The sequence below is a fragment of the Stenotrophomonas sp. YJH_SMC_131 genome, assembly GCF_059367975.1.
On the sequence record NZ_JCAFRJ010000001.1, the window covers coordinates 453,208 to 510,592 of the forward strand.

Annotated in this window: 52 protein-coding genes (2 of these 52 running past the window's edge); 24 read left to right on the plus strand and 28 right to left on the minus strand. The window is 67.6% G+C overall.

What is annotated here, in order from left to right; translation table 11 throughout:
- Positions 1-282, plus strand: partial view of a D-alanyl-D-alanine carboxypeptidase family protein gene (locus AC5P56_RS02040; RefSeq protein ID WP_134809365.1) — the 3' portion only. 513 nt of this gene lie to the left of the window's left edge; 282 of the gene's 795 nt are visible here — the last part of the coding sequence; the start codon falls outside the window, past its left edge; it ends in the stop codon at positions 280-282.
- Between the two features lie 5 nt (positions 283-287).
- On the opposite strand, the gene AC5P56_RS02045 is transcribed toward AC5P56_RS02040, so the two are convergent.
- Positions 288-881 carry a TetR/AcrR family transcriptional regulator gene (locus AC5P56_RS02045; RefSeq protein WP_049439310.1) on the minus strand — a complete coding sequence of 198 codons (594 nt, stop codon included), beginning with the start codon at positions 879-881 and terminating at the stop codon, positions 288-290.
- 16 nt (positions 882-897) lie between these two features.
- Positions 898-1,494, minus strand: coding sequence for an NAD(P)H-dependent oxidoreductase (locus AC5P56_RS02050; protein WP_049407909.1), 597 nt, complete (start codon positions 1,492-1,494; stop codon positions 898-900).
- A 126-nt stretch (positions 1,495-1,620) separates the two neighbouring features.
- On the opposite strand from AC5P56_RS02050, the gene AC5P56_RS02055 reads away from it, so the two are divergent.
- A complete protein-coding gene (locus tag AC5P56_RS02055; protein WP_169411607.1) occupies positions 1,621-2,154 on the plus strand; it encodes a hypothetical protein in 534 nt (177 codons plus the stop codon).
- A gap of 57 nt (positions 2,155-2,211) precedes the next feature.
- Here AC5P56_RS02055 and AC5P56_RS02060 read toward each other — a convergent pair whose 3' ends face one another.
- Positions 2,212-3,039 carry an isocitrate lyase/PEP mutase family protein gene (locus AC5P56_RS02060; RefSeq protein ID WP_049439313.1) on the minus strand — a complete coding sequence of 276 codons (828 nt, stop codon included), beginning with the start codon at positions 3,037-3,039 and terminating at the stop codon, positions 2,212-2,214.
- Positions 3,040-3,203: 164 nt separating this feature from the next.
- Here AC5P56_RS02060 and AC5P56_RS02065 point away from each other — a divergent pair, with 164 nt between their 5' ends.
- The 5 genes from AC5P56_RS02065 to accC all read left to right on the plus strand — a co-directional run bounded on the left by AC5P56_RS02065 (position 3,204) and on the right by accC (position 6,989).
- Entirely contained in the window at positions 3,204-3,932 is a 729-nt protein-coding gene (locus AC5P56_RS02065) for a DOPA 4,5-dioxygenase family protein (protein ID WP_014648610.1), read from the plus strand.
- 273 nt (positions 3,933-4,205) lie between these two features.
- On the plus strand, positions 4,206-4,655 hold the full coding sequence (gene aroQ, locus AC5P56_RS02070) for a type II 3-dehydroquinate dehydratase (RefSeq protein WP_032959080.1): 450 nt from the start codon (positions 4,206-4,208) through the stop codon (positions 4,653-4,655).
- Positions 4,652-5,077 carry a lysozyme inhibitor LprI family protein gene (locus tag AC5P56_RS02075; RefSeq protein ID WP_032959079.1) on the plus strand — a complete coding sequence of 142 codons (426 nt, stop codon included), beginning with the start codon at positions 4,652-4,654 and terminating at the stop codon, positions 5,075-5,077. Before aroQ ends, AC5P56_RS02075 begins: the two co-directional genes overlap by 4 nt.
- Positions 5,078-5,131: 54 nt before the next feature.
- Positions 5,132-5,611, plus strand: coding sequence for an acetyl-CoA carboxylase biotin carboxyl carrier protein (gene accB, locus AC5P56_RS02080; protein ID WP_005419696.1), 480 nt, complete (start codon positions 5,132-5,134; stop codon positions 5,609-5,611).
- 10 nt (positions 5,612-5,621) lie between these two features.
- A complete protein-coding gene (gene accC / locus AC5P56_RS02085) occupies positions 5,622-6,989 on the plus strand; it encodes an acetyl-CoA carboxylase biotin carboxylase subunit (RefSeq protein WP_014648613.1) in 1,368 nt (455 codons plus the stop codon).
- Between the two features lie 129 nt (positions 6,990-7,118).
- On the opposite strand, the gene AC5P56_RS02090 is transcribed toward accC, so the two are convergent.
- Both AC5P56_RS02090 and AC5P56_RS02095 read right to left on the minus strand, forming a co-directional pair.
- A complete protein-coding gene (locus AC5P56_RS02090; RefSeq protein ID WP_032959077.1) occupies positions 7,119-7,493 on the minus strand; it encodes a hypothetical protein in 375 nt (124 codons plus the stop codon).
- Positions 7,490-8,461 (minus strand): hypothetical protein, encoded by a 972-nt coding sequence (locus AC5P56_RS02095; RefSeq protein ID WP_329768478.1) that lies wholly within the window; start codon positions 8,459-8,461, stop codon positions 7,490-7,492. Before AC5P56_RS02095 ends, AC5P56_RS02090 begins: the two co-directional genes overlap by 4 nt.
- Positions 8,462-8,625: 164 nt before the next feature.
- Between AC5P56_RS02095 and prmA the strand changes: the two genes are divergently transcribed.
- The 3 genes from prmA to fis all read left to right on the plus strand — a co-directional run bounded on the left by prmA (position 8,626) and on the right by fis (position 10,747).
- Positions 8,626-9,546: a 50S ribosomal protein L11 methyltransferase gene (prmA, locus tag AC5P56_RS02100; protein WP_014648616.1), complete on the plus strand. Its 921-nt coding sequence runs from the start codon at positions 8,626-8,628 to the stop codon at positions 9,544-9,546.
- Positions 9,547-9,588: 42 nt separating this feature from the next.
- Complete coding sequence (locus AC5P56_RS02105; protein WP_049407899.1) at positions 9,589-10,356, plus strand: DUF3426 domain-containing protein; 768 nt, start codon at positions 9,589-9,591, stop codon at positions 10,354-10,356.
- 115 nt (positions 10,357-10,471) lie between these two features.
- Positions 10,472-10,747: a DNA-binding transcriptional regulator Fis gene (gene fis / locus AC5P56_RS02110; RefSeq protein ID WP_005419706.1), complete on the plus strand. Its 276-nt coding sequence runs from the start codon at positions 10,472-10,474 to the stop codon at positions 10,745-10,747.
- Between the two features lie 126 nt (positions 10,748-10,873).
- Here fis and AC5P56_RS02115 read toward each other — a convergent pair whose 3' ends face one another.
- From AC5P56_RS02115 to AC5P56_RS02140, 6 genes are read right to left on the minus strand one after another with little or no spacing between them, the layout of a single operon-like run.
- Entirely contained in the window at positions 10,874-11,869 is a 996-nt protein-coding gene (locus AC5P56_RS02115; protein ID WP_014648618.1) for a phosphatidate cytidylyltransferase, read from the minus strand.
- Positions 11,866-12,495 (minus strand): lysophospholipid acyltransferase family protein, encoded by a 630-nt coding sequence (locus tag AC5P56_RS02120; RefSeq protein ID WP_014648619.1) that lies wholly within the window; start codon positions 12,493-12,495, stop codon positions 11,866-11,868. The genes AC5P56_RS02115 and AC5P56_RS02120 overlap by 4 nt, the downstream gene beginning before the upstream one ends.
- 13 nt (positions 12,496-12,508) lie before the next feature.
- Positions 12,509-12,946 (minus strand): hypothetical protein, encoded by a 438-nt coding sequence (locus tag AC5P56_RS02125; RefSeq protein ID WP_075076466.1) that lies wholly within the window; start codon positions 12,944-12,946, stop codon positions 12,509-12,511.
- Positions 12,943-14,247: a phosphatase PAP2/dual specificity phosphatase family protein gene (locus AC5P56_RS02130; protein ID WP_185741903.1), complete on the minus strand. Its 1,305-nt coding sequence runs from the start codon at positions 14,245-14,247 to the stop codon at positions 12,943-12,945. The genes AC5P56_RS02125 and AC5P56_RS02130 overlap by 4 nt, the downstream gene beginning before the upstream one ends.
- Before the next feature lie 23 nt (positions 14,248-14,270).
- Positions 14,271-16,022, minus strand: a complete 1,752-nt coding sequence (locus tag AC5P56_RS02135) for a bifunctional alpha/beta hydrolase/class I SAM-dependent methyltransferase (RefSeq protein WP_049439322.1) — start codon at positions 16,020-16,022, stop codon at positions 14,271-14,273.
- Between the two features lie 34 nt (positions 16,023-16,056).
- Positions 16,057-16,674 (minus strand): CDP-alcohol phosphatidyltransferase family protein, encoded by a 618-nt coding sequence (locus tag AC5P56_RS02140; RefSeq protein WP_197604938.1) that lies wholly within the window; start codon positions 16,672-16,674, stop codon positions 16,057-16,059.
- Positions 16,675-16,882: 208 nt separating this feature from the next.
- Between AC5P56_RS02140 and purH the strand changes: the two genes are divergently transcribed.
- Both purH and purD read left to right on the plus strand, forming a co-directional pair.
- Entirely contained in the window at positions 16,883-18,466 is a 1,584-nt protein-coding gene (purH, locus tag AC5P56_RS02145) for a bifunctional phosphoribosylaminoimidazolecarboxamide formyltransferase/IMP cyclohydrolase (RefSeq protein WP_014648624.1), read from the plus strand.
- A gap of 61 nt (positions 18,467-18,527) precedes the next feature.
- Positions 18,528-19,811, plus strand: coding sequence for a phosphoribosylamine--glycine ligase (gene purD, locus AC5P56_RS02150; protein ID WP_049439324.1), 1,284 nt, complete (start codon positions 18,528-18,530; stop codon positions 19,809-19,811).
- Positions 19,812-19,945: 134 nt separating this feature from the next.
- On the opposite strand, the gene rpoH is transcribed toward purD, so the two are convergent.
- The 6 genes from rpoH to rhlB all read right to left on the minus strand — a co-directional run bounded on the left by rpoH (position 19,946) and on the right by rhlB (position 26,197).
- The gene (gene rpoH / locus AC5P56_RS02155; protein ID WP_053494565.1) at positions 19,946-20,821 is read right to left on the minus strand and encodes an RNA polymerase sigma factor RpoH; all 876 of its coding nucleotides are present in this window, start codon (positions 20,819-20,821) and stop codon (positions 19,946-19,948) included.
- A 278-nt stretch (positions 20,822-21,099) separates the two neighbouring features.
- Positions 21,100-21,813, minus strand: coding sequence for a uracil-DNA glycosylase (gene ung, locus AC5P56_RS02160; protein WP_005419723.1), 714 nt, complete (start codon positions 21,811-21,813; stop codon positions 21,100-21,102).
- Positions 21,810-22,652, minus strand: coding sequence for a response regulator (locus AC5P56_RS02165; RefSeq protein ID WP_019660837.1), 843 nt, complete (start codon positions 22,650-22,652; stop codon positions 21,810-21,812). Before AC5P56_RS02165 ends, ung begins: the two co-directional genes overlap by 4 nt.
- Positions 22,653-22,659: 7 nt before the next feature.
- Positions 22,660-23,607, minus strand: a complete 948-nt coding sequence (gene ftsX / locus AC5P56_RS02170; RefSeq protein ID WP_495231433.1) for a permease-like cell division protein FtsX — start codon at positions 23,605-23,607, stop codon at positions 22,660-22,662.
- Positions 23,608-23,610: 3 nt separating this feature from the next.
- Positions 23,611-24,297, minus strand: coding sequence for a cell division ATP-binding protein FtsE (gene ftsE, locus AC5P56_RS02175; protein WP_014648630.1), 687 nt, complete (start codon positions 24,295-24,297; stop codon positions 23,611-23,613).
- A 178-nt stretch (positions 24,298-24,475) separates the two neighbouring features.
- Positions 24,476-26,197, minus strand: a complete 1,722-nt coding sequence (gene rhlB, locus AC5P56_RS02180; RefSeq protein WP_495231435.1) for an ATP-dependent RNA helicase RhlB — start codon at positions 26,195-26,197, stop codon at positions 24,476-24,478.
- A 508-nt stretch (positions 26,198-26,705) separates the two neighbouring features.
- Here rhlB and trxA point away from each other — a divergent pair.
- The 3 genes from trxA to AC5P56_RS02195 all read left to right on the plus strand — a co-directional run bounded on the left by trxA (position 26,706) and on the right by AC5P56_RS02195 (position 30,791).
- On the plus strand, positions 26,706-27,035 hold the full coding sequence (gene trxA / locus AC5P56_RS02185) for a thioredoxin (protein WP_005411275.1): 330 nt from the start codon (positions 26,706-26,708) through the stop codon (positions 27,033-27,035).
- Positions 27,036-27,262: 227 nt separating this feature from the next.
- Entirely contained in the window at positions 27,263-29,008 is a 1,746-nt protein-coding gene (gene rho, locus AC5P56_RS02190; RefSeq protein ID WP_046429862.1) for a transcription termination factor Rho, read from the plus strand.
- A 208-nt stretch (positions 29,009-29,216) separates the two neighbouring features.
- Positions 29,217-30,791: a sensor domain-containing diguanylate cyclase gene (locus AC5P56_RS02195; protein WP_445978670.1), complete on the plus strand. Its 1,575-nt coding sequence runs from the start codon at positions 29,217-29,219 to the stop codon at positions 30,789-30,791.
- 39 nt (positions 30,792-30,830) lie between these two features.
- Here the strand turns inward: AC5P56_RS02195 and AC5P56_RS02200 are convergent, their stop codons facing one another.
- Both AC5P56_RS02200 and aceK read right to left on the minus strand, forming a co-directional pair.
- The gene (locus AC5P56_RS02200; protein ID WP_049439329.1) at positions 30,831-31,721 is read right to left on the minus strand and encodes an energy transducer TonB; all 891 of its coding nucleotides are present in this window, start codon (positions 31,719-31,721) and stop codon (positions 30,831-30,833) included.
- A gap of 80 nt (positions 31,722-31,801) precedes the next feature.
- Positions 31,802-33,532 carry a bifunctional isocitrate dehydrogenase kinase/phosphatase gene (gene aceK / locus AC5P56_RS02205; protein WP_049439331.1) on the minus strand — a complete coding sequence of 577 codons (1,731 nt, stop codon included), beginning with the start codon at positions 33,530-33,532 and terminating at the stop codon, positions 31,802-31,804.
- A 155-nt stretch (positions 33,533-33,687) separates the two neighbouring features.
- Here aceK and AC5P56_RS02210 point away from each other — a divergent pair, with 155 nt between their 5' ends.
- On the plus strand, positions 33,688-34,434 hold the full coding sequence (locus tag AC5P56_RS02210; RefSeq protein ID WP_014648638.1) for a KilA-N domain-containing protein: 747 nt from the start codon (positions 33,688-33,690) through the stop codon (positions 34,432-34,434).
- 74 nt (positions 34,435-34,508) lie between these two features.
- On the opposite strand, the gene AC5P56_RS02215 is transcribed toward AC5P56_RS02210, so the two are convergent.
- From AC5P56_RS02215 to AC5P56_RS02255, 9 genes are all read right to left on the minus strand, one after another.
- Positions 34,509-34,868 (minus strand): hypothetical protein, encoded by a 360-nt coding sequence (locus AC5P56_RS02215; protein WP_014648639.1) that lies wholly within the window; start codon positions 34,866-34,868, stop codon positions 34,509-34,511.
- Between the two features lie 53 nt (positions 34,869-34,921).
- Entirely contained in the window at positions 34,922-35,338 is a 417-nt protein-coding gene (locus AC5P56_RS02220) for a roadblock/LC7 domain-containing protein (RefSeq protein WP_014648640.1), read from the minus strand.
- Positions 35,331-35,879, minus strand: a complete 549-nt coding sequence (locus AC5P56_RS02225; protein WP_014648641.1) for a GTP-binding protein — start codon at positions 35,877-35,879, stop codon at positions 35,331-35,333. The genes AC5P56_RS02220 and AC5P56_RS02225 overlap by 8 nt, the downstream gene beginning before the upstream one ends.
- On the minus strand, positions 35,872-36,837 hold the full coding sequence (locus tag AC5P56_RS02230; protein ID WP_075076478.1) for a hypothetical protein: 966 nt from the start codon (positions 36,835-36,837) through the stop codon (positions 35,872-35,874). Before AC5P56_RS02230 ends, AC5P56_RS02225 begins: the two co-directional genes overlap by 8 nt.
- Before the next feature lie 316 nt (positions 36,838-37,153).
- Entirely contained in the window at positions 37,154-39,376 is a 2,223-nt protein-coding gene (locus tag AC5P56_RS02235) for an NADP-dependent isocitrate dehydrogenase (protein ID WP_495231437.1), read from the minus strand.
- 357 nt (positions 39,377-39,733) lie between these two features.
- On the minus strand, positions 39,734-40,246 hold the full coding sequence (locus AC5P56_RS02240) for a hypothetical protein (RefSeq protein WP_495231438.1): 513 nt from the start codon (positions 40,244-40,246) through the stop codon (positions 39,734-39,736).
- 45 nt (positions 40,247-40,291) lie between these two features.
- Positions 40,292-40,585, minus strand: a complete 294-nt coding sequence (locus tag AC5P56_RS02245; protein ID WP_005419771.1) for a LysM peptidoglycan-binding domain-containing protein — start codon at positions 40,583-40,585, stop codon at positions 40,292-40,294.
- A 285-nt stretch (positions 40,586-40,870) separates the two neighbouring features.
- Complete coding sequence (gene queF / locus AC5P56_RS02250; protein WP_495231439.1) at positions 40,871-41,689, minus strand: NADPH-dependent 7-cyano-7-deazaguanine reductase QueF; 819 nt, start codon at positions 41,687-41,689, stop codon at positions 40,871-40,873.
- A 549-nt stretch (positions 41,690-42,238) separates the two neighbouring features.
- Entirely contained in the window at positions 42,239-43,558 is a 1,320-nt protein-coding gene (locus tag AC5P56_RS02255; protein ID WP_032957881.1) for a M20 family metallopeptidase, read from the minus strand.
- 186 nt (positions 43,559-43,744) lie between these two features.
- On the opposite strand from AC5P56_RS02255, the gene AC5P56_RS02260 reads away from it, so the two are divergent.
- The 8 genes from AC5P56_RS02260 to AC5P56_RS02295 form a co-directional block, all read left to right on the plus strand.
- On the plus strand, positions 43,745-44,989 hold the full coding sequence (locus AC5P56_RS02260; RefSeq protein WP_014648647.1) for an efflux RND transporter periplasmic adaptor subunit: 1,245 nt from the start codon (positions 43,745-43,747) through the stop codon (positions 44,987-44,989).
- Positions 44,990-45,063: 74 nt separating this feature from the next.
- Complete coding sequence (locus tag AC5P56_RS02265) at positions 45,064-48,297, plus strand: efflux RND transporter permease subunit (RefSeq protein ID WP_495231441.1); 3,234 nt, start codon at positions 45,064-45,066, stop codon at positions 48,295-48,297.
- Positions 48,298-48,328: 31 nt separating this feature from the next.
- Complete coding sequence (locus tag AC5P56_RS02270; protein ID WP_495231442.1) at positions 48,329-51,451, plus strand: efflux RND transporter permease subunit; 3,123 nt, start codon at positions 48,329-48,331, stop codon at positions 51,449-51,451.
- A 185-nt stretch (positions 51,452-51,636) separates the two neighbouring features.
- The gene (yccS, locus tag AC5P56_RS02275) at positions 51,637-53,814 is read left to right on the plus strand and encodes a YccS family putative transporter (protein ID WP_014648650.1); all 2,178 of its coding nucleotides are present in this window, start codon (positions 51,637-51,639) and stop codon (positions 53,812-53,814) included.
- Positions 53,815-53,957: 143 nt separating this feature from the next.
- A complete protein-coding gene (locus tag AC5P56_RS02280) occupies positions 53,958-54,752 on the plus strand; it encodes an SDR family NAD(P)-dependent oxidoreductase (protein ID WP_049440057.1) in 795 nt (264 codons plus the stop codon).
- Positions 54,753-54,850: 98 nt separating this feature from the next.
- Positions 54,851-56,740, plus strand: coding sequence for an MFS transporter (locus AC5P56_RS02285; RefSeq protein WP_046432845.1), 1,890 nt, complete (start codon positions 54,851-54,853; stop codon positions 56,738-56,740).
- 220 nt (positions 56,741-56,960) lie between these two features.
- Complete coding sequence (locus AC5P56_RS02290; RefSeq protein WP_005419784.1) at positions 56,961-57,248, plus strand: CD225/dispanin family protein; 288 nt, start codon at positions 56,961-56,963, stop codon at positions 57,246-57,248.
- A gap of 34 nt (positions 57,249-57,282) precedes the next feature.
- Positions 57,283-57,385: the beginning of a CD225/dispanin family protein gene (locus AC5P56_RS02295; RefSeq protein ID WP_014648653.1), read on the plus strand. 176 nt of this gene lie beyond the right edge of the window; the window shows 103 of its 279 coding nt (coding positions 1-103); it begins with the start codon at positions 57,283-57,285; its stop codon lies off the right edge, out of view.

Genomic DNA, 57,385 nt, shown 5'->3' on the forward strand with positions numbered 1-57,385 from the left:
ATCACCGCGCTGCGCACGTTCGCGCATGGCCGCTTCAGCCGCAGCAACCAGAACGCCCTGCTTGGCGAAGACGGCGTGGATGGATTGAAGACCGGCTACACCCAGGCCGCAGGCTTCTGCCTGGCCGCCACTGCCTGCCGGGCTGTGCCCGGGCGGAACCTGCCGGTACGCCTGATCACCGTGGTGCTGGGCGCTGAAAGCCGCGACGCACGCGATGCCCTTGTGCGCGAGCGGCTGGCCGCCGGGTTTGCGGCGCTGGACGACACCACCGCCGACGCCTGAGCGGATCAGCGTCGCTTGACCGTCGCCACGATCAAGCGCTGCAGCTCGGCCTCGGCGCCGACCTTGTCCAGCGCGCCTGCCGCCACGGCTTCGGACAGGGCTTCGGCCGCACCGAGAATCGCCCAGCGTCCGGCCAGGGGGACCGTGCCATCGGCCGCAAACGGGCCCAGCCAGGTGTCGCAGTTGTCGATGAAGTCCTGCTGGTAGCGCCGACGCACTTCATGGAGTTCCGGCGCGCCCACCAGCGCAGCGAGGATGCCCTGCACTTCACTGCCCTGGCTGAGGACGCAGTCGATGTAGCCGGAGGCGATGGCCGCTGCACGATCGGCCAGCTGCGCCCTGGCACGGCCGATACGCTCGTGGAAGACCACCGTCTGCCGCCCGTCATAGTCATCGTAGAGCGCGGCCAGCAGCCCGTTGCGGGTCACGAAGTGATCATAGGCCACCGGTTTGGTCACACCGGCCGCCTCGGCCAGCCGCCCCAGCGTCAATGCGTCGGTGCCTTCGTCGCCGACCAGCGCCCAGGCCACGTCCAGCAACTGGCGGGCGCGTTGCTCGCGGGTCAATCGGCGGCGCGTGGGAGCGGCGTTGGCAGGCATCGGTGGAGCACGGCGGTCAGCGCATCGGAGCACCGATTTTACGGCCGATCGCCAGCGCGGTCTGCAGATGCGCTTCGGCTGCACCGGAATCGGCGTCCAGCAGCAGGTCGGACGACAGCACGCGCGCGCCGCAGTAGTCGAAGATGCCCATGTCGATCTGGGTCTTCATCGCCGCACCGTAGCCGCGCCGTTCGATCATGTCCGCGCCAGCCCCGCCGATGCCGACCAGATGCACGCCCAACCGCTGCAGCTTTTTCTGCACCTTGCCATCGGCGCCGTCCTGGTAGGCCCAGCCTTGGGTGAACACACGATCGATCCAGCCCTTCAGCAGCGCGGGGAAGGACCACCAGTACAGGGGATAGACCAGTACCAGCGTGTCGGCAGCCTGCAGCCGCGCCTGCTCGGCGGCGACGTCAGCCGGAGTCGCGCCGGTGCCACGGAACAGCGCCTGGTCCTGCATGTTGAAGCGCGGATCGAAGCCTTCAGCCATCAGATCGGCGTGGGTCACGCTGTTGGCGGCATCCGACGCGGTGATGGCTTCGCCGATGCGCCTGGCGATGGCATGGGTCAACGCGCCGGGTTCAGGGTGGGCGGTAACGATGAGGGTGTGCATGGGGCATGTCCGGAGTTCACTAACTACCAATAGTAAGTAGTGTCGCCCGGGATACCAGCGCCATGCGTGGGACGCTGTTTCCGCATCCACCGTATAGTGCGGCGGTTCCCACTGAGCTGCCCGACGATGCACCGGTATCTGCTTGCCCTTCTGCTGGCCCTGCCGATGGCAATGGACGTTACGCCCGCGCTGGCCGGTGAACTCAGTCCGGAAGACTCGGCCGCATTGCGCAATGAGGTGCAGGCGATGATGGGCGCCTTCGCCCGTGGCGATACCGAGCTGATCATCGCGCGTACCCATCCCAGCCTGAAGCAGCTGGCCGGTGGCGACGAGGCCTATGCGCGGGCGACCCGCGACACCGTGAAGGCGCTGCGCAAGGCCGGCGTCACCATCATCAGCGACGAGGCAGGCGTGCCGGGCCGCACCTATGCGGCCGGTGACGAGGAAGTCTGCTTCGTACCGCGCCAGTCACTGCTGCGCGTGCGCGAAGCGCCGATGCGCAGCACGTCATTCATGGTTGCTGTGCGACGCGTCGGTACAACGCAATGGCGCTATCTGGACGGCGCGGCGATGCTGGACAACCCGGCACTGCTGCGGCAACTGCTGCCGGCGCTGGAGCCGGGCGTGACGCTGCCCAGGGGCGGGATGGAAGCGCTGTAGTCGCAGGCGCGCGTCCATCCACGCCCGGGCTGGATCCATTGCAGGCCTGGGCGTGTGTCAGCGGAACAGCGCGTTCAACGCCGCGCCCGAAGCCGCCTGCTGCAGGCCATCGAAGCGGCCGTCCTGCAAGATCGGCTCGATGGCCTGCATCAGCCCACCCCACGCAGCTCGCGCCAGCGCACCGCCCAGGCTGACCCGTCGCACGCCGAGTGCCGCGATGTCCTGCAGGCTCAGCGGTGTCCGTCCACCCACCAGCAGGTTCACCGGCTTCGCCCCTGCAGCGGCAACCACCGCGCTGATCTGTTCGGGCGTGCTGATGCCCGGTGCATACAGCACATCGGCGCCGGCCTCGGCATAGGCGCGCAGGCGCTGCAGGGTGTCCTGCAGATCCGGCACGCCAACGAAGAAATTCTCGGCCCGCGCGACCAGCAGCACATCGCCCCCCGCGCGGTCGATGGCCGCACGTGCCGCACACAGTCGCTCGACCGCCTGCCCGATCGGCCGCAGCGGCGCATCGGCCACGCCGCTGGCGTCCTCGATCGACAGCGCCGCGATACCGGTGTCGATGGCCGCCGCCACCGCCTCGCCCACTGCCTGTGGCGTGGCGCCGAAGCCATCACCGAAATCGGCGTTCAACGGCAGCGGTGTCGCGGCCGCCATCAGCCGCAGATGTTCCAGTGTGGCCTGCAGCGAAACCGCCCCATCCGGCCGCCCTTCACTCCAGGCGCAGCCGGCACTGGTCGTGGCCAGTGCCTGGAAGCCCTGCCGCTGCAGGTAGCGGGCGCTGCCCACGTCCCACGGATTGGGCAGCACGAAACAACCTCGCGCATGCAGCTGGCGGAAACGCGCGCGCTTGCGCTGGGTGTCGGCATCAAGCGGGGTCATGGCGGGTTCCCGGGCGGCGGACCTGCACCCTAGCCCACGCTGCGGCGGCACTCAATCACGGCGTGGGCCAACGCGCATGAGGTGATGCCGGCTGCTTATTGGACACCACCGTGCACGCTGCCCGAGCGTGCTTGCCTGCCACACAGTGCCCCACGGAGCCCCAGATGCACCCGGACCCGCAGACCCTGATCGACGCCGGCGACGATGACGCCCATTGGGCCGACCTGCTTTCACCCGCGCGCCGTCGCCTGATCGCGTCGGCCGGGCTGGCCGCTGGCGGCCTGGCCAGCGCGTCGGCTGCCACCGCAGCCGCGCGCAGCGACAACGCCGTGAACACCACCGAACCCGGGCGACCCGGCTTCCGCGCCATCGTTCCGCCGGCGCCCGAGGGCCGCAGCCCTTGGGGCCAGGCCACGGCCAGCGAGCCTACCCCGCGGCCGGCCAGCGTGCGCCCCGGCGAGGCCACGCTGCCCACCCGGCCACGTGCCTACACCGCCATCAAGAGCTACCACGCCCACATCTACTTCGACGAGGACAGCTTCGAGAAGGCCGCGCTGCTGCGGCGCTGGGCCGCCGAGCGCTTCCCTGTGGAGCTGGGCAACTGGAACCTTGAGCCACGCGGGCCGCACGTCACCCCGTCGTTCTATTTCGGCTTCACCAACGACCTGCTGCCGGTGCTGGTGCCCTGGCTGCAGCTCAACAGCCTGGGCCTGACCATCCTGATCCACCCCAATACCGGCGATGGCCGCGCTGACCATCTGCATTACGCGTTGTGGGTGAACCGCGCGCAGCCGGTCAATGCCTACAACTGGCCGGCGCCGAAGCCCGGGCAGCCGGAACCGCTGGAAGAGGTGTTCCCGAACGTGGTGCCGACGGTGCCGCTGGAGATCTGAGCGGCCGGGTGCCGGACAACTCCATGTGGAGGCGCAATGTGCTGCCCACCGGACCCCGTCTCCCCGCATGGCGTGGATGCCGGCATCGTCGGCCTACGTGCGCGCATCCCCGTCCAGCACCACGTTCAGCGCGCCTTGATCCAGCGCCCGCCATACGGCCGCAAGCACTCCGGTAGATTTCAAACATGCGATTGAAACGCTGCAAACTTCGCCGAACTGGACAGCATCCGCCGGTTCCGCCAGACTGCCGCCCTTTCCCGTCTTCCGGATCCCATGGCGAAGCTGCTGGTCCTGCACGGCCCCAACCTCAACCTGCTCGGCACCCGCGAGCCGGAGGTCTACGGCCACACCACGCTGGCCGACATCGACCAGGCCCTGGCTGCCCAGGCATCGGCCGCCGGACACACCGTGGAACGCCTGCAGTCCAACGCCGAGCATGTGCTGGTGGACCGCGTGCAGGCTGCGCGCAGCGACGGAACCGCTTTCATCCTGATCAACCCCGCCGCCTTCACCCACACCTCGGTCGCCCTGCGCGATGCGCTGGCGGCGGTGGCGGTGCCGTTCATCGAGATCCACCTGTCCAACCCGCATACCCGTGAGCCGTTCCGCCAGCACAGCTACTTCAGTGACAAGGCAGTGGGCGTGGTATGCGGTTTCGGTGCAGACAGCTACCGCTACGCGATGGACGCGGCGCTGCTGCGCGTGCAGGCGGCCAGCGCGTGAAGATGCCGCCGCGTGTGCTTGCCGGCATCCTGCTGTGGGCCGGTCTGTGCGGCGCCAGTGTCGCTGCCGAGCGCGCGGCCGCGGGCATCGACTGCGCACAGGCAAGCGGCGGCTACGAGCGCGACATGTGCGATTCCGATCGCCTGGATGATGCCGACAGCGCATTGAACGCCGTCTACGCGCAGGCGCGTGGCGAACTGAAGGCGCAGGCAACCGATGGCAGCTGCAGCCGCTGCGCGGCGGCCGAACAGCAGCTGGTGAAGGCCCAGCGCATCTGGATCACCTTGCGCGATGCAGATTGCGAGGCGGTGTATGCCTTCAATGCAGACGGCACCTCGCGCAACCCCGCGAAGATGCAATGCCTGATCACCCAGACGCGCGACCGTACGCGGCAGCTGCGCGAGTTCTACGAACTGCTTTGAACCGAGTGCAACCGCACTCTCCACCACACTGACATCACGAGCAAAGAGGCCACCATGGATCTCCGCAAAATCAAGAAGCTGATCGACCTGCTGGAAGAGTCGAACCTGGCTGAAATCGAAATCAAGGAAGGCGAAGAGTCGGTGCGCCTGTCGCGCGCCCCGGTGGCCGGCTATGCCGCCCCGGTCGCCGCGCCGGTGTATGCCGCTCCGGCCGCCCCGGCGCCGCAGGCGATGCCGATGCAGTCGCCGACCGAAGCCTCCACCGGCGGCAGCGCCAAGCCGGGCCCGGCACTGCCGGAAGGCCACGTGCTGCGCTCGCCGATGGTCGGCACCTTCTACGCCTCGTCCGCCCCGGACAAGCCGGCCTTCGTCACCGTGGGCCAGCAGGTCAAGGAAGGCGAAACCCTGGCCATCATCGAAGCGATGAAGATGTTCAACCCGATCGAAGCCGACACCTCGGGCACCATCGTTGCCATCCTCGGCGAGAACGGCCAGCCGGTGGAATTCGACCAGCCGCTGTTCGTGATCGGCTGAGGGGCGCGCCATGCTCGACAAAGTCGTCATCGCCAACCGAGGGGAGATCGCGCTGCGCATCCTGCGCGCGTGCCATACCCTCGGCATCCGCACGGTGGCCGTGCACTCCACGGTCGACCGCAACCTCAAGCACGTGGCCATGGCCGACGAGTCGGTCTGCATCGGTCCGGCGCCGTCGCCGCAGAGCTACCTCAACATCCCGGCCCTGATCGCGGCGGCGGAAGTCACCGATGCCCAGGCCATCCACCCGGGCTACGGCTTCCTGTCGGAGAACGCCGACTTCGCCGAACGCGTGGAAGAGTCCGGCTTCATCTTCATCGGCCCCAAGGCCGACACCATCCGCATGATGGGTGACAAGGTCGAAGCCATCCGCGCGATGAAGGCCGCGGGCGTACCGTGCGTGCCCGGCTCGGGCGGCCCGCTCGGCGAGGACATCGTCGCCAACACCAAGATCGCCCGCGAGATCGGTTATCCGGTCATCATCAAGGCGGCCGGCGGTGGCGGTGGTCGCGGCATGCGCGTGGTGCACGCCGAAGCGTCGCTGAAGACCTCGATCGAAACCACCAAGAGCGAGGCCAAGGCCGCGTTCGGCAATGGCGAGGTCTACATGGAGAAGTTCCTGGAGAATCCGCGCCACGTGGAAATCCAGGTGCTGGCCGATGGACAGGGCAATGCCATCCACCTCGGTGAGCGCGACTGCTCGATGCAGCGCCGCCACCAGAAGGTGGTGGAAGAGGCACCGGCGCCGGGCATCACCGCCGAGCAGCGCGAGCAGATCGGCAAGGTCTGCGTGGAAGCCTGCATCCGCATCGGCTACCGCGGCGCGGGCACGTTCGAGTTCCTGTACGAGGACGGCCGCTTCTACTTCATCGAGATGAACACCCGCATCCAGGTGGAGCATCCGGTCACCGAAATGGTCACCGGCATCGACCTGGTGGCCGAGCAGCTGAAGATCGCCGCCGGCCAGAAGCTGTCGATCAAGCAGAGCGACGTGGTGCTGACCGGCCATGCCATCGAGTGCCGCATCAACGCCGAAGACGCCGAAACCTTCGTGCCGAGCCCGGGCACCATCACCGGCTTCCATCCGCCGGGTGGCCCCGGCGTGCGCGTGGACACCCACATCTACAGTGGCTACCGCGTGCCGTCGAACTACGACTCGATGATCGGCAAGCTGATCGTGCACGGCCCGGACCGCGAAACCGCCATTGCCCGCATGCGGGTGGCACTGAGCGAAATGGTGGTCGATGGCATCAAGACCAACATCGCCCTGCAGCAGCGGATCATGCGTGACAAGGGCTTCCAGGCCGGTGGCCAGAACATCCACTACCTGGAAAAGCGCCTGGCCGAGCGCAAGAACAAGCCGATCGCATTGACCTGATCGGCGCCAGGTGCCGGACATGAAAAGGGCGGGGATATCCCCGCCCTTTTCTGTTCCTGTAGAGCCGGGCCCATGCTCGGCTTGCCGCCAAGCACAGCCGAGCATGGGCTCGGCTCCACAGCGAGCACGTCAGCGCTTGTCGGCCACGTCGGCCGGAATCTGCGAATGGGCCAGCGGCCGCACGCCATTGGGCGAGGTCGGATCGACGATCACCATGGTTTCGGTCGAACCATCGGGCCACACCACCTGGAAGGTGCTGCCGGCCGGCAGTGAAGCGAATGGCATGCCACTCTGCGCGCGGTAGACCGCAGCGACCTGGCTGGCACCGGCGCGGCGCACGTCTTCCTGCGCCTTCACCGTGGTCAGCTCCACCTTCGACAGATGCCGGTAGCGGTCCTCGTAGGTATCGATCATCAGCAGGCCAACCGCCCCAGCCGAGTAGGCCACGAACAGCGCCACCCAGAACCAGAACTTGGCCCCATGCAGGAATCGACGGTAATTCATCGCCCGTCCCTCTTTCCAACCAATCGCTTGATCCATTCCTTCATTTTCCCAGCACCTTGCCGCGATACCGCAGCGTCATACACGAAATCCCGGAAATCCTGCGCTCCATCCTGCGAACAGATCCCTCCGTTCGCACAAAAATTGTTGACCAGCACGCTGTCCGCTCCACAGGCCAGGCCGAGTTCACAGGCCGCAAGCCGCCATGCAAGTTCACTGAGCTGCTCACCCGCCACCAGCCCGTCAAGCGCGCGGTCACCGGCCGCACGCACGCCCATGCCTGGCGCGATGGCCATGTAGGCCTCGGGGTCGCGCGAGGTGCGCACGCGCTCGACCAGGTCGCGGCGGTACTCGGCACTGTCATGCAAGGGCTCGCCCTCGGCGAACAGCGACGCTTCCGCGGCCAGGTTGCCCTGCGCGGCCGCCTTGCGGCGTTCGGCCAGCACCAGCGCCGCGCCCAGCTTGTCGCCCGGCACGAAACCGCCACACCGCTGTGCCACCCGCTCGCGTGCCTCGATCATCGCCGGCGCCGCAGTCAGGCCCAACCCGCTCAGTACGTTGTTGTCCAGGCGGTAGCCACCCGGATCGAGTGCGTACTGCGCGCAATAGTCATAGACGCGGCTGAGCATCCAGCGCGCCTCGTGATTGCCGGTGTCGGCCTGTGCGCGCAGGCGCTGGGCGTAGGCATACAGGTCGCTGGCGTCTTCGATGTCGGCGCGCAGGTCCAGCGGCAGGCCCGACGGCAGCGTGTTGCCGCGCTCGAAAGTCGCCAGCCGCCGCGCCAGGGCTTCCGGCACCACCGGCAGCGGCGCTCCGCCGTCACGGCTGGCCATGGCCAGCGGCAGGTCCGGCGACGCCGACGTCGACGCCACGCCCGCGGCATGGCCGCTGGCCCGATACCCGGCCACGCCCAGCACGGCCACCGCCGGCAGCACGAGCAACCAGGTTTTCAGGGTCGGAGCGAAGGCCATCGGCGGTGGTGAGCGTTCACGGCACACAGGAAAGCGCCGAGTTTAGCAAGGCCCGGCAGGCCTGTCTGAACTGCCCCCATTCATCTCAAAGCGGCATCTCAGGCAATACGGAGACGCCCCGATGGTCTAGCATTGCCCCCTTTCCCGCGACTGTCCCCACCGCCATGCCGTTCCTGGAACTGACCCTGCGCTGCACCGAAGCCACCCAGCCCCGCTATGAAAATGCGCTGGAGGACGTCGGCGCACTGGCCGTGACCCTGCTTGATGCCGAAGCCGACACCAGCAACGAACAGGCCATCCTCGAACCCGGCGTGGGGGAAACGCCGCTGTGGGACACCCTGGTGCTGAGCGCGCTGTTCCCCGCCGACAGCAATGCGCTGCTGCTGCTGGCCGCCCTGGAATCCTTCGACCCGGAACTGGACTGGAGCAATGGCAGCTTCCGCGCGGTCGAAGACGAAGACTGGGAGCGCGCATGGCTGGACCAGTTCCAGCCGATGGATTTCGGCAGCCGCACCTGGATCGTGCCGTGGAACCATGAACTGCCGGACGCTGCACAGGCCGCCGATGCCGCCGTGGTGCGGCTGGACCCGGGCCTGGCCTTCGGCTCGGGCACCCACCCGACCACCGCCCTGTGCCTGCGCTGGCTGGACCAGCTGGCCGTGGACGGCCAGCTGCAGGGCCAGCGCGTGCTCGACTTCGGCTGCGGCTCGGGCATCCTCGCGCTGGCCGCGCTGAAGCTGGGCGCCGCCGAAGCGATCGGCGTGGACAACGACCCGCAGGCGCTGGTCGCCACCGCCGACAATGCCGAGCGCAATGGCGAGCAGGCCCGCATGCAGGTGTACCTGCCGCAGGACGAACCGGTCGCCACCTACCCGATCGTGGTCGCCAACATCCTTGCCTCGGCGCTGGATGCGCTGGCCGAGCTGCTGGCCGCACGCGTCGCCGCCGGCGGTCGCATCGCCCTGTCGGGCATCCTGCAGGGCCAGGAAGGCGAACTGCTGCAGCGTTATGCCGCGTGGTTCGACGATCTGCAGGCCACCCAGGATGGCGACTGGATGCGCATCACCGGCACGCGCCGCGCCTGATCGTGATTGAATGACCGCTGGATCCGAGCCCGCGCCCTGAGCATGTCCGAGCCGAACCCGCCGCGCCGCCCTTTGGCCACCTTCCTGCGCCCCGCGTCGGAAGGCGAGGCCGCACCTGCGACCGACGCGCGCACGCCCGACCCGTCGGCGCATGACATCCCTGCCGCGAAGTCCGGGGACCCGGTCGACGCGGCGCTGCCGCCGATGGCGGAGACGCGACAGCTCGATGACACCGTCATCCTCGACGAAGCGACCGTGATCGAACCCGTCCTTGCCGTCCCGGCCGCGCAGGCGGTGGCCGGCGATGCGCCGAGCTTCCTGGGCACTTCGCGGCCGCGCGCGCTGCCGACGCCGCGCTGGCACTGGGTGCTGGTCGCCGGGCTGGCACTGCTGCTGGTACTGCAGAGCGTGCTGGCCGATCGTGCGCGACTGGCCGCCGACGCCGGCAACCGCACCTGGCTGGGCGCACTGTGCGGCGTGCTGCGCTGCAGCCTGCCGGCCTGGCACGAGCCGACCGCGTTCACCATGACCAGCCGCGAGATCCGCCCCCTGCCCGGCCAGGCCGGTGTGCTGCAGGTGCAGGCCAGCATCCGCAACGATGCGCGCTGGGCACAGGCCTGGCCGGACCTGCGCCTGTCACTGTCCGATGCCGATGGCCGGGTGATCGGCAGCGGCGTGTTCACGCCCGCGCAATACCTTGGCGAAAGCCCGGCCACGACCGTGCTGGAACCGGGCCAGAGTGCGCGCATCGCGTTCCGCGTGCAGGAGCCCGCCGCGTCCACCGTCGCATTCACCTTCGACTTCCTCTGACCAGGGTAGAGGCGACCAGCCGTGGCAGGTCGGGCACGCTCGCGCTAGACTGGCCGCCACCACCTCGTCCGGCCGCGCGCTCCGCGCGCACGGGCCAACCGAATCGGGAACCCCCTTGAACGCTGTCCTCTCTCGTCCTGACAACAGTCGTGGCGCTCCCCGGCCACCGCTGCGTGAACACGTCGCCCAGTCCGTGCGCCGCTACCTGCGTGATCTTGATGGCTGCGACGCGGACGATGTCTACGAGATCGTGCTGCGCGAGATGGAAATCCCGCTGTTCGTGGAAGTGCTCAACCACTGCGAAGGCAACCAGAGCCGCGCCGCCGCGATGCTGGGCATCCACCGCGCCACCCTGCGCAAGAAACTGAAGGAATACGGCATCAGCGCCTGAGCGCGCGCGGGTAGTGCCGGCCGCTCGCCGGCAACCCCATGAACGATGGCAGGATGTCGCAGTTGCCGGCCAGCGGCCGGCACTACCGGTAGATCCACGCCATGCGTGGATGCAGCCCCGGCGGGATCACCCGCCGCCGCCCGCCTTCCAGTAGTACCGCACCACATGGAAGAACACCGGCGCGGCGAAGCACACCGAATCGAGCCGGTCGAGCATGCCGCCATGGCCCTCGATCATGTGGCCCCAGTCCTTGATCCCACGGTCGCGCTTGATCGCCGACATCACCAGGCCGCCCCAGAATCCCATCAGGTTGATCAGCAGCGACAGGCCGAACGCCTGCAGCGGCGTGAACGGGGTGATCCACCACAGCGCCGCCCCAAGCGCGCTGGCGCTCAGCACGCCACCCACGAAGCCCTCCACCGTCTTCGACGGCGACAGCTTCGGCGCGATCAGGTGCCGGCCCAGCAGCTTGCCCCAGATGTACTGCAACACGTCCGAGGACTGCACCACGATCACCAGGAAGGCGAACAGCAGCACGTTGCGCGAGGGGTCGTGACCGGGCACGTGCAGGTTCAGCAGCAGCGGCACGTGCGAGATGCAGAACACGCAGATCATCAACCCCCACTGCACCTTCGCGGTGCGCTCCAGGTAGTGCGTGGTATCGCCACCGATGGTCGACAGGATCGGCAGGAACAGGAACGCATAGACCGGGATCAGCAGCGTGTACATGCCGTACCAGTCGATCCACACCAGGTAGTACTGCCACGGCAGCACGATGTAGAACGCAGCCAGCAGCGCGTAGTAGTCGCCTGAACGGGTCGGTGCCAGGGTGATGAACTCGCGCAGCGCGAACAACGAAATGATCGCGAACAGCACGATCACCCCGGCGCGACCGAAGAACAGCGCCAGCCCGACCACGATCGCCATCACCCACCATGCACGGATACGCGACACCAGGTTGGCGATCACCGCGCTGGGCTGACCGCGCTGGCGCCAGCGCAGGGTCTCGGCCACCAGCGTGGCCAGCACCAGCACCGCGCCGACGCCGGCAAACAGCAGGCCGGTCTGCTGGCCGACACTCTGCGTTGCCAGATCGCCAGATACATCCAGCACGAAACTCATGCACGACCTCCATTCGGCGCCAGGTCCAGCAGCGCCTGCCGGCTGCGGGCCAGGAATGCGGCCTTGTCCTCGTCGGCCTGCAGCCGCAGCGGCGTGCCGAAGGTGGCCGTGCACAGCAGCGGCAACGGCAGGAACCGCCCCTTCGGCATCACCCGCTTCAGGTTGTCGATCCATACCGGCACGAACTCCAGCTCCGGCCGTTGCCGCGCCAGATGGTAGATGCCGCTCTTGAACGGCAACAGCGGTTCATCGCCGATATTGCGCGTGCCTTCCGGGAACAGGATCAGCGAGCAGTCTTCGTCCACCGCATCGCGCAGTACCTGCAACGGGTCCTGCTGGCGATGGCCGGCCTCGCGCTCGACCAGAACACCGTTGAACACCGCATCGATCAGGTAGCGACGCAGGCCATCACGCTGCCAGTACTCGGCCGCGGCCACCGGGCGCACCTGGCGCCGCAGTGCCGGTGGCATCGATGACCAGATCAGCACGAAGTCACCATGGCTGGCGTGGTTACCGTAGTACACGCGGCGCTCGCTGGACGGCGCGCAACCGATCCACAGCGCGCGTGCGCCGGTCACCACATGGATCGCGCCACTGCAGGCGCGGGCAATCAGTTCGGCAAACATCGGTCACTCCCATTCACGTCTGCGGCCACACCACGGCCAGCACCAGCAGTGCGAACTGCACTGCGGTCAGCAGGTACTGGCGCAGCAGCAGGCGGCGCATGCCGGACCAGCGCGCATCCCAGCCACGCAGTGGCGCATCGGGCGACGCGCGGCGCAGGCCACTGTCGTGCAGCAGCTGATCGATGCGGCGCGCGGCGGCTTCGCCCTCCAGGCCTTCATCGCGCAGCAGCTGCAGCAGGCTGGCATCCAGCCCCACCCGCCACGCGTGGTAGGCCTGTGCGATGCCCGCGGCAACACTGAGCAGCAACAGGCCGGCAGCGATCATCGCCAGCCCCGGCTCGGTGCCGAGCAGCAGCAGTGCCACCAGCAACATCCCCAGCGACAGCAGCGCCGGCCAACGCCCCTGGCGCAGCAGCAGCTGCATGGTCACCAGATCGGGAACCGTGCTCATGCGCGCGCTCCTGCCGCAGCAGTGATGGCATGCAGATGCGCCGCGTGCAGCACGATGCCGGGGCGTGCAGCCCGCACGATCGCCACTGCCGCGTTCGCATCGGCGGCACGACCACTGCGCAGCAGCCAGGTGGCGACGCTGGCGGCACTGCGCGAATAGCCCAGCGCGCAGCACGCCAGCAGCGGCCCCTGCACGCGCAGACGCTCGATGGCATCGGCCGCCTCGCGCAGCTGTTCCGGCGTGGGCACCACCAGGTCCAGCATCGGCACGCTGGCATACGCCGCGCCCGGCGCGCGGCAGGACAGTTCAGCACAGGTATCGACCACGCCGACCAGCGGTGTTGGCAACGCAGCACAGGGAATGCGTCCCAGCCACACGTCATCCATCACCGGCACCGGCTGCGGCGCACGCCGCGTCCACAGCCGCGAATTGACCCAGGCTGCGCCCAGGTACGGCGCCAGCAGCCAGCGTGCCGCCATGGTCAGGCGACCATCGGCGCGCTTCTGGAACACCGCGGTACCCAGCCCGGCATAGGCCAGCGCCACCAGCAGCAGCGACACCACCGGCCACAGCAGCCACAACGCGGCGCCACGCAGAAGCACCACCGGCACCAGCAGCACAGCGGCCCCCAGCAGGTACACCCCCGCCAGGCGCCAGCGCTTGGCATCACGTGCCGTGCGCCATGCACGCAGCGGTGGCGTGCCCTGCTCCGGCCACAGCCAGACGCACAACCAGCCGGCCAGCAGGCCGGTCGGGATATCGATGAAATGATGCTGGAACGTGGTCAGCACCGACACGCCGATCAGCAGCGCCCACACATGCAGCACCCAGCGCCACACGCCGTGCAGGTACTGTGCGAACTTCACCCACAGCACGATCAGCAACACGATGTGCAGCGACGGTGCCTGGTTGAACGGCTTGTCGAAGCCCAGCAGCACATCGAACAGCCAGCCGAACACACCGCCGATCTGCGGACGCTCGAAGCTGAAGCGCAGCGGCCACAGCAGGAAGCAGCTCACGGCGATCAGCTGTGCGCTCAACAGCCGCAATGCGTGCCGGTCCAGCTCCAGCCGTTGCCGGCACAGGAAGAACGAGACCGCGTAGAACAGGTCGATCGACCAGTACGGCACGATCGTCCATGGCACGAACGGGATGCGGGTCTCCCAGCCGAACGCCATCACCGGCAGGGTAGCGTGGCGGCCGGCCATCCAGTTGGCGAAGCCATAACTGGCGAAGAAGAACGGACCCAGCAGGGCCAGCCACAACAGGGCGCGCCGCCAGGGGCGCCCCTCTGCGGCCAGTGGGGATGCGGCGAGCGTCGCCATCACGCGGTCCGGCGCGCCAGCGATACGGTGAAGATGCCGAAGTCGTCGATACGCTGCGCCACCTTCTCGAACCCGGCCAGGCGCACCAGTTCGTCCATCTCCTGCTGGGTACGGCGGCGCATCACCCACGCCGCGCCACCGCGGTGGCTGGTCAAGGCACGGGCAATGAATTCCAGCTGCGGGTGCCAGGGCTGGCCGGTATAGGCCAGGTAGCCACCCACCGGCACCGCTGCGGCAATGCCCTGCAGCGAGCGCAGCACGGCGTCGTTGTCGGGGAACAGTTCGTACAGGCCCGAGACTACCGCCAGCGTCGGCGCTGGATCGACCTTGGCCAGCTGTGCCGGGTCGAACGCATCACCCTGCTCGAAGCGCGCGATGTCGGCCGCGCCCAGGCGCTGGATCAACGCCTGGCCCTGGGTCACGTTCAGATCGCTGAAGTCGCGCAGCACGATGCGGTCGGCGCGCTGCTCGCCCTGGCCCAGTGCTTCCAGCACATAGCGGCCATGGCCGGCGGCCACGTCCAGCACCCGCACCGGCGTGCCCTGCCCGCGCAGGCGCTGTGCGGCGTCGCGCAGCAGTTCCTGCAGGTGCTGGCCACGCACGCGGATGCCACGCCAGCCGATCGCATCCAGGTAGTTGCGGTCGACCATCCGCCCCAATGGGCCCTTGCCGCGCGCCTCATTCCGGTAGATGTAGTCCAGCGTGCTACCGGAATCGAAACCGGTCTGCAGGCCCAGCGCGATGCCTTCGGACAGCGTGCCGCCGAAGCGCAGGCCGCCACGTACCACGCGCCAGCGCAGGTCGGCCAGGCTGTTGCGTTCCGGTGGCCAGGCCAGTATCTCCGACTCTTCGAAGGTCGGCCCATGGCGGTGCGCGTCGCGCCGTGACAGCTCGCGCAACGGTTCGGCGAAACGCGCCTGGATGAAGCTGCGGATGCGCGCCAGTGCCGGTGCCCGATCGCGCTCGCCCAGCGTGTCGTGGAAGAAGCCCGGCAGGTGCACCCGCTCCTTGATCGGGCTGGACAGGCGCTCATAGAAGCGATCCTGCGGGCCACGGTGCACCACGAAATCCGAGCCGGACACCAGCAGCTGCACCGGCACGCTGATCGCCTGCGCATCGGCCACGATGCGGTCGGCCGCTTCGTACAGGCCCAGCAGCACGCGCACCGAGATCGGCCGGGTGATCAGCGGATCGGTACGGTAGCTTTCCACCCGCGCCGGGTCATGGGTCAGCCACTGCGGCTTGACGTAGCTGTTGACGAAGAAGTTGCCGCGCAGCTTCTGCATCAAGGCCAGGCCCGGCCGCGCGAACGGCACGTACAGCTTCACCTTGAACGCCGGTGAAGCCATCACCAGCGCACGCAGGCGTGGCGCGTAATCGTGCACCCAGGTCGCGGCGACCACCGCCCCTACGCTCTGCGCGATCACCACGATGTCTTCCACCGCAATGCCGTGCTCGGCGCCGATGTGGGCGATGAAGCTGTCCAGGTCGCGCACCAGCGCCGGGAAGCCCGGTGCATCGCCACGCGCACCCGGCGAACGGCCATTGCCGCGCGCATCCCAGGCGAAAAAGGCGGTGTCGGGCAGGTCCAGCTCATCGACCAGGTGGGTGACGCGCCCGGAGTGCTCGTGGCCGCGGTGCAGCAGCACGATGGCCCGGGTGGCCGGGGTTGCGGTGGTGCCCGCCCAGTACCGGTAGAACAGCGGTACCTGGTCGAAGCTGTGGAATTCCCGTTCCTGCGCCTGACGCATGCAATCTCCTGATTGTCTTTTTGTATCTGCTTGATTAATTCGACGAAACCGCCGTTTCCCGCAGTCCGCGACGGACGCGGTTGATCATGGTCAGCATGCACAGCACCGCCATGGCCGCAGCCACGCCAGTGACCGTCATCGCGCCAACCCACTCAAACGCCAGCAGCAGACCCAGCACGCCGACGACGAAGGCGCGGTCACTCTTGCCCATCGGGCCGTCATAGCGGCGGCTGGCACCGACCATCAGCCCCAGCACCCCGGCGTACTCGCTCAGCGCCGCCGTCCAGGCCACCAGCCACAGCACTTCCGGGCGCACGCCCGGCACGCTGAGCAGGCTCAGGTACAGCGCCGCGTCGGCGATCACATCGCACAGCTCGTTCAGATAGGCGCCCAGCCGCGACTGCTGGCCGAACTCGCGGGCCAACATGCCGTCCACGGCGTTGAGCGCCATGCGCAGCAGCATCCACAGCGGCAGCAGCAGGTACAGCAGGGGCCGGGCCGGCGCGCAGCACCAGACGGCGGCAGCGACCAGCAGCGAGACCACGGCCGCGGTCACGGTCACCGCATTGGCGGTGATCCCCATGCGGTACAGACCGCGTACGGCCGGACGCAACAGGTCCTGAAAACGTCCTTTCAATGCATAGATCGACACGATCCGAACCCGCTGATCCTTGGCAGTTCCGGCACAGCCTACCCGATTGGAGCAGCGCGCCCCATCGAATTGCTTGCGGACCGCCCCCGGCCAGGCTGTGCTGAAGGCGGCCACAGGCCGTGGGTGCGGGTCGATTTTCCCCGCCGGCGCCCGCCACCGGCCCCCACCGCCTACAATATCGGCCCCGCTCCGCTGCCGATTCTGTCCCATGACTGCTGATCTGTTGCCCGTCCGCCGGGCCCTCCTCTCCGTTTCCGACAAGACCGGCCTGGTCGAGCTGGCCACTGCGCTGGCGGCACGCGGCGTGGAGCTGTTGTCCACCGGCGGCACCGCCAAGGCGATCCGCGATGCGGGCCTGGCCGTGAAGGACGTGGCCGAGGTCACCGGCTTCCCGGAAATGATGGACGGCCGGGTCAAGACCCTGCACCCGATGGTGCACGGCGGCCTGCTGGGCCGCTCCGGCCTGGATGACGCAGTGATGGCCGAGCACGGTATCGGTGCCATCGACCTGCTGGTGCTGAACCTGTACCCGTTCGAATCGGTCACCGCCCAGGCCGACTGCACCCTGGCCGACGCGGTCGAGAACATCGACATCGGCGGCCCGGCCATGCTGCGCTCGGCGGCCAAGAACTTCGCCCGCGTGGCGGTGGCCACCGATCCGTCGCAGTACGCCGAGCTGCTGGCCTCGCTGGAGGCCAACAACGGCCAGCTGACGGCGGCCACCCGCTTCGCATTCTCGGTGGCCGCGTTCAACCGCGTCGCCCAGTACGATGCGGCGATCAGCAACTACCTGTCGGCGGTCACCGCCACTGACGCCGCCGTGCCGGCCCGTGCCGAGTACCCGGCGCAGATGAACTCCACCTTCGTGAAGGTGATGGACCTGCGCTATGGCGAGAACCCGCACCAGAGCGGCGCGTTCTACCGCGACCTGTACCCGGTGCCGGGCACGCTGGCCACCTTCCAGCAGCTGCAGGGCAAGGAGCTGAGCTACAACAACCTGGCCGACGCCGATGCGGCGTGGGAATGCGTGCGCCAGTTCGATGCGCCGGCCTGCGTCATCGTCAAGCACGCCAACCCGTGCGGCGTGGCCGTCGGTGCCGGCAACGGCGATGCCTACGAGCTGGCCTACGCCACCGACCCGACCAGCGCCTTCGGCGGCATCATCGCCTTCAACAAGCCGCTGGATGCCGCCACCGCCAAGGTGATCCTCGACCGCCAGTTCGTCGAAGTGCTGATCGCCCCGGACTACGAGCCGGCCGCGCTGGAGTACGCGCAGAAGAAGGCCAACGTGCGCGTACTGCGCATCCCGCACGGCGACGGCCTGAACAACTTCGACAGCAAGCGCGTCGGCTCGGGCCTGCTGCTGCAGTCCTCGGACAACCGCGGCATGACCCGCGACGAACTGAAGGTGGTCAGCAGGCTGGCGCCGACCGACAAGCAGTTCACCGACCTGCTGTTTGCCTGGAAGGTCGCCAAGTTCGTGAAGTCCAACGCGATCGTCTATGCCAAGGACAACCGCACCATCGGTGTCGGTGCCGGCCAGATGAGCCGCGTGTACTCGGCCCGCATCGCCGGCATCAAGGCCGCCGATGCGAACCTGGTGGTCGAGGGCTCGGTGATGGCCTCCGACGCTTTCTTCCCGTTCCGCGATGGCATCGATGCCGCTGCAGCCGCCGGCATCAAGGCGGTCATCCAGCCGGGCGGTTCGATGCGCGATGCCGAAGTGATCGCCGCCGCCGACGAACATGGCCTGGCCATGGTGTTCACCGGCGTGCGCCACTTCCGCCACTGATCCGCATCACCAAGCCGGGCCCTGCCCGGCTTTTCTCTTCCGTACCCGAGAACCCTGTCCCATGAAGATCCTCGTCATCGGCTCTGGCGGCCGCGAACACGCCCTGGCATGGAAGCTGGCCCAGTCCTCCCGTGTCACCGAAGTGATCGTGGCGCCCGGCAACGCCGGTACCGCCAGCGAAGACACGTGCCGCAACGTGGCAGTCAAGGTGACCGATATCGACGGCCTGCTGGCGTTGGCCCAGGCCGAAGGCGTAGCGCTGACCGTGGTCGGCCCGGAAGTACCGCTGGTGGCCGGCGTGGTCGACCGCTTCCGCGCCGCCGGCCTGCGCATCTTCGGGCCAACCGCCGCCGCCGCGCAGCTGGAAGGCAGCAAGGCCTACGCCAAGGACTTCCTGGCGCGCCACAACATCCCCACCGCGTACTACGCCGTGCACAGCGACGTGGACGCCGCGCTGGCGTATGTGCGCGAGAAGGGCGCACCGATCGTGGTCAAGGCCGATGGCCTGGCCGCCGGCAAGGGCGTGATCGTGGCGATGAGCCTGACCGAGGCCGAGGACGCGGTGCGTGACATGCTGTCCGGCAACGCGTTTGGCGATGCCGGTGCGCGCGTGGTCATCGAGGAATTCCTCGACGGTGAGGAAGCCAGCTTCATTTCGATGGTGGACGGCGTGCATGCGCTGCCGATGGCCACCTCGCAGGACCACAAGCGCGTCGGCGACGGCGACACCGGCCCGAATACCGGCGGCATGGGCGCCTATTCGCCGGCCCCGGTGGTGACGCCGGAGGTGCATGCACGGGTGATGCGCGAGGTGGTGAACCCCACCGTGCAGGGCATGATCGCCGACGGCATCCCGTTCACCGGTTTCCTCTACGCCGGCCTGATGATCGATGCCAGCGGCGCACCGAAGGTGATCGAATTCAACGTGCGCTTTGGCGACCCGGAAACCCAGCCAGTGATGCTGCGCCTGCAGTCGGACCTGGTCGAGCTGGTGGAAGCGGCTATCGATGGCCGCCTGGATGAGGTCGAAGCGCAGTGGGACGCGCGCCCGTCGCTGGGCGTGGTGCTGGCGGCCAGGCCGTACCCGGAAGCGCCGATCACCGGTGACGTGATTTCCGGCCTGGACGACGTGCCGGCCAGTGCCAAGGTGTTCCATGCCGGTACGGCATTGGATGCGCAGGGCCACGTGGTCAGTGCGGGCGGTCGCGTGCTGTGCGTGGCCGCACTGGGCGACAGCGTGCGCGACGCGCAGGCCAATGCCTATGCCGGCGTGGCCAAGGTGAGCTGGGCCAACGCGTTCCACCGCAACGACATTGGCTGGCGCGCGATCGCACGCGAAGAGTGACGACCGCGCCGCAGCCACGCAGGGCGTGGCTCTACTGACATTGGTAGATCCACGCCATGCATGGATGAGAACGCCACCGAAAAGAAAAGGCCCGGCAATGCCGGGCCTTTTCATTGCTTCAACACCGTCCCGCCTTACGCGGTGAACAGCGCCTTCATCTTCTTCAGCGCGTTCGCTTCAACCTGGCGGATGCGCTCGGCCGACACGCCGTACTCGTCGGCCAGTTCCTGCAGCGTCACCTTGCTGTCCGCGTCCAGCCAGCGGCGGCGGATGATGTCGCGCGAACGCGCATCCAGTTCCGCCAGGCCTTCGCGCAGCAACTGCATCTGGTTGTCTTCGCTGTCGGCACGTTCGTAGGCCATCGACGGGTCTTCGTCGTCGGCGACCAGGAACGCGGCCGGCGACGGCGGCGCGTGCTCGTTGTCCTCGTCGGTCGGCGCATCGAACCCGATATCGCGACCCGACAGGCGCGACTCCATTTCCATGACCTCGCGCTCGGACACGTTCAGGTCCTTGGCCACCGCGCTCACTTCCGCCGCGTTCATCCAGCCCAGGCGCGTCTTCGACTTGCGCAGGTTGAAGAACAGCTTGCGCTGCGCCTTGGTGGTGGCGACCTTCACGATGCGCCAGTTCTTCAGGATGAACTCGTGCATCTCGGCACGGATCCAGTGCACCGCGAAGGAGACCAGGCGCACGCCCATGTCCGGGTCGAAGCGCTTGACCGCCTTCATCAGGCCGATGTTGCCTTCCTGGATCAGGTCGCCCAGGGCAAGGCCGTAGCCGTTGTAGCCGCGGGCGACGTGCACCACGAAGCGCAGGTGCGAATGCACCAGCTCGCGGGCAGCGTCCAGATCGTTGCCGTCGCGGAAGCGACGGGCCAGGTCCTGTTCGTCATCGACCGACAGCACCGGGATCTGGTGCACGGCACCGATGTAGGCGTCCAGCGAACCGAGCGCACTGGGAATCGGGAGATTGTTTGCCACAAGGGCAGTAGAGGTGTTCTGGCTCATAGGCACCCATCTTAGCAGTCCGGGATTTGGACTGCTAAAGGAGGAAAAAGTTCCAGCATCCCATTGATGCAACACTGGTCCCAAACAGAGCCCTACCGTAGCGCGATTTGATGACAGTGGCGAGCATGCTTTTCGGGATTCACAATCCCTTGGAATTCAAGCAATTACCTGCCGTAAAGCGGCCGATTCCGGTCAAGCGGAGCTGAACGGGCCGTTCTGAAGGCCCATTCAGGCCCGGGAACGTTGCCCGGTGTTCAGGCCCAGCGGCCCGCCGGCCCTCAGAGTGCCGAGCGCGGCGGCAGCGACCAGTCGATCGGGGCCTGGCCGCGGCGCTGCAGGTACTCGTTGGCCATCGAGAAATGACGACAGCCGAGGAAGCCCCGATGGGCCGAAAGCGGCGACGGATGCGGCGACTTCAGCACGCGATGGCGGCGGGTGTCGATCACCTTGCCCTTCTGCTGCGCATAGGCGCCCCAGAGCATGAACACCAGCCCTTCGCGCTCGCGGTTGAGCACATCCACCACGTGGTCGGTGAAGCCTTCCCAGCCACGACCCTGGTGCGCACCGGCCTTGCCCTCTTCCACCGTCAGTACCGCATTGAGCAGCAGCACGCCACGCTGCGCCCACGGAATCAGGCAGCCGTGGTCCGGACGCGGGATACCGAGATCGCTCTCGATCTCCTTGTAGATGTTCAGCAGCGACGGCGGCACCGGCACGCCCGGCGGCACCGAGAAACTCAGGCCATGTGCCTGGCCGCGACCGTGGTACGGGTCCTGCCCGAGGATCACCACCTTCACCTGCTCGAACGGCGTGGCGTCGAACGCGGCGAAGATCTGCGGGCCGGGCGGGAACACCGCCGCGCCACTGGCCTTGCGCTGGCGCAGGAAGCTGGACAGCTCGCGCATCTGCGGCTGCAACAGGTAATCGCCGACATGCTGCTTCCAGCTCGGTTCCAGCTGGATCGTCGGGGTGTCGGCTACTTCATCCATCATCGCAACAGAGGTCCATCGTTCAATCGGGCCAGCCTCAGCTGGAACAGCACCTTGGTGACCAGCAGCCGTTCTTCGATCGGCTTGAGCACCAGGTCGTTGGCACCGGACTGCAGCAGCCCGGTCTGGTTGTGCGGGTTGCCATCGCCGGTCATCACCAGCACCGGCAGGCGGCGCTTGCCGTAGCCGAAATCCACGCGCACGCGCTGCACCACGTCGCGACCGCTCAGTTCGCCCTTCAGGGTGACGTCGGTCAGCACCAGGTCGATGCGGTGGCGACTGCGGCCCAGCGACTCGGCGGTGAGCAGGGTGAACGCTTCTTCGGCGCTGACCACGTGCAGCACGTTCAACTGCTGGCGTTCCAGCATGCGCTTGGTGGCCTCGGCCACCACGCGGCTGTCCTCGATATAGAGGATGGTGGCGCCGGGGATGGTCTGCGGCTGCACGTAGCCGCGGATGAAGGTCGCCAGTGCTTCATGGCCGAGCGATTTGTCGAAATAGTCGGTGACGTACTCGGTGAAGCGGCGCTGCTCCAGGTGCTGCTGGGCATCGCCGGAGACCACGATCACCGGCACATAGGCCTGGCCGGCCGCTTCGCGCACCATCCGCGCCAGCGCCAGGCCGTCGCCATCGCGCAGGGTCAGCGAGGTCGTCACCAGGTCCACCGGCCCCTGTGCCAGCGCCTGCTGTGCGTCCTCGATGCTGTCGCAGCCGATCACCTCCACGCCCGGCAGGTCACGCTGCAGGACGTCGGCGATCAGCTTGCGCACCAGCTTCGAGCCATCGACCACCATCACCCGCGTCGCGGGCCCTTCAAGGTGTTTCAGCGCTTGCGGTTGCATGCCGGTCTCAGGTGTCGGTCGGGCGGGTCTGGCGGAGGAAGTGGCCGGTGACCAGCCAGGCGCCCAGCCAACCCAGCAGCAGCGTGCCGAGCAGGACCAGGCCGCCGTGCAGCAGGTCCAGGCCGTGCAGCACGAACGGGCTGCCGTAGCTGCGCGAGAGTTCGGCCAGCGGCATGCGCAGGGCGGCACCCGCAGCGCCGATCAGGGCCAGCGCCACCGCGCCGGCGCCCAGCCCGTACCACGCGCCCAGGTACAGGAACGGGCGGCGGATGAAGCCATCGCTGGCGCCGAGCAGCTGCAGCACGCCGATCTCTTCGCGGCGGGCCTGGATGTCCAGGCGCACCGTGTTGCCGACCACCAGCGCGGCACCTGCGCCGAGCAGGACCGACAGCACCTGCACCAGCCGCGCACCGAAGGCAAGCCAGGCATCCAGTCGCTGGCGCCACAGCGCGTCGTGCTGCACCAGATCGGCCTCGGGCAGGCTTTCCAGCGCGCGCGCCAGGCGTGCGTCGTCCTTGCCCTGGCCGGGAGTGATCACCAGCAGCGAAGGCAGCGGATTGTCGTTGAGTGCGTCGATCGCCTCACCCAGGCCGGCATCGCGCAGTTCCTGCAGGCCCTGCTCGGGCGTGCGCACGTTCACTTCGGCCACGTCGTCGCGGTCGCGCAGCTGGCCGGCCATGCGCAGCGCGCCGGGTGCATCGACGTTGCCCTTCAGGAACACGTTGATGTCGCGCGACTGCTGCACGCTGCCGGCGAACTGCTTGAGGTTGTCCAGCGCGATCGACAGGCCCAGCGGCAGCGCCAGCGCCAGCGCCATGACCATCACCGTCAGCAGGGTCGCCCATGGCTTGCGGCAGGCGCGGCCCAGGCTGAACACCACGCTGTGCACGTGGTGCTGGAACCAGACGCCCACGCGCGAGGGGGCGGCGGCTTCGCTGTTTTCGTTCTTCGCCATCGGTTACTCCGCCAGGTCCTGCGGCGAGATGTCATCCACCAGCCGGCCATGGTCGAGGATCAGCACGCGCTTGCGCATGCGGCGCAGCAGCGGCAGGTCGTGGCTGACCACCAGCACGCTGGTGCCGCGCGAGGGCAGCTCGGCGAACAGGGCCATGATCTCCGCCGCCAGGGTCGGGTCGAGGTTGCCGGTCGGCTCATCGGCCACCAGCAGCTTGGGCTCGCCGACGATGGCGCGGGCGATGCCCACGCGCTGCTGCTCGCCGGCCGACAGCTGCGAGGGCAGCGCCTTCTCGCGATGGCCCAGGCCCATCCGCTCCAGCACCGAGCGCACGCGCTTGCTGATGTCGCCACGGCGGGTGCCGCGCAGGATCAGCGGCAGCGCCACGTTCTCGGCGATCGAGCGGTCCATCAGCAGCCGGTGGTCCTGGTAGACCGCGCCCACCGCGCGTCGGTGGCGGGGCACGTCGCCGCCGCGCACCTTCAGCAGGTTGCGCTCGTCGAACACCACCGCGCCGCGGCTGGGCCGCTCGTCGAGGTGGATCAACTTGAGCAGGGTGCTCTTGCCCGCACCGGAATGGCCGGTGACGAACAGCATCTCGCCCGGCGCGACCTCGAAGCTGACATCGATCAGCGCCTCGTGGCCACCGGCGTACTGTTTGCTGACATTGTCGAAGCGCAGGACACTCATGCCCCGATTATGCAGGAGCGGCGCGACCTCGTGGAGACGGTCGCGCGATAGGTAGTGCCGGCCGCTGGCCGGCAGCTGTGTGGGTTGCCTGCCAGGGTGGGTGCCGACCGTTGGTCGGCACACCGGTCAAGGTCACCCGACCAACGGTCGGGGGCTACCTGCTGATCGGCAGCGCCGATCAGCTGCCCGACAGCATCCGGCGGATCTTGCGGCCGATGCGGGTCAGGAACGAATCGCCGCTGTCGGCCGCCGTGCGCACCGGCTTGGCCACCACCTGCACCGGGGTCACCGGGCTGGCGCCGTTGCCGGCGTTGGCCTGCACGCCCTCGCCACCCTCGACCGGACGGCCGTGGCGACGACGACGGCGCTTGCGCGGCTTGCGCTCGCCATCCACGGCACCTTCCGGCGCGCCCTCGGCGCGGGGCGGGCGCGGCGGACGCGGAGCCTGGGCGACAGCGGCTTCAGCACCTTCGGCCGGGGCAGCTGCAACCTGCTCGCCTTCCACGCGCGGCTTGCGCGGGCCACGCGAACGGCGCTCGCCGCTGCGCTCACCGTCGCGACGCTCGCCACGGCCACCGCCGGAGCGGCCCCCACTGCGACCACCACCACGGCGCTCTTCTTCAGCGGCGCGGGCTTCGCGCGCTTCACGGAAGATCTGGCCGACGCTCTCGTTCTCCTCACCTTCCTCGCCAGCAGCCGGGGCCGGACGTTCCGGGCGCGGCAGCGGCGTCAACAGTTCCTTGGTGACCGGCTCGGACGGGATCTTCTGCTCGATGTAGGCCTCGATGTCCGGCAGGCCCATCGCGTAGCGTTCGCAGGCGAAGCTGATCGCATCACCCTCTTCGCCCAGGCGCGCGGTACGACCGATGCGGTGCACGTAGTCTTCGGCGTCGAACGGCAGGTCGTAGTTGTAGACGTACTTGATGCCGTCGATGTGCAGGCCACGCGCGGCCACGTCGGTGGCCACCAGGATTTCCAGCTGGCCCTTCTGGAAGCGGTTGAGCAGGCTCTCACGCTTCTTCTGCGGCACGTCGCCGGACAGCACGCCGACGCGGTAGCCGGCCTTTTCCAGCGAGCGGGCGACGCGCTCGACGAACACCTTGGTATTGACGAACACCATGGTGCGCGCGCCTTCACTGCGCGACAGCAGGCCCAGCAGCAGCGGGATCTTCTCGTCGTCGGCCGGGAAATAGATGCGCTGGCGCACGCGCGCAGCGGTGATGGTCTCGGCTTCGACCACCAGCTTCTGCGGCTCGTTCATGTGCTCGTAGGCCAGCTCCAGCACGCGATGGCTGAGGGTGGCACTGAACAGCAGGGTCTGGCGGATGATGCGTTCCGGCATGCGGCGCAGCAGGAAGCGGATGTCCTTGATGAAGCCCAGATCGAACATGCGATCGGCTTCGTCCAGCACGCAGATCTCGCAGGCGTGCAGCGAAACCACCTTGTGCTGCTTGACGTAGTCGATCAGGCGACCCGGGGTGGCGATGATCACGTCCACGCCCTGCTGCAGCAGCTCACGCTGCTTGTCGTAATCCACGCCACCGTAGACCAGCGCGAAACGCAGGCCCAGGTCGGAACCGAACTTCACCGCATCCTTGTGGATCTGGATGGCCAGTTCGCGGGTCGGGGCAAGGATCAGCGCACGCGGATCCTCCGGCTTGCGGTCGGCCAGCGCCGGGCGGGTCAGCAGGCGGTTCACGACAGCGACCAGGAAGGCCAGGGTCTTGCCGGTGCCGGTCTGGGCCTGGCCGGCAACATCACCGCCGGGCAGCGCGACCGGCAGGGTCAGCGCCTGGATCGGGGTGCAGCGGGTGAATCCGGCTCCTTCAAGGCCGGCCTGCAGGGCCGGATGCAGCTCGAAGGAGGAGAAGGTCAAATCGGTCAGCGGTTTGTCGCTCATGAGTCCGTCTTGGTATGGCCGCCGGCCCGTGGGGCGGCTGGCACTTCATCGTCTAGGGGCACCGTCGCAAACTGCGGCCCCTGCGGCGGGTTGGCAGGCTGGGACCACCGGTCCGCGCGCCGCACAATGCCCCAGTTTACCGCACTCGGGCAGGCAAACCGGAATGCGGCGTCTCATGGCGTCCAGAGACGCCACCTTCACCCAGCCACACCGGACTTGAACGGCCTGCCCGGGTTCGCTGGTGTCGCCCACTGCCAGCCCCATGTACAGGAAGACAGTGAAATCCGACACATACCGGCCATCGAAGCGATCACGATACGCTGGGTTCCAACCGGCGCCTGTCCCTGCCCTGCGATAGGGGTACACTGCCGGCCGTGAGCGTCCAGGCATCCCGCCGAACGCACCGCGGCAGTGCGCCGCGAGGCAACGACGAGGGTCGCGCCACCGGGCATGGCCCAGTTCACCCACCTCCGGCATGGCCGGGTGCAATCCAAGACGAGAAACCAAGATGAGCGACAAGGTTGTACATGTCGGCGACGCCGACTTCGATAGCGCAGTGCTGAATTCCAAGGAACCGGTGCTGGTCGATTTCTGGGCCGAGTGGTGTGGCCCCTGCAAGATGATCGCCCCGGCGCTGGACGAACTGGCCGATGCCTACCAGGGCCGCGCCAAGATCGCCAAGGTCAACGTCGACCACAACCGCGCACTGGCCGCCAAGTACCACGTGCGTTCGATTCCGTACCTGGTCGTGTTCAAGGACGGCGAGAAGGTCGGCGAGCAGATCGGTGCGGTGGGCAAGGCCCAGCTGGCCGGCCTGCTGGACAAGGCCCTGGCCTGATCCTGCTGTTCCCGGCAGCCGCTGCCCGCGGCTGCCGGCGGGCGCCCCGCGTCCATCATGAATGCTGTTCCCGGCGACCCTTGCATGCCGCCGCAGGCCGATGATAGTGTCGGCATATCCGGCCGCGCTCGCGTGCCGCACCCTCTGGACGCAGTTTCTTCCAGACCCATTCCCAACGTTCGCCGCCCCAGCCGGGCGCTCGCACCTTCAAGCGAGGAATAACGCTCTTGTCCGATAACACTTCCGAAACCGGCAGCGCCGATGCGCCCGCCGAAAAGCGCGTGCGCAAGCCCCGCGTGAGCAAGGCCGCCGCCCCGGCAGCCGCCGAAACCAGTGCCGCTCCGGCGCAACCGACCCTGCCGCTGGCAGCCGCGCCCGAAGCGCCGGCACCGGCTGCAGCCGCCCCCGCGCCGAGCGCGCCTGCCACTGAAGCCCCCGCCTCCGGCGGCGGTGAGGGTGGCGAAGGCCGCGAATCCGGACAGCGCCAGCAGAACCACCAGGGCGGTGGGCAGCACCAGGGCCAGGGTCAGAACAACAACCCCTACAACCAGAACGGCCAGCAGGGCCAAGGCAATCGCCGCGACCGTTTCCGCAACCGTCGCGACCGCGACCGCAACCGCGGTGGCCGCGATGACGGCATGCCGCAGGACGGCGGCGAGCAGCAGCCCTTCGTGCCGCGCCCGCACGCCAACGTGCCCGAGGGCTTCCCGGTCTACTCGCTGAGCGACCTCAAGCGCATGCCGGCACAGAAGCTGCTGGAGATCGCCGAGCAGCTGCAGATCTCCGAAGGCGTGGCCCGTGCCCGCAAGCAGGACGTGATCTTCGCCCTGCTGAAGGTGCTGACCCGCCACGGCGACGGCGTTGCCGCCGATGGCGTGCTGGAAATCCTGCCGGACGGCTTCGGCTTCCTGCGCGCGGCCGAAGCCAGCTACCTGGCCGGCCCGGACGACACCTACATCTCGCCCAGCCAGATCCGCCGCTTCAACCTGCGCACCGGCGACCACATCTCCGGCCGCATCCGCTTCCCGAAGGACGGCGAGCGCTACTTCGCGCTGAACATCGTCGACACCATCAACGGTGAGCCGATCGAAGCGTCGAAGAACAAGGTGCTGTTCGAGAACCTGACCGCGCTGTTCCCGCGCCGCCGCTTCACCCTGGAGCGTGGCAACGGTTCGTCGGAAGACATCACCGGCCGCATCCTCGACCTGATGGCGCCGCAGGGCAAGGGCCAGCGCTCGCTCATCGTGTCCCAGCCGAAGGCCGGCAAGACGATGATGATGCAGCAGGTCGCCACTGCCATCACCACCAACCATCCGGACGTGCACCTGATCGTGCTGCTGATCGACGAACGCCCGGAAGAAGTGACCGAAATGCAGCGCACCGTGCGCGGCGAGGTCATCAGCTCGACCTTCGACGAGCCGGCCGCGCGCCACGTGCAGGTGGCCGAAATGGTCATCGAGCGCGCCAAGCGCCTGGTCGAGCACAAGAAGGACGTGGTGATCCTGCTCGACTCGATCACCCGTCTGGCCCGCGCCTACAACAACGTGGTGCCGAGCTCGGGCAAGGTGCTGACCGGTGGTGTGGACGCCAACGCCCTGCACCGCCCGAAGCGCTTCTTCGGTGCCGCGCGCAACGTGGAGGAAGGCGGCAGCCTGACCATCATCGCCACCGCGCTGGTCGACACCGGCTCGAAGATGGACGAGGTGATCTACGAAGAGTTCAAGGGCACCGGCAACAGCGAAGTGCACCTGAGCCGCCGTATCGCTGAAAAGCGCGTGTTCCCGGCCATCGACATCAACCGTTCCGGCACCCGCCGCGAGGACCTGCTGATCGAGCCGGAACTGCTGCAGAAGATCTGGATCCTGCGCAAGCTGCTGCATCCGATGGATGAAATGGCCGCGATGGAGTTCCTGCTGGACAAGATGAAGAACACCAAGTCCAACGACGAGTTCTTCGGTTCGATGAAGCGCTGATCCACGGCATTGCATCGAAAGGAACCTGCCGCTCGCTGCGGCAGGTTTTTTTTTGCCTGCAGGGCGACCCACTTCACTTTGCCGCCGCCGACTTTTGGCGATAATCCGCCCGATACCCTGCCCGGCCCTGCGGGCGTGGCCACCGATTCCGCTGTCGCCCCTTCCGGAGAACCGGTCGGGTCCAGCCTCCTGCCGGATCCGTCGACGCATGCGAACGCTGTCTCCCCGCCTCAACCTGGGCAAGCTGATCCTCGCCCTGGCCCTGCTCAGCGCCATCATCGCCCTGGCCAATACCCTGCTGGCCAGCTACCGCGTGCAGCGCGACCAGCTGGTCGGCAATACCCTGGAAGCCAACCGCGTCTATGCCACCAAGCTGGCCGAGACCACCCAGAACTTCCTGTTGGCCGCGCAGCAGGAGCTGGCCTACGCCGCCACCCGGCTCGGCCAGAGTGACCTCGATCCGGCACAGGCGCAGGACGAGGCCAGCCGCCTGCAGCTGCAGACCAACAGCTTCAATTCCTCGCTGGTGGTGGACGCCGACGGCCTGGTGATCGCCACCTCGCCGCAGACCCTGCAGCTGCAGGGCGAGGTCCTGCACAGCGTCGGCAACAATGCCGCATTGGCTGCACGCCAGCCGATGATCAGCGACCCGTACCAGTCGACCACAGGCAAGCTGCTGGTCTCGCTGTCGCACCCGATCTTCGACCGCCAGGGCCACTATCGCGGCTACGTCAGCGGCACCCTGTACCTGCGCCAGCGCAGCGCGCTGCATACGCTGCTGGGCAAGCACTACTACCGCGACGGCTCCTACCTGTACGTGGTCGACCGCCATGGCCGCCTGCTGTACCACGCCGACGGCAAGCGGGTCGGCGACTACGTGGTCGGCAACCCGGCGGTGAAGGCGGTGGTGCGCGGTGAGCGCGGCGCGCAGCAGGTCCGTAACAACCTGGGCGTGTCGATGCTGGCCGGTTACGCGCCGGTACCGGCCACTGGTTGGGGCATCATCGCCCAGCGGCCGACCGAGGCCACATTGCAGCCGTTGTCACGGTTGATGACCGCGGTGATCTGGAACGCGATCCCGCTCGGCCTGCTGTCACTGCTGATCACCTGGTGGTTCGCCCGGCGCATCTCGATGCCGCTGTGGCAGCTGGCGCGCAACGTGCAGGGTGGCGAGGACACCGGCAGCGCGATCAACCACGTCAGCGGCATCCGCGCATGGTACTTCGAGGTTGCCCAGCTCAAGCAGGCGGTCCTGCACAGCTTCAACGCCCTGCAGGACCGCATTGGCACACTCAACCGCGCCAACCGTACCGATCCGCTGACCGGCCTGCTCAATCGCCGCGGCCTGCAGCAGGCGCTGGATGCGCTGCAGGTGCAGGGCATTCCGTTCGCGATCCTGGCGCTGGACATCGATCGCTTCAAATCGATCAACGACAGCCACGGCCATGACGTCGGTGACGCCGCCATCGTCCATATCGCCGACCAGATGCGCCGCTACTCGCGCGACAGCGACATCCTCTGCCGTGCCGGTGGCGAGGAATTCCTGCTGCTGCTGCCGGGCATCAGTACGGACTCGGCGCGCCAGGCCGGCGAGCGCCTGCGCCAGCACATCGCCGATCATCCGTTCGAGCCGGTCGGCACCATCACCGTGTCGCTGGGCGTGGCCCACTTCCCCAGCTTCCATGTCGATGCCGAGCAGGCGCTGCGGCTGGCCGACAAGGCCCTGTACATGGCCAAGGAACAGGGCCGCAACCGCGTGGTGGTCTACCCGTACGCGGACTGAAAAGCGGCCGGCCTGGCCGACCGCTCCATCGCACCGGGCTCAGCGCTGCGCCAGCGGCGTCAGCAGGCGCAGGCCGCGCTGGGTGCCATCGACCATGTACACGCCGCCGGCCGGCAGCAGATCACTTCCCGCCTGTCCGGCGCCATCCGGCGTGCGCCAGGGTGCGGCCTGGCGCGGGCCGGGGATGAAGGCACGCCAGCGGCCGTAGCGTTCCGGCTGGCCGTTGTCGCTGTTGTTCAGGGCGAAAGTGACCGGCACGCGCACGGTCCATGAATCCCGCGTGCTGTCCTCGCCGGTGGTCGGCGGCGAGAAGGTCCACTTGCGGGCCGCACTGATACTGGCCTTGGCGAAGATGTCGCGCATCCTGGCCATGGTCCGTTCCGGTGCGACCACGGTCATGTTCACCTGCTCGGCAATGACATCGGCCACGGTGCCGTCGCGTGCGACCTTGACCAGCAGCAGTACGTCACCCTGCCCGCCATTGCGGAAGGCCTCTTCGGGGTAGCGCGGCGGCGGCATGCGCTTCTGGGTGATCGAATCGGTAGCCTTCGGATCATATTCACTGAAGTCGACGCTGGTCATGCTGATCTGGTAGTTGCCGTCTTCCTGCTGCTTGCCACGCAGGCGTACGCGCAGCGGCGCGTGGACGGCCACCGGCGTGCCATCACGCAGCGTCGGTTCGAACTGCCAACCGCGGATGGCGCCTTCCACGAACGACACGATGCCGGGTGCGAGCATGGCACGCTGGTCCAGGACCAGCGTGCTGACCGAACCATCGGCCGCCACGTCGATACTGCCCGACAGCACCATGCTCATCTCGGCAGTGGCGCGCACGGCGCGCGCGTTCTGGGCCACGGCATCGGCCGGCAGCAGGGGAGCACCGGCGGCGAACGCCAGGGCCAGCGCAAGGAACAGGGGGGAACGCATCATTGCCGGATCCATGGTGATGAGGTGAACCCCGAGCGTACCGCAGTCCGAGCGGGACCGGCAGGCAGTACACGCCACGCCGTTCAGGCCAGGCGATGGACCGCCGCATAGGGCGGGGTATCCGGATAATCACCGCTGGCGAAGCGCGCCTGCAGGCCCTGCCACCACGCGGGATCAAACAGGTGCCGGTAATGTTCGCGCACCGCCGCCAGCTCGCCCGCCGGCAGGCCCATGAACGGGCCGAAGCGCTCTGGAAACACGTCGCGTGGCCCGACGTGGAACCAGGGTTCGTCGGCCATGGCTTCCTCCGGCGTGCGCGGCTGCGGCCAGGCGCGGAAGACGCAGTCGCTGACCAGGCACAGCTCGTCATAGTCGTAGAAGACTGCCCGGCCATGCCGCGATACGCCGAAGTTCTTCGGCAGCATGTCGCCGGGGAAGATGTTGTTGCGCGCCATGTCGGTGATCGCCTGCGCGTAGTCGAGTACCGCCGCACGCACCGCATCGCCGCCCTGCTCGCGCAGGTACAGGTTCAATGGACGGAAGCGACGCTGCACGTAGCACAGTGCGACTTCCACCTGATCGCCATCGACGCGCACGCTCTGCGCGCACTGCGCAAGCAGCTCCTGCAGCAAGGCCGGTGCGAAGCGGTCGCGCGGGAAACGCAGATGGCGGTACGGCTGCGCATCAAGCAGGCGACCGACACGGTCGAGGTTGAACACCAGCGCATACTTCTCTTCCACCTGCTGCCGCGACATCGACTTCGGCCACGCGAAGCGGTCGCGGATCAGCTTGAACACCAGCGGATAGCTGGGCAGGGTGAACACCGCCATGACCATGCCCGGCGTGCCTTCGGCATGCACCAGCCGCTCCTGCGGATGTTCGTTGAAGTGGCGGAAGAAGGTACGGTAGCGCTCGGTCTTGCCCTGCTTGGCGCGGCCCAGCACCGTATAGATCTCATCAATGGGCTTGCCCGGCAACAGGCTGCGCAGGAACACCACCGCATCGCCCACCGTGGCAAGGTCGGCCTGGAAATAGCTGCGCGACACGCCGAACAGATGGGCGACATCGCGACGCCGGGTCAGCACCGCATCTGCACGCAGGCCCTGCCCATCGTTGACCAGGGCGATCACGCACGGTGAGAAGCGGTGTTCGCCGAACACGCGACCCACCAGGTAGGCGCGGCGCTCCCGGTAGAACACGGTGTCGAGCAGCTCGATGCTGCGCACCGGCGTATCACCCCAGTGGGCCAGATCATCCTGCAGGCGCACAGCGATGGCCGCCGCGCAGCGCAGCTGGTGCGCATACGGAATGTCGAAGCGGTAATCGGCCAGCACGCGCTGGAGAGCCTCCACCGGCCGCGTCGGCGAGACCGCATAGGTATGCCGTGCGACCGGGTGGGTGATCGCATCGGACGGCTCGACATCGAAGGCGATGAACTCCAGCGCCGGGTCCACGCCACGGGTGGAGAACAAGCGCCGCGACAGCGTGTTGTAGAAGGTCTTGTACAGCTCGGCGTCGATCAGCCCCCTCAGCAGTGCGCTATAGCGCGCATGCACCTGCAGCCACAGCGCGCGTTCCCCGATCGCTTCGCCGGCGAGGCGCCGCAGCGCATCCATCTGTTCGGCGATGCACAGGTCGTACAACGCGATGCGCTCGACTGCATCCCGGCGCGCGCCCACCCAGTCGCGCTGCTCGAAACGCTGCCGCGCACGGGCGGTGATCGCCGCAAAGCGGGCGTGATACTGCTCGAAGCCGGCGTGAATGGCGCCGGCGATGCGCGACGCCAAGTCGGCAACGGTGTCAGGCTCGGACATGCAGGGCTCACCCGGGAGGACCTGCCTCACCATACGCTGGCGTGGGGTGGCTTGTGTAGGGCCACTGCATGCCGCGACAAACGCAACGATTCCTACAGACCTGATGCCTCCCTGCTGCCTACCCTTTCAGGCCCAACAACGGCACGAGGTGACGCATGCAGCAAATGACCTTTATTCCGCGCGTGGAGGAAGGCAACGTCATCCCGCAGCGCGCCCGCGACGGCTACATCAGCGCGACCGCCCTGTGCCAGTCCGTCGGCAAGCGCTGGTCCGACTACCGGGCACTGAAATCGACGGAGGAGTTCCTGCAGGAGCTCATGGCGCAGACGAAGCTGTCCGAGAATGAGCTGATCCACGTGGTATCCGGTGGGAACCCGGCCATGCAGGGCACCTGGATCCACCCCTACCTCGCCATCCACCTCGGCCAGTGGCTGTCGCGCAGGTTCGCAGTGAAGGTCTCGCAGTGGGTGGTGGAATGGCAGCAGGGTCGCGCCAATGCGTTGCTGCCCGTGCACATCGACCGCTACATGCAGAACCGTGCCAAGGTGCCGTACACCCATTTCTCGATGCTCAACGAGCTGACGTTGAACCTGATCGCACCGCTGGAGCAGGCGGGCTATACGCTCCCGCAGGCGCTGGTGCCGGACATCTCCGAAGGCCGACTGTTCTGCAAATGGCTGAGGGATCATCGCGGCGTCGACACCGATGCGCTGCCCACGTATGACCACGCCTACCCGGACGGCCGCACGGTGCAGGCCAAGCTGTATCCCAACGAGTTCTACGAGGACTTCCGCCGCCACTTCAACGAAGTGTGGCTGCCAGATCATGCGCCCAGATACTTCGCCGCACGCGACAGCAAGGCTCTCTCGTTCGTCTCTGCACTGCTGCTTCCAGCAGCCTGAAGGCAGCGCCGAACGTGCTCGGCTGCTTCGGCTGGAAGCAGCCGAGCATGGTCCGGCGCTACGGAGGCGGCCGCTCAGATCGCCAGTTCGGCCTCCACGTCCTGCACCTTGCGCCGGGCCAATGCCAGGTTGGACTTGGTACGGTCCAGCACGATGTAGAAGAACAGGCCCTTCTTCTTCGCCACCGGGCGCATGATGTGGTACGCCTTGCCCAGCGAGATCAGGATGTCCTCGATGCTGTCGTTGAGGTTCAGCGATGCGGCGGTCTTCATCTTCGCGCGGATCACTTCGGTATTGCCGGCGGCGGCCACTTCCATGTCCATGCCGGCACCGGCTTCGCCCAGCAGCATGCCACTTTCGTAATCGACCAGCGCCACTGCCTGCGCGCCGTCGATGCCCATCAGTGCGTTCAACGAATCATTCAATCCAGCCACGTCGCACCCCTTGTCGATGTTGGTCCGAGCCCCTTGTTCCCCTGCGGCCGGGCTCACGATCCGCCGAGTTCGGCCAGGATCGCCTGGCCACATTCCCTGCTCTGCCACAGCACCTGGCCGATCACGCTGCGCTGGTCGCAGGCCGCCATCAGCAGCAACGGTGCGCGCCCTTCGGCCTGGATCGCCAGCATCAGCACCTTTCCGCCCGCCGCTTCCAGCATCAGTGTCTGCAGATCGCCCAGCACCAGTTCGCGCCCGACCGCCGCAGCCAGCGCCAGCATCGCGCTGGTCATCGCCGCCAGCCGTTCGCCGCGCCCTTCGGCGCCGGCGCTGACCAGGGCAAAGCCATCGACGCTGGCCAGCACGACCGTGCGCACGCCTTCGACCCGCTGCTGCAGGTCCTGCAGCAGGGGCTGCAGGCGCTCACGCTGACCGGCGTCGGGCAGTACCGCCAGCTGCCCGTCAGCCATGTGCAGCCACCAGTGCGTGCGCTTCCATTTCGCTCATCAGTACATCCATCAGCAGCAGTCCCTGTCCTCGGTCACGGGCATCCACGGCCAGCAGCGGCAGCGGCTGGTCGTCAAGGCAGGCACGGATGGCCCAGTCATCCAGTGCGGCCTGCGGTGCCTGGTCCAGGTGGGTGACCGCCACGACCAGTGCCAAGGATGATGCGAACGGCTGCAGCACCTGCAGATAGCCTTCCAGCTCGCTGGCCAGGCCGGCGCGGCGCGCATCCAGCAGCAGCACCGCGCCACGCGCGCCCTGCAGCAGGATCGGCCACAGGAAATCGAAACGCTGCTGGCCGGGTGTGCCGTAGAGACGCAGGCGTTCGCCGTTGGGCAGGTCGATGTCTGCGTAGTCCAGCGCCACGGTGGTGGAGGCCTTGTCGGCGCCGAGGCGATCACTGTTGGCCACATCCGTGTCGACCACCGCGCCAGCCGCGATGCTGCGTACCAGCGTCGACTTGCCGCTGCCCATGCCGCCCAGCACGACCACCTTGTGCTCACGCATTGCGCTCGCTCCCGCGCAGGTGCCGCCACAGGCGGGCGAGCAGTCCGTTGTCGGTGCGGGTGCCACCTGCCGCCATCATCAGCGTCGCCGGGGCGGCCTGCAGCTGCGCGTAGCCACACAGATAGGCGGCATGGATGAAATCGCGAACGGCCGCCGCCGGCAGTTCGAGCAGCATCGTGCATTCCTCAACCGTGCACGCACGCTTGAGCAGCAGCGAGCACAGGCGGAAGCCATCGTGGTCATGGCCCAGTACGCGGAAGTCCGGCCAGCGCAGCAGCTTCACCGAGGCGCCGCGCAGGCGCTCGTCCAGCGCCTGCCAATGGCGGCTGCGTTGCGCCCATTGCCACAGCAGTGGCCGCAGCGGCTGGCGTGGCCGCTCGCCGGCCAGGGCCTGCAGGCGCGCCGGTGTCAGCGCGTCCAGCTGCAGGCGCTCAAAGGCATCGGCCAGCCGCTCCACCAGCGCCGCAGCCGGCTCCTGCAACAGCACGGCCTGATCGTGCTCCAGATCCATCAGCAGCAGAGGCTCGCCCGCATCACCCAGCAGTGCCTGGCCCTGTCGCAGCGGCAGCCGCTCGCGCAGCAGTCGGGTGATGGCGTGCGCGCCATCTGCCAGGCGGATCGGCGCAGGTGTCTGCATGGCCAGGGGCTCCGGTGCCAACTGCATGCGACGCAACGCGCGACCGATGGCACCGTCATCAAGCACGTCCTGATGCCCGTCGCCATCACGCAGCTGGCCGCCGATGTCCTCGATCCAGCACTGCAGGCGCGGACGTTGCTGCCGCATGCGCTGGGCGGCGTTGCGCAGCGCCGGGGTATCGCGGATGACCAGCAGATCACAATCGTCCAGATCCTGGCTGCGGCGGACCTGGCCATCCGGCAGCGCCGAGGCCAGGCGCAGCCGTTGCAGCAGGGCCTGCTCGCCCTGGATATCGGTTCCCACTACCAGCACGCGTGCCATCCGTGTTCCCCGTGCGGCCACCTCCCCGGTGGCCTCGCGTCGCCAAGGCTAGGGCATCGCCAGCGGCGGCCGTCGTGATCGATTGCTCAGATTCAAGGCGACTGCGAAACGGCGCCGATCCATTCTGCGACCGCCATCGCGGGCAAGTTTCATGCCCCGTTGACGGCATTCCGACGACCGACGGATGTCACGGTTCTGGACACGGGTCGAATGGGGCCAGATCCCTTTTGCTTGCAAAAGGGATCTGACCCCAGCGCCATAAAAAGAAACCCGCGCCGAAGCGCGGGTTCCGGTGTCACGGCCGAACGGCAGTGGATCAGCCGCGCAGCTGTTCCAGCGCGGCGTTGAAGGTCGCGCTCGGGCGCATCGCCTTGCTGGCCTTGGCCACGTCCGGGCGGTAGTAGCCGCCGATGTCCACGGCCTTGCCCTGCACTGCGATCAGCTCTTCGACGATCTTCTGCTCGTTGTCGGTCAGCGTCTTGGCCAGCGGGGCGAAGCGCGCCTTCAGGGCGGCGTCCTCGTCCTGCGCGGCCAGGGCCTGGGCCCAGTACAGCGCGATGTAGAAGTGGCTGCCACGGTTGTCGATGCCACCCAGCTTGCGCGATGGCGACTTGTCCTTGTCCAGGAACTGGCCGTTGGCTTCGTCCAGCGCCTTGGCCAGCACACGGGCAGCGGCGTTGTCGTAGCGGTTGCCCAGGTGTTCCAGCGACGCGGCCAAGGCCAGGAACTCACCCAGCGAATCCCAACGCAGGTAGTCCTCTTCAACGAACTGCTGCACGTGCTTCGGGGCCGAACCACCGGCACCGGTCTCGAACAGGCCGCCACCGGCCATCAGCGGCACGATCGACAGCATCTTGGCGCTGGTGCCCAGTTCCATGATCGGGAACAGGTCGGTCAGGTAGTCACGCAGCACGTTGCCGGTCACCGAGATGGTGTCCTCGCCCTTGCGGATGCGGTCCAGCGAGAACGCGGTGGCTTCCACCGGCGGCAGGATGCGGATGTCCAGGCCGGTGGTGTCGTGGTCCTTCAGGTACTGCTCGACCTTGGCGATGACCTGCGCGTCGTGGGCGCGGGCGGTGTCCAGCCAGAACACGGCCGGGGTGCTGCTCAGGCGGGCGCGCTCGACGGCCAGCTTGACCCAGTCCTGGATCGGCGCGTCCTTGGTCTGGCACATGCGCCAGATGTCACCGGCTTCCACGGCGTGCTCGAACACCACGGCGCCGGCATCATCGGTGACCTTGACCACGCCATCGGCGGCGATCTGGAAGGTCTTGTCGTGCGAGCCGTACTCCTCGGCCTTCTGCGCCATCAGGCCGACGTTCGGCACCGAGCCCATGGTGGCCGGGTCGAAGGCACCGTGCGCCTTGCAGTCGTCGATGACGGCCTGGTACACGCCGGCGTAGCAGCGGTCCGGAATGACCGCCTTGGTGTCCTGCAGCTTGCCTTCGGCATTCCACATCTTGCCCGAGTCGCGGATCATCGCCGGCATCGAGGCGTCGACGATCACGTCGCTCGGCACGTGCAGGTTGGTGATGCCCTTGTCCGAATTGACCATGGCCACGCCCGGGCGCTGCGCGTACTCGGCGGCCAGGTCGGCCTCGATCGCGGCGCGGGTGGCTTCAGGCAGCGACGGCAGGCGCGCAGCCAGGTCACCAATGCCGTTGTTGGCATCGAAACCGGCCTGCTTCAGCACGTCGGCGTGCTTGGTCAGTACGTCCTTGTAGAACTCGTTCACCGCCACGCCGAACATGATCGGGTCGGAGACCTTCATCATGGTCGCCTTCAGGTGCAGCGAGAACAGCACGCCCTGGGCCTTGGCATCGGCAATCTGCTCGCCGATGAACGCGGCCAGTGCCTTGCGGCTCATGACGGCGGCATCGACGATCTCGCCCGCCTTCACTGCGGTCTTTTCCTTCAGCACGACGGCGCTGCCGTCCTTGCCGTGGAAGGTGATCTTCAGCGAACCGGCGTTGGCCAGGGTGGCCGACTTCTCGCTGCCGTAGAAGTCACCGGCGGCCATGTGCGCGACGTGCGACTTCGAATCCGACGCCCAGGCGCCCATGCGGTGCGGATGCTTGCGCGCGTAGTTCTTCACCGACAGCGGTGCACGGCGGTCGGAGTTGCCTTCGCGCAGCACCGGGTTCACCGCACTGCCCTTGACCTTGTCGTAGCGCGCCTTGTAGTCGCGCTGCTGGTCGTCGGCCGGGGTTTCCGGGTAATCCGGCAGCGGATAGCCCTGGTCCTGCAGTTCCTTGATGGCCGCCTTCAGCTGCGGCACCGAGGCGGAGATGTTCGGCAGCTTGATGATGTTGGCGTCCGGGGTGGTCGCCAGCTGGCCCAGCTCGGCCAGGTCGTCGCTGACCTTCTGCGCGTCGCTGAGCAGTTCAGGGAACAGCGACAGGATGCGGCCGGACAGCGAGATGTCACGGGTTTCCACCACGATGCCTGCGGTGGCGGTGTAGGCGCCGACGATCGGCAGCAGCGACTGGGTGGCCAGGAACGGTGCTTCGTCGGTCAGCGTGTAGAGGATCTTGGACATGGGGGACTTGGACTCTGTAGCAGTGCTCAGGGGAAGGCCGGCGCCAGCGCCGGGCCACGTGCAACCGTGTCGCGCGCGGGGCCGGGCCCCACGCTTTCCCCCGTCGCCGTCAGGGTGGGCGCGCGGCGGGGAAACCCCTGCATTGTCGCGTTTTCAGCCGCGCGGGGCAAAGCTGTGCCATACGCGGCGGTACTGCACGGCGGCAACGCTGTGATCCATCCGCGCCAGGATGAAGCCCCCCACAGCATCAGCAGATCCACGCCATGCGTGGATGAAGCCAGCCATCGCCCAACAAAAAAGGACGCAGCCTCGCGGCTGCGTCCATCGTGAGCCCTGCCGGGAGAGAGTCGGCAGGACTTACTTGACCTCGAACTCCTGCGGCGTTCCGGCCGCCTTGCCATCGACGGTGACCTCGGCGCGGTACTTGCCGGCCGGCCAGCCCTTTGCATTCTTGAACGTGACGTTGGTGGTTTCCGCACCACTGGTGTTCAGGGTGGCGTTCTGTTCGCCGGCTACCTGGCCGTCCTGATAGGTCAGCTTGGCGCCAACGGTGACGTTGTTGGCAGCGCCGCCGGTCTTGACCGAGACGATGATGTCATCCTTCGGTGCGAACAAAGCCGTCGTCGCAACCGACTTGTCGGCGGCGGCGGTCTTGCCGACGGTGACCGACGAGACGTTGACCGCAGCGGCTTCGGCCATCGGCGGCGGTGCGCCGGTCATCGGCGCGGGAGCTGCGGGTTCGGCCGGGGCGGTCGCTGCCGGAGCGGCGTTGCTGTCGGTCGACTCTTCCTTCTTCTTGCAACCGACCAGGGCAACGCTGCCCAGCAGGGCGGCGATCAGGGCGGTCTGTAGCGGGGTGGTCTTGATCATTCGGGGTTCCTCCCAGGGATTGTCGGACGGCGTTCGATGGCCGGCTTACTTCGGCGGCAGTTTCAGGGTCTGGCCCGGGAAGATCTTGTCCGGGTCATCAAGCACATCGCGGTTGGCTTCGAAGATCTTTTTCCAGGCATTGGCGTCGCCCAGATGCTGCTTGGCGATCTTCGACAGCGAGTCACCCTTCTGCACGGTATAGGTGCCGCCGCTGACAACGTCTGCGGTGCTGTCCACCGAAGCGCTGACGCCGGAGAAGTCCGCCTTCGGCACCTGCTCGGCGGTACTGTCGACACTGCCACTGACGCCGGAGAAATCGGCTTTCTTCTCGGTACTCATCCACAACTCCCGTCTGCATGACTACGTGATTCGCACGGTGCCATGGAGGTTGTTAAATGGGGATGGTGCAGATGTGAAGCCGCCCCCCGGGGCGGCTGAACAATCGGGGGAATGGACGCCCGGTAGTGCCGGCCGCTGGCCGGCTGTGCCAGGGGGATCCGGCCTTGGCCGATTGCCGGCCAGCGGCCGGCTCTACCCGTAACCACCTGCGAATCATGGTAGTGCCGGCCGCTGGCCGGCGCTCGCCGGGCATGGCCCGGCGCAACGGGCAACCGCCTGTGGCGGTTACTGCCGCAGTTCGCGGTAGGTCGCGGCCGGGGCGGCGATGCCCGGGCTGGCACGCCAGGGGTTGATGTCCAGGCCGCCACGACGGGTGTAGCGGGCCTCCACTTCCAGCCACTGCGGCTGGCAGCGCGCAGACACCTCGCTGAAGATCCGTTCAACACACTGCTCGTGGAACTCGGCGTGCTCGCGGTAGCTGACCAGGTAACGCAGCAGGCCGGCGCGGTCGATCTTCGGCCCGCGGTAGCGCAGGCTGACCGTGGCCCAGTCCGGCTGGCCGGTAACCGGGCAGTTGGACTTCAGCAGCGCCGAGACCAGGGTTTCCTCCACCACCTCGCCGGCATCAGCGGCGAGGAAGTCTGCCTGCGGCGGGCCGTAGCAGTCGATCTCCACATCCAGGCCGTCGATGGATTCACCGAGTGGCGTCTCGCGCAGGCCCGGCAGGCCGAACTCGACCTCCACCGGCGCACCGGCGCAGGCCGACAGGTCAGCCACCAGGCGCCCACGAAGTGCCTCGGCGCTGTCGATACGGGTGCTGTTGAGGGAGTTCAGGTACAGCTTGAACGACTTCGATTCGATCAACCGCGGTGAGGTGCACGGCACCTGCACGGTGGCGACGGCGACCTGCGGCTTGCCACGCGCGTCGAGCCAGCTCAGCTCGAAGGCATGCCAGCGGTCGTGGCCGACGAACGGCAGCGCGGCGTCATCGAGGCCGATCTCGGCGCGGGCGCCGATGCGGGGGATGGGGAACAGCAGGCCGGGATCGTACTGCGACGGGTAACTGACCTCGCGACCGAGGCTGGAATCCTGTGGGGTGTTCATGGGCGCCATTGTATCGCGCGGACGGCGGGCCTTCGGCCGGGCTGGCCAACGGCGGAGCCCCTCCGTGGTGGGGTTGGTGGGTCGTCGAAAGCCTGGGTTCCGGGGTGTGGGCCAGGCGGGCGGGATGGGCGGGGACGCCGTGAACCCATCCCTGGGGGCTTAGCCGCGCCATCCATGGCGCGGATACCCCGCCCATCCCACCCGCCCGGCCCTCCGACACATTTCTGTCGCCGATCCACCACGGGAAAGATCAGGAAAATCAAAATCAGAATCCGATCCTTCAGACGTTCATGACGTCCGCCGTGCCGACCAACGGTCGGCACCCACCAACAGCAGCGGGCACCAACAGCCGCGGGAAACTGTCGAAGGCGGGGTGGGTCCGGTTGAGGGGGTGTCCGCGGCATGGATGCCGCGGCCAAGCCCCCAGGGACGGGTTTACGGCGTCCCCCTCAACCGGACCCACCCCGCCATCCCACGGAATGCCCGCTTTTGACGTTGACGTTGCCGTTGATCCAAGCGGGTGCAGGGCTGCAAGCCCTGCGGAAACCCTCACCCCGCCGGGGTGCCGGCACCGTGCAGGTAATCCAGGCTCACCTGCAGCAGCGCGCGGAACCCGACATCCAGCGCCTTCTCATCCAGCAGGAACTTCGGCGAATGGTTCGCCGGCGCCGTTGCCGGATCGATGCCCGCGCTGGTGGAGCCGACGAAGAAGAACATGCCCGGCACTTCCTTCGCGTACAGCGAGAAATCTTCCGCACCCATCTGCAGCGGTGGCTCGTATACGTTGTCCTTGCCCACCACCGCCTGCAGGCTCGGCAGCATCTTCGCGGTCAGTGCCGGGTTGTTCACCGTGGCCGGGTTGCCATCGGCTTCGTAGATCTCGGTCACCGCCTTGGCACCATGCGCGGCGGCGGTGTGCTCGGCCACGTTGCGCAGGTCGGCGAAGATCTGCTGGCGCATGCCTTCGTCGAAGGTGCGGATGGTGCCGACCATCTCCACTTCATCGGGAATGATGTTGTAGCGGATGCCGCCGTTGATCGCGCCGAAGGTCAGCACTGCCGGCTGCTTGGACAGGTTGGCGCGGCGGCTGACGATGGTCTGCGCGGTGCCCACCAGGTCGGCGGTGGCGACGATCGGATCAACCCCGTTCCACGGCGCCGAACCATGCGTCTGGCGGCCGATCACCTTGATCCCGAACCGGTCCGAGGCCGCCATCAACGGGCCACCGCGCACCGCGATCTGACCCACCTGCACGCTGGAGAACACATGCAGGCCGAACACCGCTTCCGGCTTGAAATCGGCGAACAGGCCTTCCTTCAGCATGAGTGCCGCACCACCCTCTTCCGGCGGCGGTGCGCCCTCCTCGGCCGGCTGGAAGATCAGCATCACCTGGCCCGGCAGGTCCTTCTTCATCGACACCAGTGCTTCGGCCACGCCGAGCAGGGTCGCGGTGTGCGCGTCATGGCCACAGGCATGCATCACGCCCACGGTCTGCCCGCGGTACTGGTCAGTGGCCTTGGAGGCGAACGGCAGGCCGGTCTGCTCGGTCACCGGCAGCGCGTCCATGTCGGCGCGCAGGGCGATCTTCGGCCCCGGCTTGCCGCCCTCGATGATCGCAACCACGCCGTGGTGGGCGATGCCGGTCTTCGGCTTCAGGCCCATCGCACGCAGGCGCTTGGCGACCTCGGCCGAGGTGCGCGCCTCGCGGTTGGACAACTCCGGATGCTGGTGGAAATCGCGGCGCCATTCGACCACCTTGGCCTGCAGCCGCTGCGCGGCGGCGGTCACTTCCGGGCGCTGCCCGTCCTGGGCGTGGGCAAGGGCCGGCAGGGCCAGCAGCAGGGCGGACAGCAGCAGCGAACGGCGCATCGCAATCTCCACAGCAGAAGGGTTCCAGCTGAATGTAGGGCAACACCGCCGCCACGGGAACCTCCGGCGCTCGATCCGGTCTTAGCGCCCGTCCCATCCGTCATGCAGGAAACGTGATGTGGCACAGGTATGCTTTGCGCATTGCCCCGGCGTCCCGCCTGGTCCAGCCCTCTCGGAGTCCTCGTAATGTCACGTGTTTGGAAGATCGTGCTGCTGGTCGTGGCAGTGCTGGTGCTGGCCGTGGTCGGCCTGCGCGTCATGGGCGGGGGCAAGGACAAGGCCGGTGGTGCAGCTGCGGGGGCGCGCCAGGGCGGCGAGGATCCGAATGCCGGTCCAGTACCGGTGACCGTGGTGGAGGCCACGCGCCAGGACGTGCCGGTGTATGCCAGCGCGCTGGGCACGGTGACTGCGATGAACACCGTTACCGTCAGCCCGCAGGTCGGCGGCCAGCTGATGAGCCTGAATTTCCGCGAAGGCCAGGAAGTGAAGCAGGGTGACGTGCTGGCGGTGATCGATCCGCGCACGGCCCAGGCCAGCTATGACCAGGCCGCCGCAGCCAAGCGCCAGAACGAAGCCCTGTTGGCCACTGCGCGCTCCAACTTCCAGCGCTCGAACGCGCCTGAGTATCGCCAGTACGTCGCCAAGACCGATCTGGATACACAGCGAAACCAAGTGGCACAGTACGAAAGCGCCGTGGCCGCCAACGAGGCCAGCATGCGTTCGGCGCAGGTGCAGCTGCAGTACACCAAGGTCACCGCACCGATCTCCGGCATCGCCGGCATCCGCGCGGTCGACGCGGGCAACGTGGTCAACGCCGGCACCGCGCTGGTCACGCTGACCCAGATCCATCCGATCCACGTGCTGTTCAACCTGCCCGAGCGCCAGCTCGGCGACGTGCGCCAGGCGCAGGCCGCCGGCACGGTGCCGGTGGCCGCGCTGGACCGTGCCGATTCGCATGTGTTGTCCGGCGACGGCAAGCTCGACGTGGTCGACAACCTGATCAGTGCCGACAGCGGCACGTTCAAGGCGCGTGCGATTTTCGACAACACCGACAACGGCCTGTGGCCGGGCCAGTTCGTCAACGTGCGCATGCAGCTGCGCACGATCGCCGGTGGTGTGGTCATCCCCACCCAGGCGGTGCTGCGTGGCCCGGATGGCGAGTACGTCTACATCGTGCAGGGCGACAACACGGTAAAGATGCAGACGGTGCGCAGCGGCGTGGAAGTGGGCGACAGCCAGGTGCAGATCGCCGAAGGCCTGAAGGGCGGCGAGCGGGTGGTCAGTGAAGGCCAGTTCCGCCTGAAGCCGGGCAGCAAGGTCACCGCGCTGAAGCCGGGCGAGACCCCGGCCGCACCGACCGAGGCCGAACTGAAGGCGGCCGAGCAGAAGAACGCAGGCGGCGGTGGCCGTCGCGGTGGTGGCCCGCGCTGAGCGCAGGCCACTGATCTCCCTCGCGCCGGCATACCCGCCGGCGCCGACATTGAAGTGCCAGCAAGGATCAGTCCGTGGGCTTTTCGACGATCTTCATCCGCCGCCCGATCGCCACCTCGCTGTTGATGGCGGGCCTGTTGCTGCTGGGCATCCTCGGTTACCGCAAGCTGCCGGTGTCGGCGCTGCCGGAAATCGATGCGCCCAGCCTGGTGGTCACCACCCAGTACCCCGGCGCCAACGCCACCACCATGGCTTCGCTGGTCACTACCCCGCTGGAGCGCCAGTTCGGGCAGATTTCCGGGTTGGAGCTGATGACCTCCGACTCGTCGGCCGGGTTGTCGACGATCATCCTGCAGTTCTCGATGGACCGCGACATCGACATCGCCGCGCAGGACGTGCAGGCGGCGATCCGCCAGGCCCCCCTGCCCTCGTCGCTTCCCTACCAGCCGGTCTACAACCGGGTGAATCCGGCCGACGCGGCCATCGTCACCCTGAAGCTGACCTCCGACACGCGCCCGCTGCGCGACGTCAACAATTACGCCGACTCGATCCTGGCCCAGCGCCTGTCGCAGGTGCAGGGCGTGGGACTGGTGTCGATCGCCGGCAACGTGCGCCCTGCCGTGCGCATCCAGGTCAATCCGGCGCAGTTGTCGAACATGGGCCTGACCCTGGAGCAGCTGCGCAGCGCACTGACCCAGGCCAACGTCAATGCGCCCAAGGGCTCGTTGAACGGCAAGACGCAGTCCTACAGCATCGGCACCAACGACCAGCTGGCCAGCGCCGCCGAGTACCGCGACACCATCATCAGCTACAAGAACGGCCGCCCGGTGCGGCTGTCGGACGTGGCCGAGGTGATCGATGGCGTGGAGAACGACCAGCTGGCCGCCTGGGCCGATGGAAAGCCGGCGGTGCTGCTGGAAGTCCGGCGCCAGCCTGGTGCCAACATCGTGCAGACCGTCGAGCGCATCCGCGCGATCCTGCCGCAGCTGCAGGGCGTGCTGCCGGCCGACGTGCACCTGGAGATCTTCAACGACCGTACCGAGACCATCCGCGCCTCGGTGCATGAAGTGCAGTTCACCCTGATCCTCACCATCGGCCTGGTGGTGGCGGTGATCTTCGTGTTCCTGCGCCGGTTGTGGGCCACGATCATCCCGTCGGTGGCAGTGCCGTTGTCGCTGGCCGGCACCTTCGCGGTGATGGCGTTCGCCGGCATGTCGCTGGACAACCTCTCGCTGATGGCGCTGGTGGTGGCCACCGGCTTCGTGGTCGACGATGCGATCGTGATGATCGAGAACATCGTGCGCTACATTGAGCAGGGCAAGAGTGGCAAGGAAGCGGCCGAGATCGGCGCGCGCCAGATCGGCTTCACCGTGCTGTCGCTGACCGTCTCGCTGGTGGCGGTGTTCCTGCCGCTGCTGCTGATGCCCGGCGTCACCGGACGCCTGTTCCACGAGTTCGCGTGGGTGCTGAGCATCGCGGTGGTGCTGTCGATGCTGATCTCGCTGACGCTCACCCCGATGATGTGTGCCTACCTGCTCAAGCCCGACGCCCTGCCCGAGGGCGAGGACGCGCATGAGCGCGCGGCAGCGGCCGGCAAGCAGAACCTGTGGACGCGCACCGTCGGCCTGTACGAGCACAGCCTGGACTGGGTGCTGGGCCACCAGCGCCTGACCCTGGCCGTGGCCGGTGGTGCACTGGTGCTGACCGTGCTGCTGTATGTGCTGATTCCCAAGGGCCTGCTGCCCGAACAGGACACCGGCCTGATCACCGGCGTGGTGCAGGCCGACCAGAACATCGCCTTCCCGCAGATGGAACAGCGCACCAAGCAGGTCGCCGAAGCACTGCGCCACGACCCGGATGTGACCGGCGTGTCGGCGTTCATCGGTGCCGGCAGCATGAACCCCACGCTCAACCAGGGCCAGCTGTCGATCGTGCTGAAGGAGCGCAGCCAGCGCGATGGCCTGGAGCAGATCCTGCCGCGCCTGCAGAAGGCGGTGGCCGGCATTCCCGGCGTGGCGCTGTACCTGAAGCCGGTGCAGGACGTGACCCTGGATACCCGCGTGGCCGCCACCGAGTACCAGTACTCGCTGTCGGACGTCGATTCGGCAACGGTGGCGACCCAGGCCACGCGCCTGACCGAAGCGCTGCGCAAGCGCCCGGAACTGGCTGACGTGGACAACAACCTGTCCAACCAGGGCCGCGCCCTGGAGCTGAACATCGACCGCGACAAGGCCAGCGTGCTGGGCGTGCCGATGCAGACCATCGACGACACGCTCTACGATGCGTTCGGCCAGCGCCAGATCTCCACCATCTTCACCGAGCTCAACCAGTATCGCGTGGTGCTGGAAGTGGCGCCGGAGTTCCGCACCAGCACCGCGTTGATGGAGCAGCTGGCGGTGGCCTCCAATGGCGCCGGCGCGCTGACCGGCACCAACGCCACCAGCTTCGGCCAGGTCACCTCGTCCAACTCGTCGACCGCCACCGGCATCGGCGCGCAGAACACCGGCATCACCGTCGGCGCCGGCAACATCATCCCGCTGTCGGCGCTGGCCGAAGGCAAGGTGAGCAGCGCGCCACTGGTGGTCAGCCACCAGCAGCAGCTGCCGGCGGTGACGGTCTCGTTCAACGTGGCGCCGGGCTATTCGCTGTCCGAAGCGGTGCGTGCAATCCAGGAGACCAAGGACAGCCTGGACATGCCCACCCACCTGCATGCCGAGTTCATCGGCAAGGCCGCCGAGTTCACTGGCAGCCAGACGGACGTGGTGTGGCTGCTGCTGGCCTCGCTGGTGGTGATCTACATCGTGCTGGGCGTGCTCTACGAGAGCTACATCCACCCGATCACGATCATCTCCACGCTGCCGCCGGCCGGTGTCGGCGCGCTGCTGGCGCTGATGCTGTGCGGCCTGAGCCTGTCGGTGGATGGCATCGTCGGCATCGTGCTGCTGATCGGCATCGTCAAGAAGAACGGCATCATGATGGTGGACTTCGCGATCGAGGCCCGCCGCGCCGGTGCCAACGCGCACGAAGCGATCCGCCGTGCCTGCCTGCTGCGCTTCCGCCCGATCATGATGACCACCGCCGCGGCCATGCTGGGCGCGCTGCCGCTGGCCCTGGGCACCGGGATCGGCTCGGAGCTGCGCCGCCCGCTCGGCATCGCCATCGTCGGCGGCCTGCTGCTGTCGCAGCTGGTGACCCTTTACACCACGCCGGTGATCTACCTGTACATGGAGCGTTTCTCCGAGTGGCTTGCCCGCCGCCGCGAGCAGCGTGCGTTGCGCTACGGTTCGCTGCAGGAGCCGCAGGCATGATCCACGCCCCGCTGCTGCAAGGGGCCGCACGATGAACCTGTCCGGCCCCTTCATCCGCCGCCCGATCGGCACCGCGCTGCTGGCCATCGGCCTGTTCATGGTCGGGCTGATCTGCTACCTGCGCCTGGGCGTGTCGGCATTGCCGAACATCGAGATCCCGGTGATCTTCGTGCATGCCAGCCAGTCCGGCGCCGATGCGGCGACCATGGCTTCCACGGTCACCGCGCCGCTGGAACGCCACCTCGGCCAGCTGCCGGGCATCGACCGCATGCGCTCGTCGAGCTCGGAAGGCAGCTCGCTGGTGTTCATGATCTTCCAGAGCGGCCACAACATCGATTCGGCCGCGCTGGACGTGCAGACGGCGATCAACTCGGCCCAGGCCGACCTGCCCTCGGGCATGGGGTCGCCGATGTACCAGAAGGCGAACCCGAACGATGACCCGGTGATCGCCATCGCGTTGACCTCGCAGACGCAGTCGGCCGATGAGCTGTACAACGTCGCCGATTCGCTGCTGGCGCAGCGCATCCGCCAGATCAGTGGCGTCGCCTCGGTCGACATCGCCGGCGCGTCGACGCCAGCGGTGCGGGTGGACGTCAACCTGCGCCTGATGAACGCGCTGGGCCTGACCGCCGATGACCTGCGCAATGCGGTGCGCGCGGCCAACGTGACCTCGCCCACCGGCTTCCTCAGCGACGGCAACACCACCACCGCGATCATCGCCAACGATTCGGTGGCGCGTGCGGCCGACTTCGCCGATCTGGTGGTCAAGACCCAGGGCGATGGCCGGGTGATCCGCCTGAAGGACATCGCCAACGTCTACGACGGCCAGCAGGATGCCTACCAGGCCGCGTGGTTCGACCACAAGCCGGCGGTGGTGATGTACGTGTTCACCCGTGCCGGCGCCAACATCGTGGAGACCGTGGACCGGGTCAAGGCGCAGATCCCGACCCTGCGCGACTACCTGCAGCCCGGCACCACGATGACGCCGTACTTCGACCGTACGCCGACCATCCGCTCGTCGCTGCATGAAGTGCAGATCACGTTGCTGATCAGCCTGGCGATGGTGGTGCTGACCATGGCGCTGTTCCTGCGCCGGCTGGCACCGACGCTGATCGCCGCAGTGACCGTACCGCTGTCGCTGGCCGGTGCCGCGTTGGTGATGTACGTGATGGGCTTCACCCTGAACAACCTGAGCCTGCTGGCGCTGGTGATCGCGATCGGCTTCGTCGTGGACGATGCGATCGTGGTGATCGAGAACATCATGCGCCACCTCGATGAGGGCATGCCGCGCATGCAGGCGGCGCTGACCGGTGCGCGCGAGATCGGCTTCACCATTGTCTCGATCACCGCCTCGCTGGTCGCGGTGTTCATCCCGCTGCTGTTCGCCAGCGGCATGATGGGCGCGTTCTTCCGCGAGTTCACCGTCACCCTGGTGGCGGCCATCGTGGTCTCGATGATCGTTTCGCTGACGTTGACCCCGGCGCTGTGCAGCCGCTTCCTCAGCGCCCATGACCACAGCGCGCCGCCGTCGCGCTTCGGACGCTGGCTGGATGCCGGCCACGAGCGCATGCTGCGCATCTACACCGTGTTCCTGGACTTCTCGCTGCGCCACGCGCTGCTGCTGTCGCTGACGCCGCTGATCCTGATCGGCGTCACCATCTTCCTGTTCGGGGCGGTGAAGAAGGGCGCGTTCCCGCCGCAGGACACCGGCCTGATCTGGGGCCGCGCCAATTCCAGCGCCACCGTCTCCTTCGAGGACATGGTCGCCCGCCAGCGTCGCATCACCGACATGCTGATGGCCGACCCGGCAGTGAAAACCGTGGGTGTGCGCCTCGGCAGCGGCCGTCAGGGCTCCAGTGCACAGTTCAACATCGAGCTGAAGTCACGCAGCGACGGTCGCCGCGAAACCACCGCACATGCGTTGGCGCGACTCAGTACCAAGGCCGATCGCTACCCCGACCTGCAGTTGCGCCTGCGCGCGATCCAGGACCTGCCCAGCAACGATGGCGGCGGTTCCAGCCAGGGCGCGCAGTACCGCATTTCCCTGCAGGGCAACGACCTGGCTGCTTTGCAGGAATGGCTGCCCAAGCTGCAGGCGGAACTGAAGAAGAACCCGAAGCTGCGTGACGTCGGCACCGACGTGGACAATGCCGGACTGCGCCAGAACATCCAGATCGACCGCGCCAAGGCCGCGCGCCTGGGCATCACGGTCGGCGCCATCGACGGCGCGCTGTACGGTGCGTTCGGCCAGCGCCAGATCTCCACCATCTATTCGGACATCAACCAGTACAGCGTGGTGGTCAACGCCCTGCCCTCGCAGACCGCCACCCCGGCGGCGCTGGATGAGGTGTACGTGCGTGCGCGCAACGGCGACATGGTGCCGATCACCGCGGTGGCCACGCAGATGCCCGGCCTGGCCCCCTCGCAGATCACCCACGAGAACCAGTACACGACGATGGACCTCAGCTACAACCTGGCTCCGAACGTGAGCATGGGTGAGGCCAAGGCGATCATCGATGCCACCGTCGCCGGCATGCGCATGCCTGGCGACATCCGCCTGGCCGACGATGCGGGCTTCGGCTTCAATTCAGATCCCAGCGACATGCTGATCCTGGTGTTTGCCGCGATCCTGACCGTCTACCTGGTGCTGGGCATGCTCTACGAGAGCCTGATCCACCCGGTCACCATCCTGTCCACGCTGCCGGCGGCGGGCGTCGGTGCGCTGCTGGCGTTGTTCGGCACCAACACCGAACTGTCGGTGATCTCGATGATCGCGCTGGTTCTGCTGATCGGCATCGTCAAGAAGAACGCGATCATGATGATCGACTTCGCCCTGGTGGCGCAGCGCGAGCATGGGCTGGCGCCGCGCGACGCCGCACGCGAGGCCAGCATCGTGCGCTTCCGCCCGATCATGATGACCACGATGGTCGCGATCCTGGCCGCCGTGCCGCTGGCGATCGGCCTGGGTGAAGGGTCCGAGCTGCGCCGCCCGCTGGGCATCGCGATGATCGGCGGCCTGCTGTTCTCGCAGAGCCTGACCCTTCTCAGCACGCCGGCGCTGTACGTGATCTTCTCGTGCCTGGCCGAGCGTTGGCGCGCACGCCGCGCACGCAGGCGCGAAGCCAAGCTGCTCAAGCGCGCGCAGCGGGCGTAGAAGGGCCCATCCACGCGCGGCGTGGATCTATGGGTAGAGCCGGCCGCTGGCCGGCTTTCTCCGTACCGCAAATCTGCCGGCCAGCGGCCGGCACTACCACTACCGTGGGTGCGGACCGTTGGTCCGCACTCCATATTTCACCCCACACCCGCAATAATGGTCGGAGACCCTTCCACCGAGCCTGCATGTCCGCCCGACAATCCCGCCTCAGCCGCCTGTGGGCCCACGAGAAGGCCAGTTACGGCCTGCGGGTGTTCATCGCCCTGACCGCGGCGCTGGCGGTGTGCTGGCAGCTGGATGCACTGACCGCCCTGCCCGGCGTGTTCCTCGGCATCATCGCCAGTGCCATCGCCGAAACCGATGACAACTGGTGGGGCCGGACCAAGGCGGTGGCGCTGTCGCTGCTGTGCTTCTGCATTGCCGCAGCATCGGTCATCTGGCTGTTCCCGTGGCCGTGGATCTTCATCGGCGCGCTGGCGCTGTCCACCTTCGGCCTGACCCTGCTCGGCGCGCTCGGCGAGCGCTATGCGTCCATTGCCCAGGCCACGGTGACGCTGGCGATCTACACCATGATCGGCCTGGAACAGCACGGTGCCAGCGACCTGCACAGTGCGCTGGAAGCGGTCAGCCACCTGCTGGCCGGTGCGGTCTGGTACGGCCTGCTGTCGATCCTGTGGACCGCGCTGTTCGCCAACCGGCCGGTCCGCGAGCGGGTGGCGCGACTGTACGTTGAGCTGGGCCGCTACCTGCAGCTGAAGGCCGCGCTGTTCGAGCCGGTGCGCGAAGCCGACCTGCAACGTCGCCAGCTCGACCTGGCCGAACAGAACCGCCGCGTGGTCGGCGCGCTGAACGAGGCCAAGACCGCGATCCTGGCCCGCTTCGGCCGCTCCGGCCGACCCGGCGTGAACTCCGGCCTTTACCTGCGCCTGTACTACATGGCGCAGGATTTCCACGAGCGCGCCAGTTCCTCGCATTACCCGTACGGCGCGCTGGTGGACGCGTTCTTCCACAGCGACGTGCTGTACCGCTGCCAGCGCCTGCTTGACCTGCAGGGACAGGCCTGTGCCCGCCTGGGCGAGGCAATCCGGCTGCGCCGTCCGTTCGTGTACGGCGAAGGCAACCAGCAGGCCGGGCGCGACCTGGCCGATGCGCTGGCCTACCTGCGCGACCAGCAGCGGCCGCAATGGCAGCGCCTGCTGGGCTCGCTGGACCTGCTGGTGCACAACCTGCGCAGCATCGAACGGCGCCTGCTGGATGCCGAGCGCTCCGAAGCCAGCCTGGACAACGTCGATACCCGCCTGCGCGACAGCAACCCACACACCCTGCGCGAGATGGGCGTGCGCATCCGCCAGCAGCTTACGCCCGGCTCGGTGCTGTTCCGGCATGGGCTGCGCATGGCGCTGGCGCTGATTGCCGGCTTTGCAGCGATCCGCCTGTTCAATGCGCAGAACGGTTCGTGGGTACTGCTGACCATCGTGTTCGTGTGCCGGCCCAACTTCGGCGCCACCCGCCAACGCCTGGCCCAGCGCATCGTCGGCACCCTGGCCGGACTGGTGCTGACCTGGGCGCTGCTGCAGCTGTTCCCGCAGCTGCACGTGCAGCTGCTGATCGCCTTGCTCTCTGCACTTCTGTTCTTCTTCACCCGCACCGACCGCTACCTGGTGGCGTCGGCGGCGATCACGGTGATGGCACTGACCTGCTTCAACCTGATCGGCGACGGCTTCGTGCTGATCGTGCCGCGCATGGTCGATACGGTGCTGGGTTGCGCGATCGCAGCGGCGGCCGCGTTCCTGGTCCTGCCCGACTGGCAGGGCCGGCAGCTGCATCTCGTCCTGGCACGCGTGCTGGACACTGCGGCTCGCTACCTGGATTCGGTGCTGGGCCAGTACCGCAGCGGCATGCGCGACGACCTGGCCTACCGCATCGCGCGGCGCGACATGCACAATGCCGATGCCGCGCTGTCCACCGCACTGTCGAACATGCTGCGTGAGCCCGGCCATGTGCGCCGCAATCTGGATGCCGGCTTCCGCTTCCTGGCGCTGTCCAACACGCTGCTGGGACACCTGTCGGCGCTGGGCGCGCATCGCGACCAGGTGGACAGCTATGCGGGCGACCCGCTGGCATTGGCGGCCGGCGAGCGCGTGCGCAAGGCACTGCAGCAACTGGCCTCGGCGCTGACCGCACGGCAACCGGTCGCCGACGATGACAACGACGCCGACCGCGCGGTGGCCGCCGAGCTGGAGCAGATCGACGAGGCGATGCCGCCGAAACTGCAGCTGATCCGCACGCAGATGGCGCTGGTACTGCGAATGCTGCCGAAGGTGCGGGCAGCGGCCAATGAAGCGGTGACCAGCCTGACCTGACTCCTCATCGCTGATCGGAGATCCCACCCACGCGTGGCATGGGTCAATTGCGCCGTGTGCAACGGCGCGTTGCGCGTGGCGCTGCGGTTCGATCACGCGGCCGCGCGGATACTGGGCAATTCCCCCCGCTCCGGACTATCGCCATGAAAATCGAGCTCAGTGGCCGCACCGCGCTGGTCACCGCCTCCACCGCCGGCATCGGCCGGGCCATCGCCCAAGGACTGGCCAGCGCTGGTGCGCGTGTCATTCTCAATGGCCGCAGCACCGACAGCGTCGAGCGCGCCCGCCGGCACCTGCTCGCCACCGTGCCGGGAGCCGACGTGCTCGGCCTCGCCGCCGATCTCTCTGATGCAGCCGGTGTCGAAACACTGTTGGCCGGCCTGCCCAAGGTCGACATCCTGGTCAACAACGCCGGCATCTTCGGCCCACAGGACTTCTTCGAGACCGATGACGCGACCTGGGAGCGCTACTGGCAGACCAACGTGATGTCCGGCGTGCGCCTGTCGCGTGCGCTGCTACCGGCAATGGTCGATGCCGGCTGGGGCCGCGTGCTGTTCATTTCCTCCGAATCAGCGCGCAACATTCCCGCCGACATGATCCATTACGGGGTCAGCAAGACCGCGCAGCTGTCGTTGTCGCGCGGCTTGGCCAAGCGCGTGGCCGGCAGTGGCGTCACCGTCAACGCGGTGCTGCCCGGCCCGACCCTCTCCGATGGTTTTGCGGCGATGTTCGAGGATGAACGCCAGCGCAGCGGCAAGCCGCTGGAGCAGATCGGCCGTGAGTTCGTGATGGCGCACCGGCCGTCCTCGGTGATCCAGCGCACCGCCACGGTCGAGGAAGTGGCCAACATGGTGGTGTACCTGGCCTCGCCGCAGGCATCGGCAACCTCGGGTGCGGCGCTGCGCGTGGATGGCGGCGTGGTCGACGATATCGTCTGAGAGTGCTGGCAGGTGTGCGGACCAACGGTCCGCACCCACAGGTCCGCACCCACAGCAGAGGGGAAGGAATGCTAGGCTGCGCCGGTCAAGGAGGTTCCATGTCCGGTCACAACCAGTTCGCCCTGCTGCGCCAGCGCCGTTTCCTGCCGTTCTTCGTGGTCCAGGCGCTCGGTGCGTTCAACGACAACGTGTACCGGCAGGCGATCATCAGCATGTTGCTGTTCATGGCTGTGCCGGAGGAAGAACTGGGGTTGTACGCCACCCTGGCACCGGCCATCTTCATCCTGCCATATTTCCTGTTCTCGGCGCTGGCCGGGCAGATCGCCGACAAACTGGAAAAATCGCGACTGATCGTGATCACCACCACCATGGAGATCGTGATCATGTCGCTGGCGGCCACCGGCTTCCTCACCCAGAGCCTGCCGGTGCTGCTGGTCGCGCTGTTCTGCACCGGCATGCAGTCCACCCTGTTCGGCCCGGTGAAGTACTCAGTGCTGCCGTCGGTGCTCAGGCCAGAAGAGCTGACCGGCGGCAACGGCCTGGTCGAGATGGGCACCTCGATGTCGATCCTCTCCGGCATGATCGTCGGCGGCCTGGTGTTCACCGTGGCTGGCAGTCACGGCACGGTGGTGGCCGCGTGCGCGATCATCGCCCTGGCGATCTGCGGCAACATCGCCGCCCGCCTGATTCCCAAGGTCGATGCCGGCGACCCGAATCTGAAGATCAACTGGAACCCGTTGCCGGAATCGCTGGCGGTGCTGCGCATGGCGCGCCAGCAGAAAGCCGTACGCAACTCGATCCTGGGCGTGTCCTGGTTCTGGTTCGTCGGCACCGTGCTGACCTCGCAGTTGCCGGCCTATGCGGTGACCAACCTGGGCGGCCAGCCGACCCTGTACATCTTCGCGCTGGCCCTGTTCTCGGTGGGCACCGGCGTCGGCTCGCTGCTGTGCGAGAAGCTGTCAGCACGTACGGTGGAAATCGGCCTGGTACCGCTGGGCGCGTTCGGCATGACCGCGTTCCTGCTCGACCTGTACTTCGCCCGCAGCGGCGAAGCGACAGTGCACGGGCTGACCATCGGGCCGTTCCTGCAGCAGCCCGGCAGCATCCGCATCGTCATCGACCTGATCGGCATCGGCCTGTTCACCGGCATCTTCGTGGTGCCGCTGTTCGCACTGATCCAGAGCCGCACGCCGAAGGCGCAGATGTCGCGCGTGTTCGCCGCACTGAACATCCAGAACTCGGGCTTCATCGTCGCTGCGGCGCTGCTGTCGCTGGCCGCCCACAAGCTGCTGCACTGGACCATTCCGCAGCAGTTCCTGGCGCTGGCCATCGCCAACGCGCTGGTGGCGATCTACATCTTCACCATCGTCCCCGAATTCCTGATGCGCTTCCTCAGCTGGCTGATGGTGCGCACCCTGTACCGGCTGCGCCCGCACGGCATCGAGGCCAACGTGCCGGACGAAGGCGCCGCACTGCTGGTCTGCAACCACGTCAGCTACATGGACGCGCTGATCCTGTCGGCGACCATCCCGCGCCCGGTGCGCTTCGTCATGTACTACAGGATCTTCAACATCCCGGTGATGCGCTGGATCTTCCGGACCGCCAAGGCGATCCCGATTGCCGGGGCGCGCGAAGACCCGGCGCTGATGCAGCGTGCGTTCGATGAGATCGACGCGGCGCTGGCCGAAGGCGAACTGGTCTGCATCTTCCCCGAGGGCGCGCTGACCCGCGACGGGCAGATGGCGCCGTTCAAGTCCGGCGTCGAGAAGATCCTCGAGCGGCGGCCGGTGCCGGTGGTGCCGATGGCGCTGCGCGGCATGTGGTCGAGCATGTGGAGCCGCCGCGACAGCCGCCTTGGCCGCATGCGGGTGCCGCGTCGTTTCCGCGCCACGGTCGAGGTGGTGGCGGCACCGGCCGTGGATGGCCACGCCACCAGCGCCCCGGTGCTGGAGGCCCAGGTGCGGGCCCTGCGTGGTGATCACGCCTGATCGACCGCACGGCCACGGGTAGACCGTCCCAGCCACAAGCCCCCATCCTCCCCTCTGATGCATCGCAGAGGTCCGTCAGATGCGTCAGACCAAGGGCCATACCGGCCAGTATCTGACTGTAACCGCATACATGCAGCGCGGGTTGAGGTAGATTACGCACCCACAGGGGGGAGGTTCGGCCGTTTCATCATGGCCGGCCACCAAGGAATGGAGTCTTGCTTTGAATCAACCGCCACCGCTCAGCCGTCCGGTCTACATCCCCAACCATCTGGTCTGGGCGATCCTGACGACGCTGTTCTGCTGCCTGCCGTTGGGCGTGGTGTCGATCGTCTATGCCTCCCAGGTCGATGGCCGCCGCGCCGCCGGCGACCTGCCGGGGGCCTACAGTGCGTCGCGCAAGGCGGGCTGGTGGGCGGTGGCTTCGGCCGTGGCCCTGCCGGTCCTGTTGCTGTTGTGGTTCGGGCTGTTCGGCGGCTTGGCCGTACTGGGCGCTCTTTCCGACCAATGATTCACCACCACCACCCATCAAGGAGCTTGAACCCATGAACACCGCCACTCCGCAGGTCCCGAACAATCTGGTCTGGGCCATCCTGAGCACCCTGTTCTGCTGCCTGCCGGCCGGCATCGTGTCGATCGTCTACGCCG

Bases quoted from the DNA above. Each gene is read 5' to 3' on its own strand.
- AC5P56_RS02235 (WP_495231437.1), bottom strand. From the start codon at position 39,376: ATGTCCAAGATCCTCTACACGCTGACCGACGAAGCACCGTTCCTGGCC.
- rpoH (WP_053494565.1), bottom strand. From the start codon at position 20,821: ATGAGCCAGAACACCTCTACTGCCCTTGTGGCAAACAATCTCCCGATT.
- AC5P56_RS02280 (WP_049440057.1), top strand. From the start codon at position 53,958: ATGAAAATCGAGCTCAGTGGCCGCACCGCGCTGGTCACCGCCTCCACC.
- AC5P56_RS02105 (WP_049407899.1), top strand. From the start codon at position 9,589: ATGTCCGAGCCGAACCCGCCGCGCCGCCCTTTGGCCACCTTCCTGCGC.
- queF (WP_495231439.1), bottom strand. From the start codon at position 41,689: ATGAACACCCCACAGGATTCCAGCCTCGGTCGCGAGGTCAGTTACCCG.
- aceK (WP_049439331.1), bottom strand. From the start codon at position 33,532: ATGTCCGAGCCTGACACCGTTGCCGACTTGGCGTCGCGCATCGCCGGC.
- AC5P56_RS02115 (WP_014648618.1), bottom strand. From the start codon at position 11,869: ATGAGTTTCGTGCTGGATGTATCTGGCGATCTGGCAACGCAGAGTGTC.
- AC5P56_RS02240 (WP_495231438.1), bottom strand. From the start codon at position 40,246: ATGATCAAGACCACCCCGCTACAGACCGCCCTGATCGCCGCCCTGCTG.
- yccS (WP_014648650.1), top strand. From the start codon at position 51,637: ATGTCCGCCCGACAATCCCGCCTCAGCCGCCTGTGGGCCCACGAGAAG.
- purD (WP_049439324.1), top strand. From the start codon at position 18,528: ATGAAGATCCTCGTCATCGGCTCTGGCGGCCGCGAACACGCCCTGGCA.
- AC5P56_RS02095 (WP_329768478.1), bottom strand. From the start codon at position 8,461: ATGGCCTTCGCTCCGACCCTGAAAACCTGGTTGCTCGTGCTGCCGGCG.
- trxA (WP_005411275.1), top strand. From the start codon at position 26,706: ATGAGCGACAAGGTTGTACATGTCGGCGACGCCGACTTCGATAGCGCA.
- AC5P56_RS02285 (WP_046432845.1), top strand. From the start codon at position 54,851: ATGTCCGGTCACAACCAGTTCGCCCTGCTGCGCCAGCGCCGTTTCCTG.
- AC5P56_RS02220 (WP_014648640.1), bottom strand. From the start codon at position 35,338: ATGGCTGACGGGCAGCTGGCGGTACTGCCCGACGCCGGTCAGCGTGAG.
- AC5P56_RS02165 (WP_019660837.1), bottom strand. From the start codon at position 22,652: ATGCAACCGCAAGCGCTGAAACACCTTGAAGGGCCCGCGACGCGGGTG.
- AC5P56_RS02055 (WP_169411607.1), top strand. From the start codon at position 1,621: ATGCACCGGTATCTGCTTGCCCTTCTGCTGGCCCTGCCGATGGCAATG.
- AC5P56_RS02200 (WP_049439329.1), bottom strand. From the start codon at position 31,721: ATGATGCGTTCCCCCCTGTTCCTTGCGCTGGCCCTGGCGTTCGCCGCC.
- purH (WP_014648624.1), top strand. From the start codon at position 16,883: ATGACTGCTGATCTGTTGCCCGTCCGCCGGGCCCTCCTCTCCGTTTCC.
- accC (WP_014648613.1), top strand. From the start codon at position 5,622: ATGCTCGACAAAGTCGTCATCGCCAACCGAGGGGAGATCGCGCTGCGC.
- AC5P56_RS02060 (WP_049439313.1), bottom strand. From the start codon at position 3,039: ATGACCCCGCTTGATGCCGACACCCAGCGCAAGCGCGCGCGTTTCCGC.
- AC5P56_RS02245 (WP_005419771.1), bottom strand. From the start codon at position 40,585: ATGAGTACCGAGAAGAAAGCCGATTTCTCCGGCGTCAGTGGCAGTGTC.
- AC5P56_RS02125 (WP_075076466.1), bottom strand. From the start codon at position 12,946: ATGAGCACGGTTCCCGATCTGGTGACCATGCAGCTGCTGCTGCGCCAG.
- AC5P56_RS02225 (WP_014648641.1), bottom strand. From the start codon at position 35,879: ATGCGTGAGCACAAGGTGGTCGTGCTGGGCGGCATGGGCAGCGGCAAG.
- AC5P56_RS02270 (WP_495231442.1), top strand. From the start codon at position 48,329: ATGAACCTGTCCGGCCCCTTCATCCGCCGCCCGATCGGCACCGCGCTG.
- AC5P56_RS02135 (WP_049439322.1), bottom strand. From the start codon at position 16,022: ATGCGTCAGGCGCAGGAACGGGAATTCCACAGCTTCGACCAGGTACCG.
- AC5P56_RS02065 (WP_014648610.1), top strand. From the start codon at position 3,204: ATGCACCCGGACCCGCAGACCCTGATCGACGCCGGCGACGATGACGCC.
- ftsE (WP_014648630.1), bottom strand. From the start codon at position 24,297: ATGAGTGTCCTGCGCTTCGACAATGTCAGCAAACAGTACGCCGGTGGC.
- AC5P56_RS02045 (WP_049439310.1), bottom strand. From the start codon at position 881: ATGCCTGCCAACGCCGCTCCCACGCGCCGCCGATTGACCCGCGAGCAA.
- AC5P56_RS02260 (WP_014648647.1), top strand. From the start codon at position 43,745: ATGTCACGTGTTTGGAAGATCGTGCTGCTGGTCGTGGCAGTGCTGGTG.
- AC5P56_RS02120 (WP_014648619.1), bottom strand. From the start codon at position 12,495: ATGTTTGCCGAACTGATTGCCCGCGCCTGCAGTGGCGCGATCCATGTG.
- AC5P56_RS02210 (WP_014648638.1), top strand. From the start codon at position 33,688: ATGCAGCAAATGACCTTTATTCCGCGCGTGGAGGAAGGCAACGTCATC.
- rhlB (WP_495231435.1), bottom strand. From the start codon at position 26,197: ATGAGCGACAAACCGCTGACCGATTTGACCTTCTCCTCCTTCGAGCTG.
- ftsX (WP_495231433.1), bottom strand. From the start codon at position 23,607: ATGGCGAAGAACGAAAACAGCGAAGCCGCCGCCCCCTCGCGCGTGGGC.
- ung (WP_005419723.1), bottom strand. From the start codon at position 21,813: ATGATGGATGAAGTAGCCGACACCCCGACGATCCAGCTGGAACCGAGC.
- AC5P56_RS02230 (WP_075076478.1), bottom strand. From the start codon at position 36,837: ATGGCACGCGTGCTGGTAGTGGGAACCGATATCCAGGGCGAGCAGGCC.
- AC5P56_RS02255 (WP_032957881.1), bottom strand. From the start codon at position 43,558: ATGCGCCGTTCGCTGCTGCTGTCCGCCCTGCTGCTGGCCCTGCCGGCC.
- AC5P56_RS02195 (WP_445978670.1), top strand. From the start codon at position 29,217: ATGCGAACGCTGTCTCCCCGCCTCAACCTGGGCAAGCTGATCCTCGCC.
- aroQ (WP_032959080.1), top strand. From the start codon at position 4,206: ATGGCGAAGCTGCTGGTCCTGCACGGCCCCAACCTCAACCTGCTCGGC.
- AC5P56_RS02050 (WP_049407909.1), bottom strand. From the start codon at position 1,494: ATGCACACCCTCATCGTTACCGCCCACCCTGAACCCGGCGCGTTGACC.
- accB (WP_005419696.1), top strand. From the start codon at position 5,132: ATGGATCTCCGCAAAATCAAGAAGCTGATCGACCTGCTGGAAGAGTCG.
- AC5P56_RS02090 (WP_032959077.1), bottom strand. From the start codon at position 7,493: ATGAATTACCGTCGATTCCTGCATGGGGCCAAGTTCTGGTTCTGGGTG.
- prmA (WP_014648616.1), top strand. From the start codon at position 8,626: ATGCCGTTCCTGGAACTGACCCTGCGCTGCACCGAAGCCACCCAGCCC.